This is a genomic window from Rhodococcus sp. MurmanLake-1, assembly GCF_056945715.1.
In genome coordinates this window covers 457,250-513,569 of sequence record NZ_JBWZNF010000002.1, presented here as the reverse complement: position 1 = coordinate 513,569, position 56,320 = coordinate 457,250, and the positions used below count along the sequence as shown (strand labels likewise).

At 62.7% G+C, this 56,320-nt stretch carries 57 protein-coding genes and 1 riboswitch (2 of these 58 cut by a window edge); of the genes, 31 read left to right on the top strand and 26 right to left on the bottom strand.

Annotated elements, in window-relative coordinates; genetic code table 11:
- Nucleotides 1-179 carry the 3' portion of a DUF2530 domain-containing protein gene (locus AC2ETI_RS08790; protein WP_151531711.1) on the top strand. It extends 79 nt beyond the left edge of the window, so only the last 179 of its 258 coding nucleotides appear in the window; the start codon falls outside the window, past its left edge; it ends in the stop codon at nt 177-179.
- 90 nt (nt 180-269) lie between these two features.
- A complete protein-coding gene (locus AC2ETI_RS08785) occupies nt 270-1,310 on the top strand; it encodes an iron-siderophore ABC transporter substrate-binding protein (protein WP_483633794.1) in 1,041 nt (346 codons plus the stop codon).
- Here the strand turns inward: AC2ETI_RS08785 and AC2ETI_RS08780 are convergent.
- From AC2ETI_RS08780 to AC2ETI_RS08770, 3 genes are all read right to left on the bottom strand, one after another.
- A complete protein-coding gene (locus AC2ETI_RS08780) occupies nt 1,300-1,851 on the bottom strand; it encodes a phosphatase PAP2 family protein (RefSeq protein ID WP_483633793.1) in 552 nt (183 codons plus the stop codon). The genes AC2ETI_RS08785 and AC2ETI_RS08780 overlap by 11 nt on opposite strands.
- Nucleotides 1,852-1,857: 6 nt before the next feature.
- Nucleotides 1,858-4,530: a sacsin N-terminal ATP-binding-like domain-containing protein gene (locus AC2ETI_RS08775; protein WP_483633792.1), complete on the bottom strand. Its 2,673-nt coding sequence runs from the start codon at nt 4,528-4,530 to the stop codon at nt 1,858-1,860.
- Nucleotides 4,531-4,598: 68 nt separating this feature from the next.
- Nucleotides 4,599-5,420 carry a DUF3027 domain-containing protein gene (locus AC2ETI_RS08770; protein ID WP_019744932.1) on the bottom strand — a complete coding sequence of 274 codons (822 nt, stop codon included), beginning with the start codon at nt 5,418-5,420 and terminating at the stop codon, nt 4,599-4,601.
- A 38-nt stretch (nt 5,421-5,458) separates the two neighbouring features.
- Here AC2ETI_RS08770 and AC2ETI_RS08765 point away from each other — a divergent pair, with 38 nt between their 5' ends.
- The 3 genes from AC2ETI_RS08765 (at nt 5,459) to AC2ETI_RS08755 (ending at nt 8,547) form a co-directional block, all read left to right on the top strand.
- Nucleotides 5,459-6,289 (top strand): glutaminyl-peptide cyclotransferase, encoded by an 831-nt coding sequence (locus tag AC2ETI_RS08765; RefSeq protein ID WP_021332212.1) that lies wholly within the window; start codon nt 5,459-5,461, stop codon nt 6,287-6,289.
- A 69-nt stretch (nt 6,290-6,358) separates the two neighbouring features.
- Nucleotides 6,359-8,053, top strand: coding sequence for an MFS transporter (locus AC2ETI_RS08760; protein ID WP_483633791.1), 1,695 nt, complete (start codon nt 6,359-6,361; stop codon nt 8,051-8,053).
- A 26-nt stretch (nt 8,054-8,079) separates the two neighbouring features.
- Nucleotides 8,080-8,547: a DUF2771 domain-containing protein gene (locus AC2ETI_RS08755; protein WP_254664902.1), complete on the top strand. Its 468-nt coding sequence runs from the start codon at nt 8,080-8,082 to the stop codon at nt 8,545-8,547.
- 88 nt (nt 8,548-8,635) lie between these two features.
- On the opposite strand, the gene AC2ETI_RS08750 is transcribed toward AC2ETI_RS08755, so the two are convergent.
- Complete coding sequence (locus tag AC2ETI_RS08750) at nt 8,636-9,049, bottom strand: cold-shock protein (RefSeq protein WP_007733502.1); 414 nt, start codon at nt 9,047-9,049, stop codon at nt 8,636-8,638.
- Nucleotides 9,050-9,264: 215 nt separating this feature from the next.
- Here AC2ETI_RS08750 and AC2ETI_RS08745 point away from each other — a divergent pair, with 215 nt between their 5' ends.
- The gene (locus tag AC2ETI_RS08745) at nt 9,265-9,492 is read left to right on the top strand and encodes a hypothetical protein (RefSeq protein WP_003940194.1); all 228 of its coding nucleotides are present in this window, start codon (nt 9,265-9,267) and stop codon (nt 9,490-9,492) included.
- Nucleotides 9,493-9,525: 33 nt separating this feature from the next.
- Entirely contained in the window at nt 9,526-9,915 is a 390-nt protein-coding gene (locus AC2ETI_RS08740; protein ID WP_003939919.1) for a YccF domain-containing protein, read from the top strand.
- 147 nt (nt 9,916-10,062) lie between these two features.
- Here AC2ETI_RS08740 and AC2ETI_RS08735 read toward each other — a convergent pair whose 3' ends face one another.
- Nucleotides 10,063-11,460 carry a YncE family protein gene (locus AC2ETI_RS08735; protein ID WP_021332210.1) on the bottom strand — a complete coding sequence of 466 codons (1,398 nt, stop codon included), beginning with the start codon at nt 11,458-11,460 and terminating at the stop codon, nt 10,063-10,065.
- A 394-nt stretch (nt 11,461-11,854) separates the two neighbouring features.
- Nucleotides 11,855-12,064, top strand: a riboswitch (cyclic di-AMP (ydaO/yuaA leader).
- Nucleotides 12,065-12,072: 8 nt separating this feature from the next.
- On the opposite strand from AC2ETI_RS08735, the gene AC2ETI_RS08730 reads away from it, so the two are divergent.
- Nucleotides 12,073-12,636: a transglycosylase family protein gene (locus AC2ETI_RS08730; protein ID WP_019744938.1), complete on the top strand. Its 564-nt coding sequence runs from the start codon at nt 12,073-12,075 to the stop codon at nt 12,634-12,636.
- A gap of 84 nt (nt 12,637-12,720) precedes the next feature.
- Here AC2ETI_RS08730 and AC2ETI_RS08725 read toward each other — a convergent pair whose 3' ends face one another.
- On the bottom strand, nt 12,721-12,909 hold the full coding sequence (locus AC2ETI_RS08725) for a hypothetical protein (protein WP_019744939.1): 189 nt from the start codon (nt 12,907-12,909) through the stop codon (nt 12,721-12,723).
- A 60-nt stretch (nt 12,910-12,969) separates the two neighbouring features.
- On the opposite strand from AC2ETI_RS08725, the gene AC2ETI_RS08720 reads away from it, so the two are divergent.
- Both AC2ETI_RS08720 and AC2ETI_RS08715 read left to right on the top strand, forming a co-directional pair.
- Complete coding sequence (locus AC2ETI_RS08720; RefSeq protein WP_020908802.1) at nt 12,970-15,294, top strand: helicase-associated domain-containing protein; 2,325 nt, start codon at nt 12,970-12,972, stop codon at nt 15,292-15,294.
- An 87-nt stretch (nt 15,295-15,381) separates the two neighbouring features.
- Nucleotides 15,382-15,507, top strand: coding sequence for a hypothetical protein (locus tag AC2ETI_RS08715; RefSeq protein ID WP_256063234.1), 126 nt, complete (start codon nt 15,382-15,384; stop codon nt 15,505-15,507).
- Nucleotides 15,508-15,932: 425 nt separating this feature from the next.
- On the opposite strand, the gene AC2ETI_RS08710 is transcribed toward AC2ETI_RS08715, so the two are convergent.
- Together AC2ETI_RS08710 and AC2ETI_RS08705 are read right to left on the bottom strand one after the other, a co-directional pair.
- Nucleotides 15,933-16,583, bottom strand: coding sequence for a TetR/AcrR family transcriptional regulator (locus AC2ETI_RS08710; RefSeq protein ID WP_092763021.1), 651 nt, complete (start codon nt 16,581-16,583; stop codon nt 15,933-15,935).
- A gap of 54 nt (nt 16,584-16,637) precedes the next feature.
- Entirely contained in the window at nt 16,638-16,949 is a 312-nt protein-coding gene (locus AC2ETI_RS08705; protein ID WP_020970497.1) for a hypothetical protein, read from the bottom strand.
- 217 nt (nt 16,950-17,166) lie between these two features.
- Between AC2ETI_RS08705 and AC2ETI_RS08700 the strand changes: the two genes are divergently transcribed.
- From AC2ETI_RS08700 to AC2ETI_RS08680, 5 genes are all read left to right on the top strand, one after another.
- Nucleotides 17,167-18,360: an LLM class flavin-dependent oxidoreductase gene (locus AC2ETI_RS08700; RefSeq protein ID WP_020908805.1), complete on the top strand. Its 1,194-nt coding sequence runs from the start codon at nt 17,167-17,169 to the stop codon at nt 18,358-18,360.
- Nucleotides 18,357-19,436: an alcohol dehydrogenase catalytic domain-containing protein gene (locus AC2ETI_RS08695; protein ID WP_279163603.1), complete on the top strand. Its 1,080-nt coding sequence runs from the start codon at nt 18,357-18,359 to the stop codon at nt 19,434-19,436. Before AC2ETI_RS08700 ends, AC2ETI_RS08695 begins: the two co-directional genes overlap by 4 nt.
- Nucleotides 19,437-19,616: 180 nt before the next feature.
- Nucleotides 19,617-21,275, top strand: a complete 1,659-nt coding sequence (locus tag AC2ETI_RS08690) for a DNA repair helicase XPB (protein ID WP_019744947.1) — start codon at nt 19,617-19,619, stop codon at nt 21,273-21,275.
- 102 nt (nt 21,276-21,377) lie between these two features.
- Entirely contained in the window at nt 21,378-23,456 is a 2,079-nt protein-coding gene (locus AC2ETI_RS08685; protein ID WP_483633790.1) for a peptidase, read from the top strand.
- 74 nt (nt 23,457-23,530) lie between these two features.
- Nucleotides 23,531-24,193 (top strand): DUF3239 domain-containing protein, encoded by a 663-nt coding sequence (locus tag AC2ETI_RS08680; RefSeq protein WP_020970500.1) that lies wholly within the window; start codon nt 23,531-23,533, stop codon nt 24,191-24,193.
- Between the two features lie 9 nt (nt 24,194-24,202).
- Here AC2ETI_RS08680 and AC2ETI_RS08675 read toward each other — a convergent pair whose 3' ends face one another.
- From AC2ETI_RS08675 to AC2ETI_RS08650, 6 genes are read right to left on the bottom strand one after another with little or no spacing between them, the layout of a single operon-like run.
- Entirely contained in the window at nt 24,203-25,189 is a 987-nt protein-coding gene (locus AC2ETI_RS08675) for an LLM class F420-dependent oxidoreductase (protein WP_020970501.1), read from the bottom strand.
- Nucleotides 25,190-25,202: 13 nt separating this feature from the next.
- Complete coding sequence (locus tag AC2ETI_RS08670) at nt 25,203-26,435, bottom strand: MFS transporter (RefSeq protein WP_021332205.1); 1,233 nt, start codon at nt 26,433-26,435, stop codon at nt 25,203-25,205.
- Complete coding sequence (locus tag AC2ETI_RS08665; protein WP_019744952.1) at nt 26,432-27,778, bottom strand: LLM class flavin-dependent oxidoreductase; 1,347 nt, start codon at nt 27,776-27,778, stop codon at nt 26,432-26,434. The genes AC2ETI_RS08670 and AC2ETI_RS08665 overlap by 4 nt, the downstream gene beginning before the upstream one ends.
- A gap of 31 nt (nt 27,779-27,809) precedes the next feature.
- Nucleotides 27,810-28,682, bottom strand: coding sequence for an ABC transporter permease (locus AC2ETI_RS08660; protein WP_030535349.1), 873 nt, complete (start codon nt 28,680-28,682; stop codon nt 27,810-27,812).
- Nucleotides 28,675-29,496 carry an ABC transporter ATP-binding protein gene (locus tag AC2ETI_RS08655; protein ID WP_483633789.1) on the bottom strand — a complete coding sequence of 274 codons (822 nt, stop codon included), beginning with the start codon at nt 29,494-29,496 and terminating at the stop codon, nt 28,675-28,677. The genes AC2ETI_RS08660 and AC2ETI_RS08655 overlap by 8 nt, the downstream gene beginning before the upstream one ends.
- Nucleotides 29,493-30,572 (bottom strand): ABC transporter substrate-binding protein, encoded by a 1,080-nt coding sequence (locus AC2ETI_RS08650; RefSeq protein WP_019744955.1) that lies wholly within the window; start codon nt 30,570-30,572, stop codon nt 29,493-29,495. Before AC2ETI_RS08650 ends, AC2ETI_RS08655 begins: the two co-directional genes overlap by 4 nt.
- 277 nt (nt 30,573-30,849) lie before the next feature.
- Between AC2ETI_RS08650 and AC2ETI_RS08645 the strand changes: the two genes are divergently transcribed.
- Entirely contained in the window at nt 30,850-31,812 is a 963-nt protein-coding gene (locus AC2ETI_RS08645; RefSeq protein ID WP_019744956.1) for a sigma-70 family RNA polymerase sigma factor, read from the top strand.
- Here the strand turns inward: AC2ETI_RS08645 and AC2ETI_RS08640 are convergent.
- The gene (locus AC2ETI_RS08640; RefSeq protein WP_029256036.1) at nt 31,788-33,509 is read right to left on the bottom strand and encodes an FUSC family protein; all 1,722 of its coding nucleotides are present in this window, start codon (nt 33,507-33,509) and stop codon (nt 31,788-31,790) included. The two genes, AC2ETI_RS08645 and AC2ETI_RS08640, sit on opposite strands and share 25 nt — an antisense overlap.
- 187 nt (nt 33,510-33,696) lie before the next feature.
- Here AC2ETI_RS08640 and AC2ETI_RS08635 point away from each other — a divergent pair, with 187 nt between their 5' ends.
- Complete coding sequence (locus tag AC2ETI_RS08635) at nt 33,697-34,875, top strand: acyl-CoA dehydrogenase family protein (RefSeq protein ID WP_020908816.1); 1,179 nt, start codon at nt 33,697-33,699, stop codon at nt 34,873-34,875.
- Nucleotides 34,876-34,879: 4 nt separating this feature from the next.
- Here the strand turns inward: AC2ETI_RS08635 and AC2ETI_RS08630 are convergent, their stop codons facing one another.
- Together AC2ETI_RS08630 and AC2ETI_RS08625 are read right to left on the bottom strand one after the other, a co-directional pair.
- On the bottom strand, nt 34,880-35,506 hold the full coding sequence (locus tag AC2ETI_RS08630; protein WP_483633788.1) for a TetR/AcrR family transcriptional regulator: 627 nt from the start codon (nt 35,504-35,506) through the stop codon (nt 34,880-34,882).
- A complete protein-coding gene (locus AC2ETI_RS08625; protein ID WP_020908817.1) occupies nt 35,503-36,159 on the bottom strand; it encodes a TetR/AcrR family transcriptional regulator in 657 nt (218 codons plus the stop codon). The genes AC2ETI_RS08630 and AC2ETI_RS08625 overlap by 4 nt, the downstream gene beginning before the upstream one ends.
- A gap of 183 nt (nt 36,160-36,342) precedes the next feature.
- On the opposite strand from AC2ETI_RS08625, the gene AC2ETI_RS08620 reads away from it, so the two are divergent.
- The 7 genes from AC2ETI_RS08620 to fadD11 are packed head-to-tail and all read left to right on the top strand — an operon-like array spanning nt 36,343 to nt 44,612.
- Entirely contained in the window at nt 36,343-37,899 is a 1,557-nt protein-coding gene (locus AC2ETI_RS08620; protein ID WP_042952734.1) for a flavin-containing monooxygenase, read from the top strand.
- Nucleotides 37,899-38,831, top strand: a complete 933-nt coding sequence (locus tag AC2ETI_RS08615) for a metal-dependent hydrolase (protein WP_483633787.1) — start codon at nt 37,899-37,901, stop codon at nt 38,829-38,831. Before AC2ETI_RS08620 ends, AC2ETI_RS08615 begins: the two co-directional genes overlap by 1 nt.
- Entirely contained in the window at nt 38,828-39,919 is a 1,092-nt protein-coding gene (locus tag AC2ETI_RS08610) for a PDR/VanB family oxidoreductase (protein WP_020908820.1), read from the top strand. The genes AC2ETI_RS08615 and AC2ETI_RS08610 overlap by 4 nt, the downstream gene beginning before the upstream one ends.
- On the top strand, nt 39,916-40,416 hold the full coding sequence (locus AC2ETI_RS08605; protein WP_483633786.1) for an SRPBCC family protein: 501 nt from the start codon (nt 39,916-39,918) through the stop codon (nt 40,414-40,416). The genes AC2ETI_RS08610 and AC2ETI_RS08605 overlap by 4 nt, the downstream gene beginning before the upstream one ends.
- On the top strand, nt 40,413-41,846 hold the full coding sequence (locus AC2ETI_RS08600; protein WP_483633785.1) for an aldehyde dehydrogenase family protein: 1,434 nt from the start codon (nt 40,413-40,415) through the stop codon (nt 41,844-41,846). The genes AC2ETI_RS08605 and AC2ETI_RS08600 overlap by 4 nt, the downstream gene beginning before the upstream one ends.
- Nucleotides 41,847-41,850: 4 nt before the next feature.
- The gene (locus tag AC2ETI_RS08595; RefSeq protein ID WP_428690880.1) at nt 41,851-42,813 is read left to right on the top strand and encodes an SDR family oxidoreductase; all 963 of its coding nucleotides are present in this window, start codon (nt 41,851-41,853) and stop codon (nt 42,811-42,813) included.
- Nucleotides 42,810-44,612: a fatty acid--CoA ligase FadD11 gene (fadD11, locus tag AC2ETI_RS08590; protein ID WP_483633784.1), complete on the top strand. Its 1,803-nt coding sequence runs from the start codon at nt 42,810-42,812 to the stop codon at nt 44,610-44,612. Before AC2ETI_RS08595 ends, fadD11 begins: the two co-directional genes overlap by 4 nt.
- On the opposite strand, the gene AC2ETI_RS08585 is transcribed toward fadD11, so the two are convergent.
- The 5 genes from AC2ETI_RS08585 to AC2ETI_RS08565 all read right to left on the bottom strand — a co-directional run bounded on the left by AC2ETI_RS08585 (nt 44,588) and on the right by AC2ETI_RS08565 (nt 48,409).
- Nucleotides 44,588-45,673 (bottom strand): sulfate/molybdate ABC transporter ATP-binding protein, encoded by a 1,086-nt coding sequence (locus tag AC2ETI_RS08585; RefSeq protein ID WP_021345303.1) that lies wholly within the window; start codon nt 45,671-45,673, stop codon nt 44,588-44,590. The two genes, fadD11 and AC2ETI_RS08585, sit on opposite strands and share 25 nt — an antisense overlap.
- On the bottom strand, nt 45,670-46,479 hold the full coding sequence (locus tag AC2ETI_RS08580; RefSeq protein ID WP_020970514.1) for an ABC transporter permease: 810 nt from the start codon (nt 46,477-46,479) through the stop codon (nt 45,670-45,672). Before AC2ETI_RS08580 ends, AC2ETI_RS08585 begins: the two co-directional genes overlap by 4 nt.
- Nucleotides 46,476-47,285, bottom strand: a complete 810-nt coding sequence (gene modA / locus AC2ETI_RS08575) for a molybdate ABC transporter substrate-binding protein (RefSeq protein WP_020970515.1) — start codon at nt 47,283-47,285, stop codon at nt 46,476-46,478. The genes AC2ETI_RS08580 and modA overlap by 4 nt, the downstream gene beginning before the upstream one ends.
- Before the next feature lie 24 nt (nt 47,286-47,309).
- On the bottom strand, nt 47,310-47,705 hold the full coding sequence (locus AC2ETI_RS08570) for a TOBE domain-containing protein (RefSeq protein WP_020908827.1): 396 nt from the start codon (nt 47,703-47,705) through the stop codon (nt 47,310-47,312).
- Nucleotides 47,706-47,830: 125 nt separating this feature from the next.
- Nucleotides 47,831-48,409, bottom strand: coding sequence for a carboxymuconolactone decarboxylase family protein (locus AC2ETI_RS08565; protein WP_020908828.1), 579 nt, complete (start codon nt 48,407-48,409; stop codon nt 47,831-47,833).
- Between the two features lie 135 nt (nt 48,410-48,544).
- On the opposite strand from AC2ETI_RS08565, the gene AC2ETI_RS08560 reads away from it, so the two are divergent.
- On the top strand, nt 48,545-49,735 hold the full coding sequence (locus tag AC2ETI_RS08560) for a pyridoxal phosphate-dependent aminotransferase (protein ID WP_046379083.1): 1,191 nt from the start codon (nt 48,545-48,547) through the stop codon (nt 49,733-49,735).
- Entirely contained in the window at nt 49,732-50,742 is a 1,011-nt protein-coding gene (locus tag AC2ETI_RS08555) for an AraC family transcriptional regulator (protein ID WP_019744973.1), read from the top strand. Before AC2ETI_RS08560 ends, AC2ETI_RS08555 begins: the two co-directional genes overlap by 4 nt.
- On the opposite strand, the gene AC2ETI_RS08550 is transcribed toward AC2ETI_RS08555, so the two are convergent.
- A complete protein-coding gene (locus tag AC2ETI_RS08550; RefSeq protein ID WP_003940409.1) occupies nt 50,739-51,164 on the bottom strand; it encodes a VOC family protein in 426 nt (141 codons plus the stop codon). The two genes, AC2ETI_RS08555 and AC2ETI_RS08550, sit on opposite strands and share 4 nt — an antisense overlap.
- Before the next feature lie 57 nt (nt 51,165-51,221).
- Nucleotides 51,222-51,662 carry an Lrp/AsnC family transcriptional regulator gene (locus AC2ETI_RS08545; protein WP_020970517.1) on the bottom strand — a complete coding sequence of 147 codons (441 nt, stop codon included), beginning with the start codon at nt 51,660-51,662 and terminating at the stop codon, nt 51,222-51,224.
- A gap of 79 nt (nt 51,663-51,741) precedes the next feature.
- On the opposite strand from AC2ETI_RS08545, the gene AC2ETI_RS08540 reads away from it, so the two are divergent.
- From AC2ETI_RS08540 to AC2ETI_RS08525, 4 genes are all read left to right on the top strand, one after another.
- Nucleotides 51,742-52,479, top strand: coding sequence for an AzlC family ABC transporter permease (locus AC2ETI_RS08540; RefSeq protein ID WP_020970518.1), 738 nt, complete (start codon nt 51,742-51,744; stop codon nt 52,477-52,479).
- Nucleotides 52,472-52,801: a branched-chain amino acid transporter permease gene (locus AC2ETI_RS08535; protein ID WP_070385591.1), complete on the top strand. Its 330-nt coding sequence runs from the start codon at nt 52,472-52,474 to the stop codon at nt 52,799-52,801. Before AC2ETI_RS08540 ends, AC2ETI_RS08535 begins: the two co-directional genes overlap by 8 nt.
- A 140-nt stretch (nt 52,802-52,941) precedes the next feature.
- Entirely contained in the window at nt 52,942-54,075 is a 1,134-nt protein-coding gene (gene nicT / locus AC2ETI_RS08530) for a Nickel transporter NicT (protein ID WP_037119767.1), read from the top strand.
- Between the two features lie 127 nt (nt 54,076-54,202).
- A complete protein-coding gene (locus AC2ETI_RS08525; RefSeq protein ID WP_113683307.1) occupies nt 54,203-54,604 on the top strand; it encodes a hypothetical protein in 402 nt (133 codons plus the stop codon).
- Nucleotides 54,605-54,629: 25 nt separating this feature from the next.
- On the opposite strand, the gene AC2ETI_RS08520 is transcribed toward AC2ETI_RS08525, so the two are convergent.
- Together AC2ETI_RS08520 and AC2ETI_RS08515 are read right to left on the bottom strand one after the other, a co-directional pair.
- Entirely contained in the window at nt 54,630-55,178 is a 549-nt protein-coding gene (locus AC2ETI_RS08520) for a hypothetical protein (RefSeq protein WP_230090987.1), read from the bottom strand.
- Complete coding sequence (locus AC2ETI_RS08515) at nt 55,175-55,966, bottom strand: MerR family transcriptional regulator (RefSeq protein ID WP_483633783.1); 792 nt, start codon at nt 55,964-55,966, stop codon at nt 55,175-55,177. The genes AC2ETI_RS08520 and AC2ETI_RS08515 overlap by 4 nt, the downstream gene beginning before the upstream one ends.
- 246 nt (nt 55,967-56,212) lie before the next feature.
- On the opposite strand from AC2ETI_RS08515, the gene AC2ETI_RS08510 reads away from it, so the two are divergent.
- Nucleotides 56,213-56,320, top strand: the 5' end (the start) of a protein-coding gene (locus AC2ETI_RS08510) for a hypothetical protein (RefSeq protein WP_020970523.1). The gene runs 120 nt beyond the window's last position; only the first 108 of its 228 coding nucleotides appear in the window; it begins with the start codon at nt 56,213-56,215; the stop codon falls past the right edge of the window.

The following is a 56,320-nucleotide window of genomic DNA, read 5'->3' as shown; positions in this document are numbered from 1 at the left end:
TGTGGGTGGTCGCCACGATCGTGGTCGCGGTGAGCGGCGATCGTTGGTCGGATGCCCTCCCGATCTGTTACGCGGGCATCGGAGTCGGTTTCCTCGGCTTCGCTCTGTTCTCCATTCAACGACGCGCAGCTGTGCGCGGTGACAAGGGCGCACAACAGGGCGCCGGTCTGGTCGACTGAGCAGGTCGATTCACCCTGCCAGCATGGTAAGCCTACCCTGCACTCTAGTGTCGGTCTTAGCTTGTCAATGCTGAAAGGAACCACGTAACCGTGAAGATCTCCCACCGAAATCGTTGGAAAAGCCGAGGACGTTGGACGAGACTGACATCCGTTGCTCTGGTCGCCCTGGTCGGCACAGCACTCGTCTCCTGCAGTTCGAACGACGACGCAGCAAGTAGTTCGTCGAGTTCCGGTGGCGGCGCCTTCCCCGTCACGATCGATCACGCTTTCGGTAGCACCACGATCGATTCCGAACCACAACGGATCGTCACCGTCGGTTACAACGACGAGCAGGCTCTGCTGGCCTTGGGCATCAAGCCCGTCGGAATGGTCAATCAGTACCCGGGCGAGCCGGACGTCAACCGCACGTGGCCGTGGGTCACCGGCCCTTGGGGCGGAACCGAACCGACCGTCGTCGGCAGCAATCCCGAAACCACGATCAGCGTCGAAAAGATCGCTGCGCTCGAGCCCGACTTGATCCTCGCGCTCTACTCGAGCATCGACAAAGACCTGTACAGCACACTTTCCGCGATCGCCCCGACCGTCGCGAAGGATCCGGCCTACGGCGACTACGCAACTCCGTGGCAGATCACGACGAAGACCGCAGCGAAGGCAGTGGGTCGCGAAGCCGACGGCGAGAAGTTGGTCGCCGATATCGACAAGCAGTTCGCCGACGCCAGAAGCGCTCACCCGGAATTTGCAGAACAGACCGCGGTGATCATCAGCGTCGACACGACCCCGGAGTTCTACGCCTTCTCCTCCGAGGACGCCCGCGGACGGGTCCTCGGCAGTCTCGGATTCAAACCTGCTCCCGCGGTCGAGGCATTGATGAACGGTGAGTTCTACGCGCCCATCTCCACCGAGCGACTAGATCTCCTCGACGTGGACCGTCTCGTTGTCATCGGCAATCCCGATGCCGCCCAGGCGGTCCGAAACAATCCGGGCTTCCAGCAACTCGACGTGGTCAAGAACAATCGCGTCGTCTACGTCAACGACGATCAGGCCCCGCAGGTCGGTGCGGCCCTGACCGCGAGTTCAGCACTGAGCTTGCCGTGGGCGACAAGCCAACTACTCGCCGAACTCACGAAGTAACCAGCGCCCGGCGCTTCCTGATCTGCGCAGTTCCCCAGATCCACACTCCGGCCCACACCATCCCGAACGCCCAACCTGCCAGCACATCGGTCATCCAATGGGCAGCCAGGTAGACGCGGGAGAATCCGACAGCGATCGTGTACAGGCCGAGGCTCGCGAGCATTGCCATCTTCGCGAGCCTCGGCAAAGCAAGCCGAAGAATCACTGCGGCAACCGAAGTCGCGAGTATCACGCTCATCATCGCGTGGCCCGACGGGAACGAATACGAATCGATTTCGATCAAACGCTCCGGCAGGGGTGGACGGGTTCGCGTGAAGATGCGCTTCAATCCGCTCATCACGAGCAGACCGGTCAACATCGATCCGGCGATCAGCAGAGCGTCCGTTCGGAGCCCCCGAACCAGAAGCACGATCGTGAGCAGCGTCGCGATCAGCCACGACGCGAGGGTTCCGCCGCTGTCGGTGATGACGTCGACCACGTCCACGAGCCACGCCGTCCGCTGGCTCACTGCACTGTCGAGTACCCACTGATCAAAAGACATCTGCCCTCACATCCCTTGCGGCAGAGTCCACGTGCGCATCACGTGATGAACGCCGTCCGAGTCCACCCACCACGGCACGGTCACTGTCGCCTCCACCGCTCCTGTCAGTTCCACCGACAGTTCGTGATGGATCACTACCTCGCCGCCGGGAACCTCACGGCCGAGGGCTGCGAAGCCGAGAACTGCCTGTGGTTCGTTCGCCCACGTCGTCACAACGCCGGTGCTGCTCACTCGTCCGTGAACGGATGTGGACGCCGTAGCGACGTCGAGCAGATCTGCCAGTGCGTCAGCTGTCTCGAAACTGCCGAGCACCACTCGTTGTGCAGGCAGTGCCGCTCCCAGCCACGGTCGGTCGAGAACAAGGGCGTCGCCGGGATCGACCAGATCGCCGGAAAGGCCTCGCACGAACGGCGGCAGGTGCAGTTCCTCCAGGTCGAGAACCCGTCGCTGCGCTGCCTCACCCAGCAGTCGGTGCGTCCGCGCGACGACGGCGGAGGCCGGCATCCGTAGTGGGTCGGCAAGCCGATCGAGTAGCAGCTGAGCCAGTTCCGGATCGTCGACGGTATCCGATGCCAGTAATCCGGAGAAGAATCCGGCGTCGGGGTGTTCGGCAGCATCGAGCAATCCCTCGAAGGTGCGATCGCCCGGAGCGCGCAGCAAGCCAAGCACCTCACCGCCGAGTTCGGCATTCGAACGCAACCACCACGCCGTGTATCCACGACGGTCGGTGAGCAGCGCCCGCGTCGCCGGCGACTCGACCAGCAGCGACAGCGCCTGCGGCCAGCGGTCTTCGTCCACGAGATCGAGATCGCGCACGGCTTCGATGTATTCGGGGTCCTCGTCGAGGGTGTCCCACCATGCGTCTTCGGCGTCGAGATCGTGATCGGGGCCGGACGGCAATTCCTCACGGACCACCGTGAAACCCCACCCGACACCGACTACCCGTAGCGCCTGCTCCCCCACCCGCTGAACAAAATCAGCGTCGACGATGCCGAAGGGAGAATCCTCGACCAGGACGCTTGCAAGGGGAGCTCCCGGAAGCAGAAGTTGGTCGGCGGACCGCAATTCGCCCTCCGAATCAGGAAGCAGCACTTCACCGATCCACGACGGCAGCGCCCCTGGCGCCACGTGGGCCGCCAATCCGAGCACCACTTGCGCCAACTCCGTCGCTACCGAATCATCCTGATCCGCAGCATCTTCGATCAATGCTCGCAGTGCCGGATCGGACAGCAGGTCGGTGGCACTCGCGGTCTGTGCTCCCAATCGAGACAGCAACGGGTGCGCCGCGACAGGATGAACCAACCTCGTCCACTGCACAGACGGTGCGTCTTCGCCCAGTTCGACGCCGACGACGACGGTCCGCGGTCCGGTCACCGTTCGTCCATCGGAGAGCGGAACCGGCAGTGTTCCAAGCTCTTCCACCGCAAGAGTGTCGATCACCAAGGGCTCGAGAGCCGAATAGAGTCGATTCCACCACTTCGGTTCACGTTCCAAGCCGCTGAGCAGTTCCGCGATACGCGCGAGCCCGATGCGGTGCGTCGACACCGCCGCGAGCGCTCGCTCGTGCTTGGGGCCGGAGAGCTCGGGGACGACCAGGCCGCCGATGATGTCGGTGAGCAACTCGGCAAGATCGTCACTGAGCCCGGGCACCACGGATGCTCGCTGCGGCGCGCGGTCGGGTTCACCGACCACCGGAAGCCACTCGTTTTCCTGCAGCTCCTTCAGAAGTGCTTCGCGCAGAAGCGAATCGGTTTCGCTGCGGGCAAAGGCAGGAATCGGGACGAGTGCCGTTCGCTGCCGAGGAGGTAGTACAGCAAGGAACTTCGCGTACCCCTCGGCAAGCGGAGCGATCGGTGCAGCGGGCATGAGGCGTCGCCGATCGGGTTGCATTGCAATGTCGGCAATGATGATCGCCGGGATCGACAGTTCCTCGTCGGATCGGGTCGGCGCCCGCAGCACGTCGTCTGCGACCGGCTCGACGACCCCGTCGCGGACCGGCACCAACCACCGTGCATTCGGCGCCGAGTACTGCCACCACGTGCGATCTCCGATGACCACCTCGACGAGACCGGAATCCAGCACTCGTTCCGATCGCCGAAAAGTCTTCTCACCCAAACGAATTGATCCGAGAGCCGGGAGTTCGAGCAGCAGATCGACTGCCTCACGTGTCATCTGCGAAAGCAGCGCCGCGGCATCGACGTCCGGCCGAAGCGTCAGCACCACTTCCGAATCGGCACCGTCGCTCGGCAATTCGCCAGACGGCCACACCAAACGAAGTACGGGGACACCGGTTTCCGGCACGGGGAGTTCGCGAGACTCGATCTCGCGCAGAGTTTGCGAGGCAGAGAATCGAATCGATCCCGTCGACGAGCGCAGTTCAACCTCGTCACCGACCGAGAGAACTGCCGAGAATCCGACTCCGAACCGCCCCGTCACGCCTTCGTCGGCGTCGACCTTGTTCGACGCACGCAGCGCCGTGAGTGCGTGAACGCCGGATTCGTCCAGCGGACGGCCGGTGTTCGCGACGGTCAGCGTCCGACCGTCCACGTCCACCCACAAAGAGCCCTCGACGCCCTCGCGTGCAGCTGCATCGGCAGCGTTCTGCGCCAGTTCGGTGAGCAGACGGTCGCGGTACCCGGCCTTCGCGAGGTCGGATTCCGCAGCCGCGTCTTCACGCAATCGCGTCGGAGATTCCGACCACGCGCGCAGCGTCGCCTCGCGGAGTGCGTCCGTGCCGAACGGATCTTCTACTCGGTGGATACCGAATCCTCAACTGCAACAACGCTCGACGGGCGAGCGGGCACCGCAATCAGCTCGACTGCTCCGTCGTCGAATGCGTCGAACTGCGGCGAGCCCGCACCGAGCGGCAAGCTGGTGTCCGAATGCGCGCCACAGCCGTAGGACACGCTGACCACCCGGCCGTCTGCGGAGAGTTCGTTGCCGCACACGCCGAACGCTGCGTGCAGCGAACCTGCCAGTGGAAGGAAGAATCCACACAGCCCACACGTCGACGGGGCAGCCTTGGCCATCTCCGACTCCGGGCCGAAGTCACCGTCGAACCAACGCTGCGCGGCATCGAGTCGGCCCTCGAGGCTCATGACCTGTTTGCGGCCTAGCCCGATTTCGAGAGCTACCTCGTCGACTTCCGGGTCACCGGTGGCGACGTAGCCGGGAACGAGCCGAGGATCCTCGGCCGGCGGGGCGAGTAGGTCACCGACGGAGAGATCGCCGGGACGAATCCGCTGATCCCATGGCAGCCATTCCGGCGCAACCAACGCGTCGGGACCCGGCAGCAGCGCCAACTCACTGACAGTTGCGCGGGTGTCCTCCGGTCCGGCAGCGACGACAACCGCCCACTGCCAACCGCGGTATCCGGGAATGTCTGCTGCAAATCGATGGGTGGCGGCAAATTCGTCCTCCGACGTCACGCCGAGGTATGCCCCCACACCGCCTTCATGCAGGTCGACGACTGCCGTTCGGGCAAGCTCGACCGCATCGGCCAGTACTGGGCGCGGCACTGCACGCTCTGGAGAAGTAGCAACACTCACTCCTCCAGTTTGCCGCACCACCGCAAGTCTGCAACGCACTGGGCTGCCATGCTGGGCAGATGAGTAGGTCACACGCCAATTCCGTGCGCACTTTTGCAGTGGTCGCCGTGATCGCGTCAGCCCTGGCGGGGTGCTCCGATTCCCCCGGTGCTCCCGACAGCCTCACGTCCGAAACCGGCTCCGTCGAGATCGTTCGAGTGTCCGCGCACGATCCCGACGCGTTCACGCAGGGCCTCGAGATCGACGGAAACCGGTTGTACGAAAGCACCGGACGCGTCGGGCAGTCCTGGGTGCGCTCGAGCGAGATCTCCGACGAGCAGTCCCCCGCTTCGGGACCGGAAGTTGCGCGTGCCGATCTCGACCCGCCGTTGTTCGGTGAGGGAATCACGGTCGCCGGAGACACACTGTGGCAACTCACCTGGAAAGACGGCGTCGCCATCGCCCGTGACAAGGACACCTTGACCGAACGTGGGCGGTTCCCACTCGACACCGAGGGATGGGGAATCTGTTCGCTCGGGGATCGGCTGGTCTCCAGCGACGGTTCGGCCACGTTGACCTTTCGCGATCCCGAAACCTTTGCGCCGATCTCGACAGTCGACGTCACCAGATCTTCGGAGTCCGTCGGCAAGCTGAACGAATTGGAATGCGCCGAAGACGGCTCCGTCTACGCCAATGTCTGGACCACCGACACCGTCGTCCGAATCGACCCGTCGGACGGCGCCGTCACGAACGTGTACGACGCATCGGCGCTACGCGAAGAACTCGTCACGGATGGATCGACCAGCACCGTCGACGTTCTCAACGGCATCGCGCAGATTCCCGGTACCGATCGATTCCTGCTCACCGGCAAGTATTGGCCGCAGATGTTCGAAGTCCGTTTTGTTAACTGAGTCCGACATGACACAGGACTCGCAGGGGTGTGCGTGGTAGCCGCGCCGACACTAGGACAGAATTGAGTGGTGACCGGACCGCGCGAACCCTACGACCCCGAAACTCGGCGAATCCACGACGAGCCGGAGGGGCAACAGGTGCACCCCGGTTACGACAATTACCCACCCGCGGCCCGCCCGGACAACTACCCGCCTTCGGCTCGCCCCGCCGCGCGTCGCACGCCGTTGCCGCCGCTGCACCCGATCCCCGAATCACGGGGAGACTCGGAATCCGCGTCCGGTTCGAAGGCACCGGGTGCGGACGCCCCCAAGGCTCCCCCGATGCCCCGCAAGCTCACCGTCACCCGCGTCGCAGCGATGCGCAGCCGCGAACTGACGAACAAGGGCATCGCGACCTTCCAGCGCGCAGCGAAGGCCGACGGCGCGGACAAGTCCGGTCTGACCGCTCTCACCTACGCGGTGATGACGAACAACGCCACCGACGCCGCGATCTCCGTCGCTCTGGCCAACACGCTGTTCTTCTCGGCTGCGACGGGTGAGGACAAGACCAAGGTCGCGCTCTATCTCCTGATCACGATCGCACCGTTCGCGGTCATCGCACCGCTCATCGGTCCGATGCTCGACCGGTTGCAGCGCGGCCGCCGCATCGCACTCGCGTCGTCGTTCGGAATCCGGACGCTCCTCGCAGTGATCCTGGTCTTCAACTTCGACAGTTGGATCCTCTATCCGGCCGCGCTCGGCATGATGGTGCTCAGTAAATCGTTCTCGGTACTCAAGAGTGCGGTGACACCACGCGTCCTACCACCGGAAATAGACCTGGTGCGCGTCAATTCGCGTCTGACGGTCTTCGGGTTGATCGGCGGAACGATCGGCGCCGGCGCCGTCGCGGGTGCGCTCGCGCTCGCTTTCGGTTCCACCGGAGCCTTGTGGTTCGCCGTCGCCGTCACCGTCTTCGGCGCATATCTGAGCATGCGAATCCCGTCGTGGGTCGAAGTCACCGAGGGTGAGGTTCCCGCGACCATCACCTACCACCCGGACGAGGCGCACCACGCCGGCAGCGCCCCACCACAGCCGAACGCGAAACCGGCCAAGGTCCGACAGCCTCTCGGACGCGCCGTGATCATCGGACTCTGGGGCAACGGCACCATTCGCGTGCTCACCGGCTTCCTGACGCTCTACATCGCGTTCGTCGCCAAATCACGCACCGATCACGAGCCGCTCCAGCAAGCCATGATGCTCGGCCTGGTCGGCGCAGCGGCCGGTCTGGGAAACTTCGCCGGAAATGCCACGGGTGCGCGCCTCAAGCTCGGCCGGCCCGCACTGATCGTGCTCCGGTGCACTGCGTCGGTCTGGATCATCGCGGTGATCGCAGCGCTGACGGACAACCTGATGACCGCTGCGCTGGCCACACTCGTAGCCTCCGCAGCCAGCGCACTCGCCAAGGTCTCACTCGACGCGTCACTCCAGCACGACCTGCCCGAGGAATCGATCGCGTCCGGATTCGGCAGATCCGAGACGGTTCTGCAGTTGAGCTGGGTACTCGGCGGCGCATTGGGGGTTCTGCTTCCGACCGAATACTGGATCGGGTTCACTGTTGTATCGGTGTTCCTGACGATCGGGCTTCTGCAGACCTTCCTGAGCTACCGAGGAAGCAGCCTCCTGCCCGGCCTCGGCGGGAAGCGACCCGATCTGGCCGAACAAGAAGTGACCGAAGTGATTTACACCGGTAAATCCAACCGAGGACAAGGAAGTACTCCGCAGTGATGATGCGCTCGAGAACAAAGAAGATCGTGGCAGCGATCAGTGTCCTGATGGTGGTGGCACTAGTTGCTTACGTCTCCGTTCTTTTCGTGATCATCAAGAACATCAACGACGACCCCGAAAAGCTGCCGGTCATCACTGCATACGCACACGGCAAGACGATCGAGACGAACCCTGCCGGGTTCTGCACCATCGATCTGTCCCAGTGCGCCCAGGTGGGCGACATCTATGCCCTCGACGTTCCCGCGGGCTACCCGCTGCAGCTGTCGTTGTCGACGGACGTCTCCGATGCGCAGTGGGCCATGCTGGCGGTCTACGAGGATGCCGACGGCAACCAGACCGGCGAACCCCGAGTCTTCGAGCCCGGCGAGGCCCTGGCAGTGACGGTCGAATCTTCGAGCGATCCCGTCAAGCAACTCGTCGGCGTCGAAATCCACCTCGCCGTCGGTGAGGGAAGCGAACAGGGACTACTGATCTGGTCGATCAAGACCGCCTGATCCCCGGAAGAACGAAAATGCCCTGCACACCGATTGGTGTGCAGGGCATTTTGTTTCGAAGCCGTGTACGGCAGCTCGAATCGAGCGATCAGGTGTCGAGCTCGCGAGCGACGGCTCGGACGACCTCGGAGATCCGCTGAGCGGTCTTGCGGTCCGGGTACTTGCCGTTGCGCAGATCCGGCTGGACCTTCGCCTCGAGCAACGTGATCATGTCCTCGACCATGCCGTGCAGCTGGTCAGGGGTGTGCTTACGCTCGACGGGCTCACGACGCGTCGCCGTAGCGCCCCGCAACGACGGCGCCGGCTCCAGCACCTTCAGGCTCAGCGCCTGCGGACCGCGGCGGCCCGCAGCCATGCCGAACTCGACGCGCTGGCCGGCCTTCAAGCCTTCGACGCCCTCGGGGAGAGCGGAAGCACGGACGTAGACGTCCTCGCCCTCTTCCTGCGACAGAAAGCCGAAACCCTTTTCGACGTCGTACCACTTCACCTTGCCGGTCGGCACCGCGTTCACCTGCTCATCACTCGACTGGGGCATCTGCCCCAATGTGCTCGGGAGGCTCTCGGAAGAGCCTCATGGCCTTGCTCGCATCGCTTCCGGTGGAAGAATGCAAAAGAACGCGCCCCACACTTGCTTCAGCGGGGCGCGCAGTCTGTTAACAGTCTACCTGTGACGAACCCGGGTCGGCACCCAGGTTTACAGGCACTATCCTCGTAGGTGTGGACCCTCAACCGAACCCGCGCACTTCCGGCACCGGAAACGGTCTGTTCCGTACGGCGATGGCACTGTTCATCGTCGGATTCCTGGCGATCGTGGCCATCTTCGCAGTCCACATCTTCAGCGACACCCCGCCCGGCCTGGCGTTGTACCTGGTGGCACTCGCGTGCCCGATCGGCTTCCTTCTGGCCATCGTCTACACGCTCAGATCCGGTCGACGCGTGCGCTGATCACTCCCGCCTCCAACCGAAAGGTCACTGACCATGAGAATCCTCCTGAACGTGATCTGGCTGGTGTTCGGCGGCTTCTGGCTGGCGTTGGGCTACTTCGCCGCAGGCATCATCTGCTGCATCCTCATCATCACGATTCCCTTCGGAATCGCGGCATTCCGCATCGGCATCTACGCACTGTGGCCGTTCGGTAAGACCGTCGTCGACAAGCCGACCGCTGGCGTCGGTTCGATGATCGGCAATGTCATCTGGGTGATCATCGCCGGTATCTGGTTGGCGATCGGACACATCGTCACCGCCGTCGCGATGGCGATCACGATCATCGGAATTCCGCTCGCGGTCGCGAACCTGAAGATGATTCCGATCTCGCTGATGCCGCTCGGCAAGGAGATCGTCGACGTGGACCGCGTCAATTACGCATAGCCGTGGACCGCGTCAATTACGCATAGCCGTGGACCGCGTCAATTACGCATAGCCGTGGACCGCGTCAATTACGCGTAAGCGGGCCCGGAGACAGAAGAACCCGACCACTGCAGGTGCTGTGGTCGGGTTCTCTCGTATCAGGTCGGATCAGCGGCCGAGGCTACCGAGTCCGGGGAGGTTACCGAGCGAACCGGTACCCGTTCCCGGGTTGCCCGGATCAACGGGGCCGACCGGACCCTCGGAGACCACGATGGTCACACTCGAAGCGCGCGAAAGCACGCTCTTCGCAGTGATCTCGACGGTGACGCTGCCGACGGCCGTGGGGGTTCCCGAGATGGTGCCGTCCTGTGCGAGGGTCAGTCCGCCGGGCAGAGCACCGTTGGTGAGCGCAAAGGTTGCCCGGGTATCAGCGGCAGTGAGCTTCTGCGAATACGCCTTACCGACCTGAGCGGCAGGCAGTTCGACGGTCGCGGGTAGCGGGTACGCAGCAACGACGGTCACCTTGCCCCCGTTGGTCGTCGACGCGATGGCGCCGGTCGAGGTGTCGAGCGCGAGGTTTTTGACCTTCTCCAGTGCCGGAACCTTGGTATCGGTCAGAGCGGTGGTGGCGCGGGTCGTCAGATCGACCGACCACAGGTGTCCGTTCATGACGTCCGCGACATATGCAATGCCTGCAGCAGCGTCGACGACCACGCCGTTGGGAATCGCGGTCGGAGACAGCGTGGTCTTCGACAGAACCGCGCCGGCCGGGGTGATCGCCCACAGGTTGGTTGCCCGGGTGTCGGTCATGTAGATGTTGCCGGTGTTCGTGTCGACATCGACGTCGACCGGGTAGAGGTTGTCGGCACGCACGATCGACTTGAGTGCTCCGCCCTTGCGTACGTCCGCCTGCCACAGCGTGCGGCCGTAATTCTCGTCGAAGAAGTTGGTGTCCGCGATGTAGAGAAAGCCGCGGACACTGTCGAAGGCGAGCTTGGTCGGCGTTGCCGACTTGTCGACCAGAATGCTCGACACGGCGTCGGCGGCGTTGGGGTCGACGACTCGGATGTTGCCGGACTTGTAGTCCGAGAAGTACGCGCGGTGTGTTGTGGGGTCGACGACGACATCGTTGATCTGCGGCCGCGAGCCGTCGGGGTTCTTCTCGCTCAGCGTGACCGTCTTTTCGACCTTGCCGGTCTTCGTGTCGACAATCGAGATCGCGCCGCCGTAGGAGGAGGACACGTATGCGCGTCCGAGGTCCGAGTCCACGGCAAGTGCCGACGGGTAACCGACGACACCGTCGATGGTGCCGACGGACTTGCCGGTGTTCGTGTCGACGACGGACAACGAGCTGGTCGGTCCGCCGTACTGCGTGATGTATCCGCGGTGGGTTGCCGAGTCGACGACGATGTCGCCGGGCTGGGTTGCGGAATAGCTTCCGACAACACCGTGTGTCGGATCCTCGGGTGAGGCGTGTGCAGCGGGAGCAGTGACGGCCAGGCCGACAGCAGCAGCGGCGACGGCGAGTGACGCGGTGACCGCACGCCGACGGTATTGCAGTTTCATGAGGGGTGCCCTACTTCTTTGGAAGACTCTGCGAACCCTGCCCATTCGGGGCAAGTCAGGCAAACCTAACCTAAGTTACAATCTCGATGTTGAGACACAGAACACATCTTCGGCCTGGATCGGCACACCTCTCACTCGGCCGGAATTCCATTTCCACATAACGTGTGACCTTGCTCACATTACGGATGGATAACGGAACGGACACAACCGGACATTCACTCAGGCACCCCCACCTACCTGGGAAGAGTCTCCTGCGCTTTGTGTGACGCGTTGTACGTCCTTCGCCACGCCGCGTTATCAAATGGTGACACGAGAGACTCGAGCCGTTACCGTCGTTTTCGGCCGGGAAACTCGGCCACCTCCGGCCCGCCGCGCCAAGCCTTGTCCCGCGGGTACCGGACTTCCGACAGAGCATTCCAGGGACGAGGACGGGGGACCCAAAGTCCTCTGTGAGAACAGAAAAGTTCTCCAGTGGACACCGGTTCGATCGCAAGACCGAATCTTGGGGTGAAGCCAGACCCTTTCCAGCCAGGAAAGGCGAGGCCGGGCGACCTCTCAGCCCGAACCCGACAGCTGACCTCGCAGGCGCGTGTGGAGAGGATTTCGACCATCATGAGCGGACGCCATCGCAAGCCCACCACCACCGGTCGCACTGTCGCCAAGGTCGCCGTCACCGGCGCCATCATGGGCGTAGCAGGAATTGCAGCCACCGGAACCGCAAGCGCTGCCCCCGACTCCGACTGGGATCGTCTCGCCCAGTGTGAGGCCGGCGGAAACTGGGCCATCAACACCGGTAACGGTTACCAGGGCGGACTGCAGTTCTCCCCCAGCACGTGGAACGCACACGGCGGCGGACAGTACGCAGCCACCGCAAACCAGGCCACTCGCGAGCAGCAGATCGTTGTTGCCGAGCGTGTTCTCGCAAACCAGGGTTGGGGCGCATGGCCGTCCTGCTCCTCCAGCCTCGGACTGAGCAGCGGCGCCACCGAGCGTTCCGCTCCGGCCACCACGGCTCCTCAGGCAGCTCCGGCTCCGGCACAGCAGGTCGCTCAGACCGTTGCACACCCGGTCGCTGACGCCATCGATCAGGCAATCGCGTTCGCCAAGGCCAACGGCATCCCGGTCGACCCGCAGATCCTCGCAGTCGCCGACACTGCAAAGACGTTCCTCAAGTAACACCGGTAAGACTGTCCGCTCGGACGCTCGAACATCAAGAAGGCCCGCACCGAATCGGTGCGGGCCTTCTTTCGTGTCGAGTTGTTATCGGTTGATGACGGTGTGCGGGTGTACGTAAGGAAGTGACTCCACCGGAACCGGAAAGGTGGTGTCCTCGCCGAAGGGTGAAAGTCCACCTGCGCGGGTCGATGACAATTCGGTCACTGCGTGATCTCCGTCTGCAGTTTCCGGCCATCCTGGATCTACATAGTGTTGCTTCGAATTGTTGGCCACGAAGTCATTTTGACAGGACGCCGTTACGCCGTACAGACCAGGTCTCTAATCTGATACCTGATGACCGAAACACGTGGCACCCCGGCGGGCAGTTCCGCAGCCGAAAGTCTGACCGATTGGCTCTCGGCGCGCAGTGACGCCGAGTTGACGGAGTTGCTGCGTCTGCGCCCCGATCTGGCCGTACCGCCGCCGAGCACGATGGTGGTTCTCAGTGGTCGGGCGCAGCAACGCGCGTCGGTCAGCCGAGCGGCGGACGAACTCGACACCCTGGATTTCGGTCTTCTCGAATTGTTGGCACTGGCCGGCGCCGAGGAAACTCCGATGACGCGGGCGGAGCTCAACAGTGCAATCGCCGAACGCGCCCTGACCGGCAAGGGCAAGGTCACCAAGAAGGCCGTCGACAAGTCACTGTCGAAGATGCGTGAGTCCGCCCTCGTCTGGGGTGTCGATCCCATCAGCGTCGTCCCGGCAGTCATCGGGATGATTCCGTGGCGTGTGGGGCGAGCCCTCGAACCTGCCGAGGCGATGACCGAGACCGAGATCTCGGCAGCCCTCGACGCTCTGGACACCCGTGAGCGGGATCTCCTCGAGACTCTCGCCAACTCCAGCCCGATCGGTCGCACCCGCGACGCCGCCCCCGGAACGCCGCCTGAGCGCCCGGTTCAGCGACTGCTGGCGGCCGGCCTGCTGCGGTGGCTCGACGAGCAGACCGTCGAGCTTCCGGCGACGGTTCGTCAGGTCATCCGCGGCGAGCCGGTATTCGATCCGACGACGCTGACCGCACCCGTCATCGGGGGCGACAAACTCAAACCCGCGGACGTGAACGCCGCAGCGGCCGGCGAGGCACTCGAGTTGGTACGCCAATGCGAGAGCGTGATCGCTGTTCTGGGCGCAGCACCGGCCCCAGCACTGCGAGCCGGTGGACTCGGTGTTCGAGAACTACGACGCGTGGCCAAGACGGCCGATCTCGACGAAGCGCGAGTGAGCCTGCTCGTCGAATTGCTCTCGGCAGCCGGACTCATCGCCAGTGGAACGCCCGACCCGGCGCCGGTCTCGGACAACGCGGACGAATACTGGACGCCCACACTCGCCGTCGACGGCTGGCTCAACGCGTCCACAGCGCGTCGGTGGGAGGTGCTGGCGTCCGCCTGGGTCGACGTACCGCGAGTTCCGTGGATGATCGGGCTGAGGGATTCCACCGACAAGCCCATCGCGGCGCTGTCCGAGGAAGGCCGGGCCCCGGCGGCTCCGCGCGATCGCCAGGCCATTCTGGGGCTACTCTCCGAACTCGACAGTGGCCAGACTGCATCGGCCGTCGAGGTAAGTCGACTACTGGCGTGGCGACGCCCGCGATGGAGCGGGCGCCTACGGACGTTCGCAATCGAGCGGACTCTGGACGAGGCCGCGGCCCTCGGGCTGGTGGCCCGCGGCGCGTTGTCGTCACCTGGACGAGCTTTGCTGCACGGCGGGGACGCCGAAGCCGAAATGCAGTCCGCCCTACCCGAGCCCATCGACTACATCCTGGTCCAGGCAGATCTGACTCTGGTTGCGCCCGGCCCGCTCGTACCGGACCTGCTCGAGCAGGTGAGCCTGGTCGCGGACATCGAGTCGGCAGGATCGGCGTCCATGTACCGCATCAGCGAGGACAGCGTGCGGCGTGCGCTCGACGCCGGTCTGACGGCCACCGAACTGCATGCGATGTTCGCCTCGAAATCGAAGACGCCTGTTCCCCAATCACTTTCGTATCTGATCGACGATGTCGCCCGTCGACACGGGCGACTGCGTGCCGGAGTGGCGGCGTCGTTCATTCGATGTGAGGACGCATCACTGCTGGCGGAGGTCCTCGCTTCGGCGGTGGCGGAGCCCCTGGCATTGCGCGCCTTGGCTCCCACAGTCGCGATTTCGCAGGCCCCACTGCGCGAGGTCCTGGCCGAGCTGCGCGCAGCCGGATTCGCGCCGGCAGGTGAGGACTCCTCGGGCACGTTGGTCGATCTCCGCCCACGCGGGGCGCGTGTACCGAACCGTCGCAGCCGACCGGCGTCGCGAATGCCCGCGAGCCCGTCGGCGGATCAATTGGCGTCGTTGGTACGGACGATGCGAGCAGGTGACCGCGCTTCCGCCCCGGGCCGTGGTGGTGTCCGGACGGACGGTTCGAGGGAGAACAATGCCGCCACCATCGCGTTACTGGCCACAGCGGCCCGGGACAATTCGAGCGTCAACATCGGCTATGTCGACGCTCAGGGGGTAGCGACTCATCGCATCGTCGACCCCGTCAGCGTGGGTGGCGGACAGCTGGACGCCTTCGACCCGGCAAGTGGTGCCGTACGCCGTTTCACGTTGCACCGCATTACTTCCGTCAGCCCCGTCGACTCCGGAAAAAAGTAGCAGAAAAGAAGCAACTGGCTTTTTTCTGTAAATGAAGTATGGTCGAGGTCAGTTTGTGATTGCCACTTCGAAAAATGAGGAGCGACAATGGCTGACAAGGCGCCGGGAAAGAACATGAAGAAACCCGCTCAGTCGATCAAGGAACGCCGCGCGGAAAAGCGGGCGAAAAATACGGAGTCTTCCGAGTTCATTCGTAAGCGGAAGCGGAGCTGACAGCACAGTCCAGAGGAAGACGAGCTGACTGCGAAGCTGACCAATGCCTGCCTCCACCGACACCCTCGTGCACCTGCACGAAACATTCAACCTGTTCAAGTCACGTAGTCGAGGAACTGATGCACGCTCGCGCGGCTACGCAGCGGGCATGACCCTTGCATCACTGTGTGTCCTCGACGAACACGCTCGGCAATCCGGAATACTTCTTTCGGATTTACCGCAGAAAGAGAATCAACCATCGTGAAAAGAACAATCCACACCCTGGACCGTATTCAAACGAGACTCGAATCGGAGCTTGATTCCACTCCGGGTGATTCCGAAAAGAATATCGGTTATAGATCCGGAATTTCCGAAGCTATTACTCATGTAATGGAAATGCGGAAGTCAGTGGTCGCGCAGAAATAGGAGGCGCATCAATTAGGCGCTCATCCCAATAACTGTCGCACTCCACCCACCAGAAAGACGACCTGGTCCTCGTAGAAGTCGGCAAGTCGCTCCGGCGCGAGCGGCTTGCTGCTTCCGCTCCAATCGTCCGCCCGGCTCAACGCCTGGAGGAAGCCCATCAAGGCAACCGCCCAGCGAGTCTCGAGCCTTTCGGGATCGGTAGCAGGAAAGGTACGACGGACCTGGTCGAGAAGATGATCACGAAGGTGCAGCTCGGTCGCCTCGAGGGCTGGATGGCCCGGTCGTGACATCTGCGGCTGCGAAATCTGCGTGACGATTCTGATCCATCGCATTCCCCGCGTGCGATGGCGAAGAAGCAGTGTCTTGTATGGCGCCGTGACGGCCCGCACCAACGCTTCGACCGTCGGCGGCTCCTTGTCGGCGGCTAGGGCGTCCACGTTCGCGCTGATCTGATCTCGCACCGACGTTCCCATGTCCAACAGCACCGCGGCGACCAGATCCTCCTTGGTGCCGAAATGGTAGTGGACGGACGACGGTCCGAGACCGGCCGCCGCGTTGACCGCGCGCAGCGAAACTGCATCCAATCCCTCTGTCGCGAAAAGCCGTTCAGCAGTTTTGAGCAAACGCAGACGTGTCACGTCGCCTTGACGGTTCTGCCGGGAGTCGGTCATACGAACGAGCTTCGCACGGGCTCGCCGAACTTCTCCGAAGCGCTGACCGCGGAGTCAGAGTGATTCACGGTGTGCTCGCACCCTGTTGTCGCGATCGACCCAGCCGTGGGCGCGTGCGTAGTCCACCATCGCGGAGAACTTCTGCCTCCACTGCGCGTTTCCGACCTGGGCCGCGACGGCTTGTTCCAGGTGAGCAATGTCGAGCCAGACATGATCGTCCTCGAGTTCCCCCCACGGTTCCAATGCCCGACTCAGAGTCTCGGATTGATCGTCGCCGCCTACGACGACCGAGAGACTGGTGAAGTCGTCGACCCCGTTCAGTTCGACGGTCGAGGAGGTGGGGGTGATTGTGACGTCCAGTTGCATGACCTCTTTCAACGCTCCTTCTCAAAATGCCTGGTTCAGTTGATCGACTTGGAACAACCTTAGACGACATGATTACGCCAGATAGCGTTGAGCTACAAGTGATTACCAACCTCCCACTGTGCGGGAGATTCAACTTATTGGATCAGTTGATCCATGTTAGACATCTCCATCAGAGCGAGTGATCCAAATCACTCCCCTGTCGACAGGAGATGTCATCGTGTGGTCCGCATCGTCCATCCGCTTCGGAGCCTTCCTCGCCCCGTACCATCCGCTCGACGCCGATCCCGCCCTGCAACTCAGACGCGACATCGACCTCATGACACACCTCGACCACCTCGGATTCGAAGAAGCGTGGATGGGTGAGCATCATTCGACCGGCGCCGAGATCGTGCCTGCACCGGACATGTTCATCGCGGCCGCCGCAGAGCGAACCGAGCGCATCCAGTTCGGCACAGGCGTGACGTCCCTGCCCTATCACCACCCGCTGATCACGGCCGACCGCATCACTCAGCTCGATCTGCAGACGCGCGGACGGCTCATCTTCGGCACCGGCCCCGGCAAGATTCCCCTCGATGCACACATGATGGGCATCAACCCGTCGGACCAGCGTCGCCGCCAGGGCGAAGCGCTCGAGGCCATTCTCGCGTTGCTTCGCGGCGAGGTCGTCAACATGGAAACCGACTGGTTCACGTTGCGTGACGCACGCGCACAGCTGCCCACATACCGTGCGGACGGCATCGAGACCGTGACAGCGTCGACGATTTCACCCAACGGTTCGGTGCTCGCCGGCAAGAACGGGCTCTCCCTGCTCTCACTCGCGGCGAGTTCACCCAGCGGATTCGACGCACTGGATCGCAACTGGGATGTGTACGAGAAGGTCTCGGCCGAGCACGGCCACCACGCCGACCGGGCGACGTGGCGTGTGGTCAATCCGATGTTCATCGCCGAGACCCGAGCCGAGGCCGAGCGCGCCGTGAGCCGGCGGATCGGATCGATGGCCTCCTACGTGAATCGACAGACCGGCCAGAACCCGGCCTGGGCAGATACACCTGCCGGAATCATCGACCAGTGGCGTAACGACACGCTCGGCGAGTTCGGTCAGGCGATCATCGGTACGCCCGAAGATGCGATCGCTCAGATCGAGCGTCTGATCGAGAAGACAGGAGGGTTCGGCACGTTCCTGATCCTTCACGTGGACATGGCGAGCTGGGAGGACACCAAACGCAGCTACGAATTGTTCGCCTCCGAGGTGGTCCCGCACTTCCGGAAGCGGAATGTCGGACGTCAGGCGAGCATGCAGTTCGCCGAGGACAACCGCGAATACCTGATCGGCGGGCTGGTCGGAGCGATCACCAAAGCCCATACCGACTACTACGGCCAACCGGCCGAGACGGGAGCCGTGCGCGCATGAGGGCTGTCCGATTCCAACAGGGAGAATTCGCCGTCGCCGAGATGGCCGACGCGCCGCCGTTGGCACCCCATCAGATCCGCATCGACGTCGTCGCCTGCGGAATCTGCGGCAGCGACCTGAGCATGTCGAAGGACCCGTGCCGATTCGTCGAGGTCGCACACGACGGTGGCTACCCGCTCGCCACCTTCGATCCAGACGCACCCGTGGTGCTGGGTCACGAATACGCGGGCATCGTCGCCGAGACCGGTTCTGCAGTAGACGATTTCATGATCGGTGATCGGGTGGCCGGCATCGGCTTGGCCACCGACACGGCTACCGGGATCCCGACGATCATCGGTTACTCGAACGAATACCACGGTGCGTTCGGCGATCACATCGTTGTCGACGCATTCTGGGTCCGCAAGGTTCCCGACCATCTGTCACTCGAGCACGCCACACTGGCCGAACCTCTACACGTCGGCGAGATGCATCTCCAGCAGTCCGGCCTCACCTCGGCCGATTCAGCGCTCGTCGTCGGTTGCGGCACGATCGGACTGGGTGCCATCGTCGCGGCGAAAGCGAGAGGGGCACAGATCGTCATCGCGTCCGAACCCTCCCCCAAACGCCGCGAGCTCGCCAAGAAGATGGGCGCGGACATCGTCGTCGACCCCTTCACACAGGATCCGATCGAACTGTGGAATCAGATGGTCGCCGAAGGCAACCCGCTCGTGGGCCAGGCCGCGAACGGCATCCTGATCGCCTACGAATGCAGCGGCCGGGCGGGGGTCATCGGCGAACTGATGCGCACCCTGCCGTTCAACTCGCGGATTCAGGTCCTGGCTGCGCCGTTCGGCGACGAGACCATCGTTCCCGTCATCGGGCAGTTCCGAAGGATCTCGATCAACTTCGGTCATGGCCCCTACGAGAACGCGTACGACATCACCCTTGCTCGGTTGGCCGCCGGCGAGATCGACGCCGAAGCGATCATTACCGGCCGTGTCGGGCTCGACGGAGTTTCGGACGCTTTTGCGGCTCTTCGCGCACCCGACGAGCACGTGAAGATCCTCGTCCTGCCCGCTGCAGGTCGTCCGGAATAGCGGTTGGTCCTGCTCTGTTGACGTAGGGGTGCCCGAACTCGGGCACCTCTACTTCTGGCTGTGCGAGCGTCGCCTGTTGGCGTATGCGCTCCGATACCAGGACAATGGCAGGGTTGGCGTCAGCCGACAACGCGGTGCAACGCTCTGTGGCTGCTGCGTTTGTTTCACTAGGAGGCTTCCGTGACCGACGGACCGTTGATCGTCCAATCCGACAAGACGCTGCTGTTGGAGGTCGACCACGAGCGCGCCGGCGATGCCAGGCAGGCAATCGCCCCCTTCGCGGAACTCGAACGCGCCCCCGAGCACGTCCACACGTATCGCATCACTCCCCTGGCCTTGTGGAATGCCCGCGCCGCCGGACACGACGCCGAGCAGGTTGTCGACGCTCTGGTTTCGTTCTCACGATTCGCAGTTCCGCAACCGCTGCTGGTCGACATCGTCGACACGATGGCCAGGTACGGACGCTTGCAGCTGGTCAAGAGCCCGGTGCACGGCCTCATCCTGGTCAGCCTCGACCGGGCAGTCCTCACCGAGGTGATGCGACACAAGAAGATCTCACCGATGCTCGGTGAGAAGGTCGACGACGACACCGTGATTGTCCACCCGAGCGAACGCGGCCGCCTCAAGCAGATGTTGCTCAAGGTGGGCTGGCCGGCCGAGGACCTCGCCGGCTATGTGGACGGCGAAGCGCACCCGATCGATCTCGCTTTCGAAGAGGGCCACTGGGAACTGCGCGACTACCAGCAGATGGCAGCGGATTCGTTCTGGGCCGGCGGCTCGGGCGTCGTCGTGCTGCCATGTGGCGCCGGCAAGACGATGGTGGGCGCAGCAGCCATGGCAAAGGCCAAAGCCACCACACTCATCCTCGTCACAAATACCGTCGCCGGTCGTCAGTGGAAGCGTGAGCTCATCGCCCGCACGTCGTTGACCGAGGAAGAAATCGGCGAATACTCCGGCGAGCGCAAGGAGATTCGGCCGGTCACGATCGCGACCTACCAGGTGATCACGCGTCGTACGAAGGGCGAGTACAAGCACCTCGAACTTTTCGACTCCCGAGACTGGGGACTGGTGATCTACGACGAGGTCCACTTGCTGCCCGCGCCCGTCTTCCGGATGACGGCAGACCTGCAGTCGCGCCGCCGTCTCGGCCTGACCGCAACACTGGTTCGTGAGGACGGCCGCGAAGGCGACGTCTTCTCGCTCATCGGCCCCAAGCGCTACGACGCTCCGTGGAAGGACATCGAAGCGCAGGGCTGGATCGCGCCGGCTGACTGCGTCGAGGTGCGAGTGACGATGACGGACGCCGAGCGCATGTCCTATGCCGTCGCCGAGCCGGAGGAGCGCTACAAACTGTGCTCGACGGCGCACACCAAAATTGCTGTCGTGAAGTCGATTCTGGCCAAGCACCCGGATTCACCGACCTTGGTTATCGGTGCGTATCTCGATCAGCTCGACGAACTCGGCGAAGCCCTGAACGCCCCGGTGATCAAGGGATCCACCAAGAACAAGGAACGTGAGATCCTGTTCGATCAGTTCCGCAACGGTGAGATCCAGACGCTGGTGGTGAGCAAGGTCGCGAACTTCTCGATCGACCTTCCGGAGGCGTCTGTCGCCGTGCAGGTTTCGGGAACCTTCGGATCGAGGCAGGAAGAAGCTCAGCGGCTCGGACGACTGTTGCGCCCCAAGCACGACGGCGGTCAGGCCCACTTCTATTCGGTGGTTTCCCGCGACACTCTCGATGCGGAATATGCGGCACATCGTCAGCGATTCCTCGCCGAACAGGGCTACGCCTACCGGATCACCGACGCCGATGACCTGCTCGGACCTGCAATCGGCTGAGCATTTCTGCAACACGTTGCAGAATCAAATGGACATACGTCCAGTTATCTGTAGAGTGTCCCCTGTCACAGTCGTGTCCATCGGCCGGGGGTCACCAGCACCATGCGCTCAGTTCCACGTCTACGGGGTCGGCTCGCCGGAACCATCTCGCTGCTGACTGCCGCCGTCGTCGTCGCCACGACCGGCGTCAGCGCCGCGGCACCGAGTCCTGCTCCTACCGCGCAGAACTCGGTGTACGCACTTGCGAACGGTTGCTTCGCGCTGCGCACCGAGTCTGGTGATTTCGTCCGTCGTGACGGGTCGGCGTACCTCACCGACGTAACGAAAGCCGCAGACGCCGAACCGTTCCGGCTACATGCGGCCCAGTTGGGTCGTTTCATGCTGTACGGCCCGGACGGGTCGATGCTCTCGCACGACGGCGCGGACTCGGTACTCGCCACTTCCGAAGCAACTCCCTCCACCGACTGGACCGTGATGTCCACCGGTGAATCGTTCGTTCTGACCGCGACCTCGAACGGCCGTCAACTGATCTCGCGCGATTTGATGCTCACGATGTCCGATCCCGGTGACGTTCCCGAATCTGCGTTCACGCTGATCCCGCGCGACGGCTGCGCCGACTTCCCCGAAGCGGAGGTGGGCGCAAACGGCGTTCCAGGAGAAATCGGACCGAACGGTGAAGTCACCGGATTCATCGACACACACGTGCACATGAACGCTTCCGAGTTCATGGGCGGAAACCTGCACTGCGGCCGACCTTTCGACCCTCAGGGCGTCACCGCAGCGCTCGTCGACTGCCCGGACCATCAACCCGACGGGATACCTGCGCTCCTCGAAAACGTTCTGTCGTACGGCAATCCCTTCGAAACTCACGACACCACCGGCTGGCCGAGTTTCGCCGACTGGCCGGCGCACGATTCACTGACACACGAGCAGACGTACTACAAGTGGGTCGAGCGCGCCTGGCGTGGTGGTCTGCGAATCTTCACCAATCTCTTTGTCGCCAACCGTGTGCTGTGTGAGCTGTATCCGAGTAAACGAAATCCCTGTGACGAGATGGAGACCGTCCGGATCCAGGCGCAGCAGACACGCGAACTCCAGGACTACATCGACGCCCAGTACGGCGGTCCCGGCCGGGGTTGGTTCCGCATCGTGAGCTCCCCTGAACAGGCCAGGCAGGTGGCCGCCGACGGAAAGCTGGCCGTCACCCTCGGGGTGGAGGTGTCCGAACCCTTCGGTTGCTCTGTGCGCAACGGTATTCCGCAGTGCACCGAGGACGACATCGACCGCGGCCTGGACGAGTTGTACGACCTCGGTGTTCGGCAGATGATCGTCACGCACAAGTTCGACAACGCCCTCGGCGGTGCCCGTTTCGACGGCGGCGTCACCGGAGTGGCCGTCAATATCGGCAACTACCTGGGCACCGGGGAGTTCTGGCAATCGGAACCATGCACCGGCGTTGCCGAGGACAATGTGCTGCCCACCAAGGTCGACGGCGCACAGAATCTTCTCGCGGTACTCCCACCCGGAGTGACGCTTCCGGTGTACCCCTCTGGTCCGCAATGCAATTCGCACGGCCTGACCGACCTCGGCGCATACACGATCCGAGGTTTGATGGACCGAGGGATGATCGTGGACATCGATCACATGAGCGTCAAGACCGCCGAAGCAGCCCTCGACATTCTCGAAGCAGCGAACTATTCCGGTGTTGTTTCCAGTCACAGCTGGAGCGACCCGAGCCTCTACAAGCGGATCTACGCGCTCGGCGGATTTGTCGCCCTGTACGCCGGGCAACTGGACGCATCGGACGACAAGCCCGAGGAGCGTGGGTTCATCGACCAGTGGCGCGACGCACGGACAATGCGAAGCGAGAACTACTACTTCGGTTTCGGCTACGGCGCAGACACCAACGGCTTCGGGCCGCAGGCCGCACCGCGCGGTGACGCCGCCGAAAATCCGCTCCAATATCCGTACACCGCCTTCGACGGCACCGTCATGGACCAGCAGCGCGCCGGCACCAGGGTTTTCGACGTGAACACCGACGGTGTTGCCCAGTACGGGATGATTCCCGACTGGATCGCGGACATGCGTATTGCTGCGGGCGCCGACGGTGACACGATCATCGAGGACATGAGCCGTGGCGCCGAGGCTTACCTGCAGATGTGGGAGCGCGCGCGAAACTAGCTACGCTGGTGGACGGCTCCCGGGAGATCGGGGGCCGGTCCTAGATCGTCCGGCACCACCCGAAGGATTTTTTCGTGGCTGACTTCCAGTTCACCGTCGACAAGGCCCACGCCAAGTCGGTCAACGACACACTGGCCGACGTACGCCGCCTGCAGATTTCTGCGGTGATCTTCGCGATCGTCCTCGCCGCGGTCGGAGCCTGGCTGATCAGCATGGGTGAGGTGTGGTCCATCATCATCGGCGCGGTCCTCGCCATCGGTGCGGCCAGTTCACTGTGGGTCGCCTTGTGGGCACCTCGCAAAGTGGGAAGCGTCGAATCTCTGTATGCGGACAACCCACTGGTTCCCGCGATCGTCACCGAGGTTCACCCTCGAGCGGCGACCCTGACGGCACTGATCGACATCGCGAAGCCGGCGGCCGGAGCACCGAAGTACGCGCTCGTCAGCCGCAATGTTCGACTCAATCCGAAGTGGCGAGTCGGCGACCGCATTCCGTCGGTGGCACTGCGTTCGGATCGTTCCACCCGCAGCAAGGCTGACACGTGGCAGATGGTCAGCCCCATGCCGATCGAGTGGGGAACCAAGGACTCGGCAGTGCTGGCACGCGCGATCGCAGCTGTCAGTGCGAGCGAGTGGAACTTCCTGCAGAGCCGGATCCCCGACTCCGAAGAAGTTCGCACCCACCCCGATCGCCGGGTTCTGATCAACCCGGCCGATCTTCCTGACTCCCTGCGCTAGCCCTAACGGTTACGCAAGCGCGGGCAGCACTTCCTTCTCGAACATCTCGATTCCCGACGTGTCGTACGCGGCCTCGGGGAAGTAGAAGATTCCGTACTCGAGTCCCTGCGCCTTGAGCGCCGACAGGTTCTCGATGATCTGCTCGGGTGTACCGACGGCAGGCATTCCGCGGAACGCATCGAGCGACGCATCGGCGGCAGCTTCGCCGACCAACGGCGTCAGTCTGTCCTTCAGTGTCTCCAACCGCTGAGCCACCTCGGCTTCCGTCGCGCCGATGGCCACGTTGTAGTTGGCCGAACGGACGATGGCATCGAAATCGGTACCGACGGTGTCGCAGTGCTTCTTCAGGATCTCGGACTTGTGCGCGAAGCCGGCCGGGGTGCCGTCGAAGTTTGTGTACTGCGCGTACTTGGCCGCGATCTTGAGTGTGACCTTCTCGCCGCCACCGGCAACCCAGATGGGAATTCCGCCCTCTTGCAACGGAAGTGGACGGCACAGCGCTCCGTCGACCTGGTAGTATTTGCCGTCGAGCGTCGAGCTGCCGGTCGACCACGCCTGCTGCATGATCTGGATTCCTTCGTCGAGGCGGCCCAGACGCTCACCGGCAGAGGGGAAACCGTAGCCGTACGCGCGCCACTCCTGCTCGTACCAACCGCCGCCGATACCCATCTCGACGCGTCCACCCGTGATCAGGTCGGTGGTCGCGGCGACCTTGGCGAGGTACGCCGGGTTTCGGTAACTCATGGCGGTACACATCTGGCCCAGTCGGATACGCGAGGTCGACGCACCGAGTGCGGCCATCAACGTCCACGCCTCGTGAGTCGCTTCTTCCGTCGGCTGGGGAACGGTGTGAAAGTGGTCGTAGACCCACACCGACTCCCACGGCCCCGCCTCCGCGCGCAGCGTGAAGTCTCGCATCACCTCCCACTGCTTCGCGGGGTCGATGCCGACCAGGTCCAGACGCCAGCCTTGAGGTACGAACAGTCCGAATCGCATGTAGCGAGCCTACCTACAGTTTCCCGACGCGCGACCGGGGTGACACCCGCGGAGAATAGACCGGAATGAAGCGGAACATCATCGCCGCGCCGGCGAACGAAGTCGCGCCCAGTGCGGCAAATGCCCACCCGAGCGGGAACACCGCGGCGAGAAGACCGATCGCGAGCGGCCCACCGAACATGCCCGTGTCGTGCGTCAATCGCCATGCAGCGAGGAACTCGGCGCGCTCTTCGGGTGGGGCGATATCAGCGCCGAGAGTCATGATCACGCCGTTGCCCAGTCCGTTGCCGATCCCCATCACGACAGCGACCACGGTCAATCCCACTGCGCCCGTCGAAAACGGCAACATCAGGTACGACACACCGATCACCGTCAGCGAAGGCACCGCGACCAACCTACGTCCGTATCGGTCCATGATGTGTCCGGCTGGATACGAGCACAGCAGGTCCACCGCCGCACCGATACCGAAGATCACACTCACCTGGGCTGCATCCAACCCGAGGTGTAATGCCCACAATGGAAGAACGGCCTCACGCGAAGCACGGGCGGCGCCCATCAGAAGGGAGCCTGTCCCGAGCGTCGAAAGAGCGGCACGATGACGGCGAAGGATCTCCGGGAGGGTGACGTGCCCGTGATCGCTGTTGCCCGCCTGCACCTTTCGTGGCGGGTCGGGAACGCGGGCCATCAGCGCCCCGGCGAGCACGACGCCCACCAACTGGACGAGGAATCCTCCGCGCGCTCCCACCAGGAGAATCACGCCGGCACCGATGAGCGGTCCCAGGAAGAAACCCAACCGCCACATCGCGGCGAACGACGACATTGCTCGGGCCCGAAGACCGAGTGGCACGGTCTCGGCGAGGTAGCTCTGCCGCGCAAGGCCCCACACCGCATTCGCCAGTCCGGTCAACAGTGCGCCGATACCGAGCATCCACGGAGTCTGTGCAAGCAGACAGATCACCACTCCTGTTGCACCCAAAGAACTTCCGCCGATGATCGACCTGCGCTCACCGAAACGCGACACTATCCGGCCGGCAGGGAGGTCACCGAGTACGGCACCCAAGCCACCGAGCGCAACGATCAGGCCGGCGACGGCGACCGATGCACCCAGGTCGCGCGCGGTGACGGCCATGATGGGGGCAGCCGCACCCTGACCGATCCCGAAGATGGCCGCCGGCACGAAAACCGTTGTGACCAGTGGCTTGAGTCCGGCAATCGCCGGCTGTTCCTTGGGCAGTGTTTCCGTCACGCGCTCACTTCTGCCGCGTCAGCGGCCCGCGAGAACCGGTTCGCCGGACGATCGAGGCCGTAGTGGCCCCGCAGGGTCGATTCGGTGTACTCGGTTCGGAAGAGCCCACGCGCCTGCAGAATCGGCACGACCCGGTCGACGAACACCTCGAGCCCTCCGGGCAGATAGGGCGGCATGATGTTGAAGCCGTCCGCTGCGCCCTTGTCGAACCATTCGGTCAACTCGTCCGCGACCTGCTCCGGCGTCCCGGCAAAAGTCCGATGCCCACGGCCACCGCCGAGTTTGCCGATCAATTCACGGACGGTGAGGTTTTCGCTCTCTGCAAGATCTTTGACGAGCTGGTATCGACTCTTGTTCCCTTGGATGCGATCGATGTCCGGCAACGGTGGCAGCGGGGCATCCAGAGAATGCTCGGTGAGATCGACACCCACCATGTTCGAGAGCTGGCGCAGCGAATACTCCGGAGAGATCAGGTCCGTGAACGACTGCTCCAGAGCCTTCGCTTCTTCTTCCGTATCCGCGATGAAGGGCACGATGCCCGGCAGTACCTTGATCTCGTCGGGACTACGCCCGTACTTGATCAGCCGCGCTTTGAGATCGTTGTAGAAATCCTGCCCCTGCTCGAGTGTTCGTTGAGCGGTGAACACGGCTTCGGCATACCTCGCCGCGAAATCCTTACCGCTCTCGGAGGAACCGGCCTGTACAAGCAGCGGACGTCCCTGTGGAGACCTCGGCGAATTGAGCGGGCCAGCCACCGTGAATCGTTGACCGTCGTGGTCGATGCGATGGACACGATCAGGATCGGCGAAGATTCCGGTCTCTTCGTCCAGGACAACTGCCCCCTCTTCCCAGCTGTCCCAGAGTCCGAGCGTCACGTCGAGAAACTCCTCGGCGCGCTCGTAACGACCGCTGTGCGTCGGTACCGCATCGAGGCCGAAGTTCGCGGCCTCGTCGGCGCCGGCCGACGTCACGATGTTCCACCCGCCTCGTCCGCCACTGATGTGATCGAGGGAAGCGAACTTCCTTGCGAGAGTGTACGGATCGCTGTAACTGGTCGACGCGGTTGCAATCAACCCCACCTTCTCGGTGGCCGCAGCGATCGCCGACAGCAAGGTGACGGGTTCGAAGATCGCCTGAGTGTTGTATTTGACCCGCGGACCGACTGCTAGACCGTCGGCGAAGAACACCGAGTCCAGCTTTCCACGCTCGGCGATTCTCCCCAGTTCCTGGAAGTGCTTGACGTCCAGGAGGTTGGCCGCATTTGTGCGTGGGTGGCGCCACGCCGCCTCATGATGGCCGACGCCCATCAGGAAGGCGTTCAGATGAAATTGTCGTTCGGACATGAGTTCGCAGAATCTTTCCGTGAAAGCGTGGTCAGGTGGTGACGCGCCAGCGCGAGAGCCGACGTTCGATCAGGACCAGAATCGCGTTGATTGTCAGACCCAACAACGAGATCGCGACGATGCCCGCATACATGTTCGGGATCTGGAAGTTGAGTTGGGAAGCGGTGATCAGATACCCGAGACCGGCTTTGGCCCCGACCATTTCGGCGGCGATCAGCACGAGAATCGACGACGCGGCGGCCATGCGGATACCCGTGAAGATCGTGGGAACTGCGGCGGGCAGAACCACCTTCTGGAACAGCCGAATCGAGGAGAACCCCAGCGAGGCAGCGGACTTGATCAGCAGGGGGTCCACTGTCCGCACACCGGAGATCGTGTTGAGCAGAATCGGGAAGGTGCAGGCGTAGATCACCAGGGCGATCTTCGATTCCTCACCGATTCCGAGAATCAGCACGAAGACGGGAAGCAGAGCCAAGGCTGCTGTGTTGCGGAACAATTCGAGAATCGGGTTGAGGAAGTCGGAGACCGGGCGGTACCAGGCGATCGCGATTCCCAATGGAATCGCGATCGCGATGGCCACGAAGAATCCGGTCAGCGCACGCGTCAGACTGGCCGAAACATGCTCTTGCAATTGTCCGTTCTCGGCGAGAGTGAAGAATGCGGACACAACTTCGGTGAAGGGCGGGAGGAAGACCTTGTCCACCAGCCCGAGCCGAGGTGCCGCTTCCCAGATACCGAGGAAGATCGCGATCGCAATCGACGGCTTGGCAATCCGCCAGGCGGTGGAACCAATGTAGCGCGCCGCCTTGCCGCCGGCCTGGCTCCGCTGCGCAATGTCAGGTGTTTTGTCGGCCAACGGTTTCGGGGTGGCGACCACCTCCGGCGTCGCCAATGCGCTAGACATGTGCAACCTCCTTGGCAGGATCGAGTTCGCCGGCCCGAGCGCGCTCGACTTCACCGTGCAGCAGCGTCCAGATCCGGTGCCGGAACACTCGGAACTCCTCACCTGATCGCACGTCGTCGCCGGACCGGTCGATGTCGATGTCGACGATCGTCTTGACGCGCCCCGGGCGCGAAGTCAGTACTGCAACACGTTGCCCGAGGTAGATGGCCTCGTCGATTCCGTGGGTGATGAACAGGATGGTCTTGCCGGTGGCCTTCCAGATGCGCAGAAGCTCGTCCTGCAGCGACTCTCGCGTCTGTGCGTCCAGCGCAGCAAATGGTTCGTCCATCAGCAACACTTCGGGATCGAATGCCAAGCTGCGGGCGATCGCGACTCGCTGCTTCATTCCACCGGACAACTCGTGCGGATAGCGATCCGCGAAACCTTGCAGACCGACCAGTTCGAGGTAATGCTCGGCGAGTTCGCGTCGCTCGCTCTTCTTCACGCCCTTCGCTTCGAGTCCGAACTCGATATTGTGACGTGCAGTTCGCCATGGAAGTAGCGCGTATTGCTGGAAGACGATTCCCCGATCCAAGCCTGGGCCCGTGATCTGCTTGCCGTCCAGAAGGATTCGACCGGACGTGGGTGAACTGAGTCCTCCGAGGAGGTCCAGCAGAGTCGACTTGCCGCAACCACTCGGCCCGACGAGGACCAGGAACTCCCCCGGCGCCACGTCGATGTTGATGTCCTCGACCGCGGTGAAAACTTCGTCGGTCCCACGAATGTCGAACTGTTTGGTGACGTGCTCGAGCCGTAGTTTCGGTTCTGCGCTCATTTTGCTGCCTCCAGTGCCTGTCCGTCAGCGCCGCTGTCGGGTGAATACGTTCCGTTGGCGTACGGGTTGAATTCGTTGGTGTAGATGTCCGACGGCTTCAACTTTCCTTCTTCGAGTTCGCCGTTACGGGTGAGCCAGTCGATCCACGTGCTGATCTCGGTATCGGTGATCGTTCCGCCGGGACCGGCGACTCCTGGGCTCTTCCAGTAACTGATGAGCTTGGTGTCCTCGTTGCGTCCGCGGCTGTTGATGATCGACGTCAGCTTCGCGATCACTTCTTCTCGTGGGTGCGTCTGCGTCCAGCGGATGGCCCTCGCTGTTCCCTGTACGAAATCGGCGACCGCCTCCTTGTTCTGCGCGATGTAGTCGTCACGGAACACCAACGTGCCGTAGGTGAACGAGCCGAACAGCGATTCGTCGGTGAACAGCTCGCGAAGACCACCGCGTTCGAGCGCTGAGTCACGGAAGACCGAGCCGAGGGTGGCGACATCGATCTGTCCCTGCCGCAGCGCCTGTTCCGTGTTGACCGGCGGAACGACGATCAATTCAACCTGCTTGATCTCGTCAGGCGTAAGTCCCTGCCGCGCAAGCCATTCACGGACGACGAACTCGTGGTGCGCACCGAGGGTGTTCATCCCGACCTTCTTGCCGATCAAGTCCTTCGCCGACTTGATCGGACTGTCGTCGAGTACGTAGTACCCGTTGAAGCTCTCCTTGTCGGAGCCGTAGTACCCGATGACCGAGGTGATCGGTGAACCGGCGGATGCCAACTTCACCACCGCACCGTTGAACGCTCCGCCGAACTCGGTTTGACCAGTCGCTGCGTTCTGAATGCTCTGAGGGCCGCTGGTCGTATCGCCGATCCAGTTGAGCTCCACGTCGTTGAAGTAACCGAGGTCAGCGGCCAGTTCGGGGTAGATGACCTGTCCGGTGCTGCCCTCGTACCGCAGGACGGTCTTGCCGTCGGCGGTCTTGACGACTTCGTCGGAGGAGCCCGAGCAGGCAACGGCAAGGCTGGACAGAGTGACAAAGGCGACGGCCGCGGCTACCGAGCGCGCGAAACGAGGGCGAATCATGAAGTTGCTTCCTGTAGAAGATGATTGGTTCAGTTCTCGGCTACACCTGTCCGGAGCGCCGTGTGCGGCGCTCGGCACAGGCAGGTGTGGGGAATGTCAGTTCAACGACAACAGTTGAGCGACATGAGCGGGAAAGACCGAAACACGTGAGACTCCAATGAATGTGAAGACAGAATCGAGCCGTTAGCAGTGCCGAAACCATACGTCGGCACCCACTACCTGGGTCAACGGTTACATTCATGCCGGATTTAATGTGTGAGGTCCGTATCATGAGGGCATGCTTTCGCCGACGACTGCGCAGGACTTCGAGCAACACCGTGGCCACCTGACGTCGGTGGCCTACCGTCTCACCGGAAGTTTCAGCGACGCTCAGGATGCGGTGCAGGAGGCATGGATACGCTTGCAAGTCGCACAATCGAGACAAGGAAGCGACCTCGAGATCCGGGAGCTGCGCGGATGGCTCACCACTGTTGTCGGTCGGATCTGCCTCGATCATCTCAAATCGGCCGCAGTCAGAAGAGAAAGCTATGTCGGACAGTGGCTTCCGGAGCCGATCGTCACGCCCGTCGACGCCACCGCGGGCACACCCTCAGCGACACCCGATCCGCTGGAGTACGTCGTGACGCAGGAGCAGAATCGTTTTGCAGCCCTCGTCGTCCTGGACACCCTTACTCCCGCTCAACGCGTTGCCTTCGTCCTGCATGACGGCTTCGACGTGCCCTTCGCCGAGGTTGCGCGCATCCTCGACATCGAAGTAGCCACTGCCCGTCAGTTGGCCTCGCGGGCCCGTAAAGCCGCAGCGTCGGCGCCGGTCCCGGTCAGTAGCGAGGAGCATGCTGCCGCCGTCGAGCGATTGGTGACGGCTATCGCGAGTGGAGATCTGAACGCCGTGATCGATGCACTCGATCCCGATGCCGTCCTGATCGGTGACGCAGGCGGAACGACCCGCACGGCTGTCAACATTGTGCGCGGCAGCGATCGTGTGGCGCGGTTCTACCTGGGATTGGCCCGCAAGTACGGACCGGCAGCGGTGTTCTCGATGTCACCGGTTCTCGTCAACGGACGGCTCGGCGGTGTATTCGCCGGCTCACCAGGGGATGACCAGTACCCGCAGTTCGCCGCTCGCGTTGCCGGCTTCACTGTCCGCGACGGAGTTGTGTGCGCAGCCTACGATATTGCGAATCCAGCCAAGTTCAGCGCTGTGCCGATGCTCGATCACACCGAACCCGAACGCAAGTAACGAGACTCCCATTCCTCGAGGTGTGATCTGGACACCTGCGTTCCGAACCACAGTCGGTGCAGTACATCCGATCCCAGATGATGCAATTCGGTGTGCGTCCTCCACTGCTGCGACGCCCACTCGGGTTCGTTGTGGGCGGCGTCGATCCCGGCCATCGCGCTACCTCGCAGTTCGAAGTCCAGGTCCCGTCGAAGCTCCGAAAGCTCCGACCAATTCGCCTGTGGTGCATAGTGCCTCGCGCGAATTTCGGTCAGTAGCTTGAACAGGACGCTACTCGCCCGTTCGTCGACCCAGATCAGAGTGCGTCGATGCGCACCGCGCCCCACCGTCCACAGGACCACCAACGCCACGACGACGCCGATTGCCGTCTCGAGCATGCGGCTGAGGATCAGATGTTGGACGGTCCCGTGCGCACCACCGGCCGCGCCGAGGAGAATCGCGAGGGCGGTGATGAAGATGACGGCTATCCCGTAATTCCGCACCAGGAACAGCTCGATCCCGGCCATCAGGACAGCAAGTACCGCCACCAACCACAGACCGGTCGGACTCCAGGCGTAGATGGCACCCAACAGAATCAACCCGAGGACGGTTCCGCCGATGCGGTGAATTCCGCGATAGGTGCCCAGTATTCGATCCGGTCCTTGATGAAGGACCATCGCCGCGGCGATCACCGCCCAGTCCGGGCGATCGATGCCGAGCAGGACGGTGAGGGTTCCCGCGGCCATGCAGGCAATGGACAGCCGAAGTGCCGTGACCGACGCTCGGCTGGACGGATTGCAGGCGCGGAGGAACCGATATCGGATCGTCGGATCGGGAAGAGGCGGGTGAGCCCCGACCTCGTCGACGTCGAACGCGGGGTCCGCCATGAGCTCCGGATCGTGGTCGTCGGAGATCGCTCTGGCCATCGAGATCTGCGCTCGTTCGAGTTCACGGGTCAACGGGTGGTCTTTCCCGACGATTGCGCCGCGGTAAAGGCACTGCCACGCGTCGTGCAGCCGAAGTGCTGCAGCGTGGCGTTTGTCTCGCGTGAGTTCGGGTGGGGCGTACGCCGCCTGAGCGTCCGTGTACTCCGCAACGGCCGATACGGCTGCCTGTACAGCGCTGCGTTCGACAGCTCTCGGTGCCCACAGGATTCCCGTCATCGAGACGACCACCGCGCTGATCCCACCGATTGCCGTCCACATCGCGACCTCGACCGGCGGCTGGCCGGGAGTGGCGATCACGGAGCTGATCTCGGTGGTGAGCAACAGAAAGAACGCGCCCGGTGGACCCAATCGAAGCGCGTCGACGGTGAAGGCGCAGGTCGACACCACGACGGCCATGATCAGCACGACAAAGACGAGCAGCACCGTCGGCGCTCCCTCGGCGATGGCTCGGTGGACGGGCTCACCCACTGATGCCCCGATGAAGGAGAGGATCGTCAGCGCCGTCGCGGCGATACCGACTGCCTTCCACCTGCTCCGGTACGGACGACCCTCACCGTAGATCGATGCAAATGCACCGAGGCCGACCAGGAGCGAAGCAGACCCGAATCCGAGCAGTGTGGCGATGGCCGCCGGAATCGCCAGGGCGAGGGCGACGCGAACCGCTCCGGGGTACCTGTTTCCCACCGGCGGCAATCCGAACAGGACGCTGCGCGCCGGCCGCGGAGCCGGGAGGTTGGACTCGTGACCCGCTGATGTTTCTTCGGGGTCCACTGCCCATCCTTCGCGCCGGCCTGTTCGTGTCTGTGTCCTCCCATTCTTGCGGGCGGCCGACGTGGAATTCGAGGCGGGTCCGGAGGTCGATTCGACCACCCCGTTATTGACACTCTGTCAACAGTGTGGATGATAGGTGGAGTCGGATCCGCTCGCGGGTCGCACTTCATCGATCGGGAGAATCACGATGACGCAAGGATCTACCGCAACCCGAACCACCGAACGCCGGTCCCCGTGGATGGACGACGAATTGGAGGCCGTGGCCGACCTGGCAAGGAACTTCTTCGCCAAACACGTCACACCGCATCAGAAACGCTTCGCGTCCCAGGGTTTTCCCGACAAATCCGCATATCGGGAACTCGGGACGCTCGGGCTCGCCGGCATGTCGATCCCCACCGAGTACGGCGGCGGAGGAGGAACGTTTGCGCACGACGCCGTGCTGTTCCACGAGCAGGTCATGGCGGGTGATCATTCACTCCAACTCGGCGTGCACTCGGGAATCGTGCCGCACTACCTCAATGCCTACGCCGATCACGAGCACAAACTGCGCTGGCTACCGAAGCTGGTGAGCGGCGAGTGGGTGGGCGCAATCGCCATGACCGAGCCCGGCACCGGATCCGACTTGCAGAACATCACCACCCGCGCCGTCCGCGACGGTGACGACTATCTGATCAGCGGCGCAAAGACATTCATCTCCAACGGTCGCAATTGTGATCTGGTGATCATTGCCGCCAAGACCGATCCCGGCCTCGGAGCGCGTGGAGTGTCGCTCATCGTGGCCGAGGTCGATGACAACACACCGGGTTTCGAGCGCGGGCGAATACTCGAGAAGGTCGGACAGAAGGGCCAGGACACCACCGAGCTGTTCTTCGACCGCTTGCGGGTGCCTGCAACAAACCTGCTCGGGGACCGCGAAGGCACAGGGTTTGCCCAGCTGATGCAGCAGCTACTGCCTGAACGATTGATCTGCGGAGTTGCAGCCACTGCGGCAATGGAGCGTGCCGTCGCCCTCACCGTCGAGTACACCAAATCCCGAAACATGTTCGGGCAAACGCTCTTCGATCTGCAGAACACCCGCTTCGAACTTGCCGAGTGTGCGTCCATCGCTCGTATCTCACGAACGTTCATCGACGACTGCATCGTCAAATACCTTGCCGGGCAGCTCGATGCGACTACCGCCGCGATGGCCAAGTACTGGCTCACCGACCAGCAGTGCGCCGTGATCGACCGCTGCGTGCAACTACACGGCGGGTACGGCTACATACTCGAATATCCCATCGCTCAGATGTACGCCGACGCTCGTATTCAGCGAATCTACGCCGGATCGAACGAAGTCATGAAGGACCTCGTGGCGAGATCACTCTGAGCAATCAGGAATCCGCCTCGCACGCCGGCAGAACGTCACGCACGATGGCGAGCAAACTGCGTACCAGCAGAAGGTGCACCTGTACGCGGTCGAGCGCTCCCGTCACCAACCACTGCTTACTGGCGGCCTTCGCCAATCCTCCGTACGCCACGATCATCGAATGAACAGCAGCCTCGCTGCCTTCACTCGGTCGAATCTCGAGCGCATCCATCATCCGTCGCGCAGCAACGTCGTCAGCGTCCTGCAGGATCCGATCCATCTCGGGATCACGGCGGAGGTCGTCGGACATGACTGTCGAGATCCACATGTCGCGATGACGCCAGGCGACGTCGAGCCACCGATCGATCACGGCGCCGATCCGCTTCTCCTGGCTCGCCGATCGCGGAATGCGGTCCACCGCCACTTCGGGAATGAAGACGAATCGCCGCACGACGTCGAGGTACAACTCCCGCTTGGAGCCGAAGTAATGATTGAGCAGCGGACGACCGACCCCGGCCGCCTTGGCCAACTCGGTCATCGAGACGTCGGCAAAAGACTTCTCCTCGAAAACCTTTGCCGCGCTGACAATGATCTGCTCACGCCGGTCTTCAGGACCGAGACGCTTTCCGCTTGTGGCCGACGCGGACGTCATTCTTTTCTCGCGGGCGTGCTGTTGACCGTCGCCTGCGCTTCGACCATGAGCGAAATGTGTTCCACCAAACGCTTACGAGAGATCTTGGAGGACGGGGTGTGCGCCTGATAGATGAACGCGAGGGCACCGAACAGCCCCACCGAATTGAGTTCGGAGTTCGCGGAGTCGGTTGCCTCGCCGCCGTACATCAGCTCGAGCGACGCGGAGATCGGATTGGTGAACTCCGCCATCAATTCTCGCCCTCGATCCCACAGCGCAGGTTCCGCCTGGGATTCGACGAACATGATGCGTCCACGGCGCGGATCCTTGAATACGTAGGTGGTGAAGGCCTTCACCACGTGACGGATCAGCGCCGACGGTTCGGAAGGTGCCGCCTCGAGAGCGTCCAGAATAGTGTCACGCGCCCCGAGAACGACCTCGTCGAGCACGGCGACCAGCAGTTCGTCACGATTGGCGAAGCTCTCGTAGAAGTACCGTTCGGTCAGCGCAGCCTCGCGGCAGGTCGCACGCATGGTCGCGGCGGCCGCACCCTCGGTGCCCATGATCTGCAACCCGGCTTCGATCAGCTGTGCCCGGCGCGCGGCGCGGCGATCTTCTGGTTCCTGCCCACGCCACCTGCGCGGGCCGGTGCGCCGAGCCTCGGTATCCGTCATGTCCCCATGTTCTCACTGACCGGCAGTGCTCTCGACCTCAGGTTATCGCGGCGACCTCGGCAAGCGAACTGACATCGCACGATGTCAATCAATTCAATTCTGACATCAATCGCTGTTGACATCACTTGATGTCAGACTTACTCTTCGTTCAGTTGTTCACGCACCAATCAGGAGGCGTCACACATGGTCGACATCGACCCAACCTCGGGGCCATCGGCCGGTGACGAGGAAACTCGAACTCGCCGAACACGAGTCGTCGTCATCGGAGCCGGTTTCGGCGGCATCGGAACGGCTGTCCGCTTGAAGCAGTCCGGGATCGACGACTTCGTCGTTCTGGAACGTGCCGCGGAGCCCGGGGGGACCTGGCAGGTCAATACCTACCCCGGTGCACAGTGCGACATCCCGTCGATTCTGTACTCGTTCTCGTTTGCGCCCAATCCGAACTGGACGCGGCTGTATCCGCTACAGCCCGAGATCTACGACTATCTCCGGGATTGCGTCCATCGCTTCGGACTGGCCGGTCATTTCCACTGCAACCAGGACGTGACAGAAGCTTCGTGGGACGAGCAAGCCCAGATCTGGCGGATACACGCTGCGGAAACCGTCTGGGAGGCACAGTTCCTGGTCGCGGCCACCGGCCCGTTCAGTGCCCCCGCCACACCCGACCTTCCCGGGCTCGAATCGTTTCGTGGTCAGATGTTCCACACCGCGGACTGGAACCACGACCACGACCTTCGCGGTGAGCGGATAGCCGTGGTCGGCACCGGCGCCTCTGCGGTGCAGATCATCCCCAGACTGCAACCGCTCGCGGACACGTTGACCGTGTTCCAGCGGACACCGACGTGGATCCTGCCGCATCCGGATCAGCCGATGACCGGCTGGCCAAGCGCTCTCTTCGAGCGGGTGCCGCTCACCCAACGACTGGCACGCAAGGGACTCGACCTGCTTCAAGAAGCCCTGGTACCCGGATTCGTGTACAAGCCGTCACTTCTCAAAGGGCTGGCCGCACTCGGCCGAGCACACCTTCGCCGGCAGGTGCGGGACCCGGATCTTCGCGCAAAGCTGCTCCCCCACTACGCATTCGGATGCAAGCGTCCGACGTTCTCGAACACCTACTATCCCGCGCTGGCGTCACCCAATGTGGAGGTGGTGACGGACGGAATCGTCGAGGTGCAGGAGCGCGGAGTTCTCACCGCGGATGGCGCCTTCCGGGAAGTCGACACCATAGTCATGGGAACCGGCTTTCGGATGGGAGACAACCCGTCGTTCGACATCATCCGAGGCCAGGACGGCCGCAGCCTCGCACAGACGTGGAACGGCAGTGCCGAGGCCTTCCTCGGCACCACTATCAGCGGTTTTCCGAACTTCTTCATGATCCTCGGCCCCAATTCCGTGGTCTACACCTCACAGGTCGTCACGATCGAAGCCCAGGTCGAGTACATCGTGAGCTGCATTCTTCAAATGGACGAGCGCGGCATCGGCAGCATCGACGTCCGCGCAGACGTGCAACGCGAGTTCGTACGCGCGACAGACCGCCGACTCGCCACCAGCGTGTGGAACGCCGGTGGGTGCAGTAGTTACTACCTCGTCGACGGCGGTCGCAACTACACCTTCTATCCCGGATTCAACCGATCATTCCGGGCCAGGACCAAACGAGCCGACCTCGCTCACTACGCGCAGGTACAACCCGTCTCGTCCGCAGCACTCACCACTGCTCGAGAAACCGTGAGGAGCCGATAATGCTCGGCATCAACGCCTTCCGAGGCACACCCGTCGTCGCACCGTCCGGCGCTCGCCGCTACACCGACGAAGCACATGCGATCGCCGCCCGTGACGTCGAATTCGACTGGGACGGCGTACCACTGCATTACGTGCCGAACGAACCGATGGTCACCCACGTCATCAACTTCATGCATCTCGTGTTACCCGAAGGAGAGCGGGCCATGTCCGCAACGCTCGCCGAAGCACTCCCGCTCATCGAAGACACTCGCCTGCACGAAGAGGTGGTGGGATTCGTCGGCCAGGAAGCAACACACGCGTCGTCGCACAAAGGTGCACGCGAGCATCTTGCGGACCTCGGCATGGACATGAAACCGATGTCACGCCGGATGGACTGGCTCGTGGACAAGATATTGGGCGACAAAGGATTGACCGGAAAAGCCAAGCACGCCTGGCTCTGTGAACGTCTCGGCTTGTTTGCCGCCATGGAGCACTACACGGCAGTGGTCGGGGAATGGCTGCTCACCGATCCCGCCCTCGAAGATGCCGGCATGCACCCGATGATGCTCGACATGGTGAAGTGGCACGGCGCCGAGGAAGTCGAACACCGCAACGTAGCCTTCGACGCCTACATGTACGTGGACGGCAGCTACGCCAGACGTGTTCGCACGGCGCTGCTGGCCAGCTTCACGTTGTTCGTGCTGTTCATCGCCTCGATGAACTACCTGTTCCGACAGGACCCGTCCGCGACGAAAGGCCGACTGTGGCCTCTCCAACTGATAAGCGCCACCCGTCGTGGCCTGGTACCCAACATGAAATTCCTGATCACCGAGATTCCTCCGTATCTGCGGCCGAGCTTCCATCCTTCCCAGATCGGGGACATGGACGTCGCCATGCGTTACCTCGCTCGCTCGCCTGCTGCCAATCGTTCTTCCGAAGCGAGCGCAGGATGAACAAGACGACTGCCGACAGTTCCCACGACGCACCCGACTTCACACCGACCCGGTCGTTGAGGTTTGCCGCGCAAGCCACCGGCGCATACCGCCGAATCTTTGCAGCAAGTCCAGCAGCGCACATACTTTCGCGCCCCAGCCCGGTCCGCTACAGCGGGTTCGACATGACTCTGGACGTGAAGTCCGTCCGGTCAGAGTGCGACGACGTCCTGAGTGTCACCTTGACCCCGAGGGAAGGAATCACCCTTCCGTCGTGGATTCCCGGCGCCCACCTCGACATCTTTCTCCCCTCGGGAAGGCAACGACAGTATTCGCTGTGCGGCGACCCCGACGACTTGTCCTCGTATCGGATCGCCGTCCGGAGGATCGACGAGGGTGGGGGCGGCTCGCGCGAGATACACGAGTCGCTGAAACCCGGCATGGTTGTGGACGTCCGAGGGCCACGCAACGCATTTCCGTTTGTCGCGGCTCCGTCGTACCTCTTTGTTGCGGGCGGAATCGGGATCACTCCGCTCCTTCCCATGGTGCAACGTTGTCACCGCCGCGGAATCCCATGGCGTTTGGATTATCTCGGACGAACTCGGACGGCCATGCCATTTCTCGACGAGATCGAGGAATACTCCAGCGGCCGGGTAACCATCCGACCGGACGACGAGTTGGGCCCGACGGATATCGAAACACTGGTCGCTGCTGCGGATCCCGGTGCCGCGGTGTACACGTGCGGACCGGCGCCGCTGATGAACATGGTGCGCGCGGCGACCTTCGCCGGCAATCCGACCGGATCGGTGCACAGCGAGAGGTTCTCCCCACTCCCGGTAGTCGACGGCAAGGAGTTCACGGTGCATCTGGCGCGCACCGGTCTCACCGTCGATGTGGGCGAGTCCGAAAGTGCTTTGGCTGCGATACGACGTGCACTTCCCGGAGTCGCGTATTCCTGCCAACAGGGCTTCTGCGGTACGTGCAAGGTTCGGGTGCTCTCAGGGAGCGTCGATCATCGAGACACCTTGCTCACCGAATCCGAACGTGCCGATTCGATGTTGACCTGTCGATCACGTTCCACCGGTGCTTCTTTGGTGGTGGACCTGTGAGGGGAGAATTCTCTCTTGCGGCAGCCGACGCAGACTTCGTCCGATCCGCGCCGCTGGTGATCACTCACCGGATCGAATCCGAAGCGACGTGCGAAAGCTTGTGGCAGACGTTGACCGCGGACGGAGCGCTCACGTCGTGGGCGCGCGGGATCACCGGAGCCGACTGGACCTCGGCCAGACCATTCGGCATCGGGACTACCCGAACCGTGCGCGCCGGCGCTTTTGCTGCACTGAACGAGAGATTCTTCCGCTGGGACGAGGGGCACCGAATGACGTTCTACGTGGAGTCGGCGTCACTGCCGGGGTTCAAACGCTTCGCCGAAGATCTGGTGCTGGAACCGACTTCGACTGGCAGCCGCCTCACCTGGACGTTCGCTGTCCAAGCGCAGCCGTTGTTCGCCCCGATTCTGTCTCTGTCCCGACCGATCCTCGAACGCGTCACTCGCAGCTGGGCCGACGGCGCCGTTCACCACACACTTCAAGGAACTCCACGATGACGGCGACCGAGATCGACACGACTACACAGGCGTCCGACGACACGGTGACACAGGCAGTGCGCGACGCCCGAACTGCTTCCGAGTGGTGGGCAGAACTGACATTCGAGCAACGCGCTCGTCGACTGGATCGGTGGCGTGGAATCATCGCTCGTCGAGCATCCGAACTCGCCGACGTCGTGCACCGGGACATGGGCAAGCCGCACCCTGACGCGATGCTCGAAATCGCCATGGCACTCGAACATCTCGCGTGGGCGTCGAAGAATGCCCGAAAGGTATTGGGCAGGCGCAGCGTCCGCTCCAGTTTGTTGACGGTCAATCAGGCCGCCTCGGTGGAGTATCGACCTCTCGGGGTGATCGGTGTGATCGGTCCGTGGAACTATCCGGTCTTCACCCCGCTCGGTTCGCTCTCGTTCTCGCTGGCTGCAGGCAATGCCGTGGTCTACAAGCCGAGTGAGTTCGCCCCGGCAGTCGGGCAATGGTTGGTCCGAGCGTTTGCCGAGGTCGTCCCTGAACATCCTGTGCTGCAAGTTGTCACAGGCGACGGTTCGGTCGGCGCGGCACTGTGCCTGGCCGGTGTCGACAAGATCGGGTTCACCGGATCGACCGCGACGGGCAAGAAAGTCATGGCAGCGTGCGCCGAGACCCTCACACCGGTGTTGATGGAATGTGGCGGTAAGGACGCGCTCATCCTTGATGCCGACGGAAATGTTGGTGCCGCCGCGGATGCTGCGGTGTGGGGCGCATTGTCCAACTCCGGTCAAACCTGTCTGGGCGTCGAGCGTGTATACGTGCACGAACAGGTATACGACGAGTTTATCGACAAGACAATCACTTTGGCTGCCCGAGTTCGTGCGGGCCCGGGGGCCGAAGACAAGATCGGTCCGATCACCATGCCCTCGCAAGTGGCTGTAATCCGGCGCCACATCGTCGACGCGGTGTCTCGAGGTGGACGTGTCGTTCTCGGAGGGCTCGGCTCGATCTCCGGCCAGTATGTGCAACCGACCATCATGGTCGACGTCCCCGAAGACAGCCTCGCCGTCACGGAGGAAACTTTCGGCCCGACGATGACGATCACCAAGGTCGCCTCGATAGACGAGGCGGTGGAGTTGGTCAATGCGTCGCCATATGCATTGGGAGCAAGCGTGTTCGGCAAGGATGGAGTGGCTGTTGCCGATCGGCTCCGATCCGGAGGAGCGTCGGTGAACTCTTACGTGATGTATGCCGCGGTTCCCAACCTGCCACTGGGTGGGGTCGGAGCATCTGGTTTCGGACGCGTTCACGGCCCAGATGGTCTGAAGGAGTTCACCTATGCCCGGTCGATGACCAGGCAACGATTCCGTTCGCCCCTACCACTGACGACGTTTCGACGGACCGCCCGAATCGACTGGCTGGTCAAGGTTCTCATCCGCGCTCTACACGGAAGGCACTGAAGCAATGACGGGACGCATGTCCGCAATTGCGGGAACAGTCCGCGATCTGGGCATTCCACTGCCCGGACGCCGAATCGACTACGACGTCGCCGGAAAGGTCGTGCTGATCACCGGCGGAGGCGACGGTATCGGTTCCGCGCTGGCGCGCACTCTCCACCGGCGTGGGGCCACCGTGGCGCTGGTCGACGTCAACGAAAGTTCATTGGCAACGGCCGAGCGCTCATTCGAGTCACAGCGAGTCGTGACGGTGACGGCCGATGTCCGAGATCGGGACGGCATGACAGCAGCCGTGCAAACGATCATCGAGCAGCTGGGCAGAATCGACGTCGTGGTTGCCAACGCCGGAATCACCCCTCCCCCGGCAACATTGCGCCAGGTCGATCCCGACGCCTTCGATCGTGTGCTCGACGTCAATCTCACCGGCGTCTTCAACACCGTGCATCCGACCATCGACGAGGTGATCCGCAACAGTGGGCACATCGTCGTCGTGTCATCGGCGGCGTCGTTCGCCCCCGGTTTGGGCGGCGCTTCGTACATGATCAGTAAGGCTGGGGTCGAAGCGCTCGGCCGGGCGCTGCGTCTCGAGGTTGCCGGCTACGGCGCCACTGCCGGCATCGCGTACTTCGGGATGGTGGATACACAACTTGCACGCGCCACACTCGACGACGACGAGATCGGGCGCAAACTCGACGCTCGACTACCCGGTCCCCTCCGTCATCGAATCTCCCCGGACCGTGCCGCCACGGTGATCGCAGACGCGATCGCGCGCCGCGCCGCGCGGACCCTTGCCCCCGCTGCCTGGGAACCCTGGGCGTGGGGACGCGGATTCATCAATGTCCTGGCCGACGGCTATCTGGCCAGGGACAAACAGGCACACGACCTGATCCGCGAACTCGAAGACAGAACCACCGCTGCGGCCCCGACGAATGCATCAGCCCTGACAAAGGCATCCAGGAGATCATCATGACCACGTTGTGTGCAGCCTTCCAGCGAGTGTCGGCGGTAGCGCCCGACTCGGTGGCCCTGCGAGACATCGGCGATGCGCGAACACTGACGTGGCGCGAGTACGCCGAACAGGTCCGCGAGGTTGCCGCGGGATTGGCCGGAATCGGCGTGGGACACGGCGATACGGTTGCCCTGATGATGAGTAACCGCATCGAGTTCTATCCGATCGACGTCGGTGCCCAACATCTCGGCGCGACGTCCTTCTCCATCTACAACACGTCGGCACCCGAAGCCATCCGTTACATCCTCGCCAATTCGGGTGCACGGGTTCTCGTCTGCGAAGACCGGTACGTGGATACGGTCCGCCGCTCGGGCGCCACACTCGAGACCATCGTCGTCGTCGACGCGCAATCGCATGTCCACCAGCCCGGCACTGTGACCCTGGAGCAGATGAAGGATTCTGCCGCATCGGATTTCGATTTCGAGGGCACCTGGCGTGCGGTGAAACCGAACGACGTCGCCACGTTGATCTACACCTCCGGCACGACCGGCAACCCCAAGGGCGTCGAGACGACTCATGCATGCCTGTTGTTCGAAACCAACGCCGTAAGCGCTGTACTCCCCGTCGAATTCGGTGACCGCATCACCTCGTGCATGCCGTCGGCGCACATAGCCGATCGGCTCACCTGCCTGTACATGCAAATGGTGTTCGGCACCCAGATCACTGTCGTGCCGGATCCGAGCCAGGTAGCGGCCGCGCTTCCGGACTGTCGCCCCACGATCTGGGGCAGCGTCCCCCGTGTGTGGGAAAAGCTGAAAGTTGCAGTCGAATCGGCTGTCGCCAACGAACCGGACGACGCGCGGCGAGCGGCGTTGCAGTGGGCACTCGACGTCGGTCGCACTCGTCTCGCACACTTGCGAGCCGGTGAAACAGTCCCCGCCGAACTGGAAGCGGACTACGCCCGAGCCGATACGATGGTCCTGTCCGCTCTGCGTGCGAAACTCGGCTTTGCCGAACTGAAGTGGGCCATCTCTGGCGCCGCACCGATTCCGCCGGAAACCTTGGCATTCTTTGCGGCCCTGGGAGTTCCGATCTCGGAGATCTGGGGAATGTCCGAGCTGACATGCATCGCAAGCACCGCGCCGGCCGAGCCGACCAAGCTCGGAACGGTCGGAAAGTTGCTCCCAGGCATGGAAATGCGCATCGAGGCGGACGGCGAGCTACTGGTTCGAGGACCGTTGGTCATGAAGGGGTACCGCGGCGAACCCGCAAAAACGGCCGAAGCGATCAGTGCAGACGGGTGGCTCTCGACCGGAGATGTCGTCACCGCCGACGCGGACGGCTACCTCACGGTGATCGATCGCAAGAAGGAGTTGATCATCAACGCGTCGGGAAAGAACATGTCACCGGCTGCCATCGAGACGGCAGTGAAGACGTCGTCGTCGTTGATCGGCGAGGTCGTGACGATCGGAGACGGCCGAAAGTTCAACACAGCGTTGATCACTCTCAGCGCCGACGCCGCGGTCGGAGCGGCACGCTCACTGGGACTTGCGGCCGAGGCCGCGGTACTCGCCAAGGACGCTCGGATCGTCGACGTCGTTGCAACTGCTGTCGCCGAGGGAAACTCGCGTCTGTCGAGGGCCGAGCAGATCAAGCGGTTTCACGTACTCACCATGTTCTGGGAGCCAGGCGGCGACGAGCTGACACCGACGATGAAGCTCAGGCGCAAGCCGATAGCCGAGAAGTACGCGTCCGAAATTGCAGCCCTCTATGCGGATTCGGTCGTTGAGGACGTCTACGAGCCTGCACCCTGCGCATAGATCAGCGTCTCGGTGGCCTTGACCACAAACGTAGCGGCCGATCCCGGAACCAGATCGAGTTCGGCCGCTGCGCTCGCCGTGATGTCGGCAGACAAGCCCGGCTGGCCGGCTTCGTCCTCCGCTCGCACTCGGACGACATCGCCTCGGTTTTCGATCTCCGCGATCGTGACCGCAAACGCATTTCGTGGGCTGCCGTGCGGCGGATCCAGGAAGACCGACACTGCTCGCGGCTCGAAGACCGCCACGGCGGCACTGCCGGCCGGTAGGTCGGTCTCCGTCTGGCCCGCGATATCCACCCCGACCGGACTTCTGAGCACTCCGTCTCCGGCCATCGTGCCGCTGCGCAAGTTGATTCCGGCGATGCGTGCTGCGAATGCACTACGCGGGCGGGTCAGAACTGTTCGTACGTCACCACGTTCGACGACCCGGCCACCGTCCATGACGACAACCGTGTCGGCCAGCGCAAGTGCGTCCAGAGCGTCGTGCGTGACGAGTACGGCAGTGCGATCGCCGGTCCTGAGCACTCGGCGCAGTAACGACCGCAGCGCGGGGGCGGAGGCGACATCGAGCGCGGACATCGGTTCGTCGAGTAGAAGCAGTTCGGGTTCAGCAGCCAATGCCCTCGCCACTGCAACCCGTTGCGCTTGGCCACCGGAGAGTTGTGAAGGCTTGCGGTCAGCCAAATCGCCGGCGTCGACTGCGTCCAGCCAATGGCGCGCGGACTCGGCGGAATCGCGACGCGACCGCCCTGCACTGCGCGGCGCGAACGCCACGTTCGCAGCCGCACTGAGATGGGGAAAGAGAAGTGCCTCTTGCGCGAGTAGGGCAGTGCCGCGCCGATGGGGTGCCAACACGACTCCCCTACGGGTATCGGTGAGAACGCGGGAATTGAGTTCGATCAACCCGCGCCGCGGATGATGCAGTCCGGCAACCGCCGCCAGTACCGTCGACTTGCCGGCGCCGTTCGGCCCGAGGATGGCGGTCACCTCGCCCGCCGCTACGTCGAACGTCGCAACGACGTCGCGCTCCGGAATCTCGATGTCGACGTGGAGGCCACTCACAACGAACCCGCCGATCCGCGTCCACGCACCGCAACCACGATGACCACCGCGACTACAACCAGCACCAGCGAAAGCGCCACCGCTGCATCCGGATCGGTCTCACGCTGGAGATAGATTTCCAGCGGCAGGGTACGCGTCACCCCTTGCAGACTTCCCGCGAAGGTCAGCGTCGCACCGAATTCCCCCAGCGCTCGAGCGAAAGCCAGAACTGCCCCTGACACCAGACCGGGAAGCACCAGCGGCAGAGTCACCCGGCGAAGCACAGTGGTCGGGCGGGCTCCGAGCGTCGAGGCAACGGCCTCGTATCTTGTACCCGCAGTGCGTAGTGCACCTTCGAGGCTGACGACGAGGAACGGTAGCGCAACAAACGTCTGCGCCAGGACCACCGCGGTTGTCGAGAATGCTATCTGGATGCCGAGCACTTCCAACTGCTCACCGATCAACCCTTTGCGCCCGAACGTGTACAGCAACGCGATACCGCCCACCACGGGCGGCAGAACCAGCGGGAGCAGAATCAAGGATCGAAGAACGGACAGTCCCCGAAAATGACTGCGCGCCAACACCGCGGCCATCGGTACCCCGAACAGGATGCACAGCAGCGTGCTCATTGCCGCTGTCTTCAAACTCAGTTTCAACGCGGCAACCGACGATTCGGAAGTCACGAGTTCCCAGAACTGCGACCACTGCACGGTGGCCAGCATCGCCGCCAAGGGCGCGATGACAAACGCTCCGCCGATCAGCGCCGGAAGGTAAATCCATACCGGCAACCCGAGCGGAGCCCGGACTGCCGGTCTTAGGTGTGTCACGGGGCAGCGAATCCCGCGTCACTCAGAACTGCCAGGCCCTTGGGCCCCTTGACGAGATCGACGAACTTGGTTGCCGTTTCCGAATTCTTCGAATCCTTCAGCACCGCAATCCGGTACAGGTTGACCACCGTGGTGGCTTCCGGGAACGCGACCGTCTGCACCTTGTCACCCGCGGACTTCGCGTCGGTGACGTAGACGATGCCGGCATCGGCCTGACCGGACGTCACCTTGTTGAGAACGTCGGTCACCGACGATTCCTCACTGACGGGCGAGAGGGTCTCACCTGTGGCCGTCTCGACCTTCTTCGTAGCCGCGCCACACGGGACCTGCGGAGCGCAGATCACCAGTTGTGTCCCCTCCTTTGCCAGATCGGCGAAGGACGCGATGCCCTTCGGATTGCCAGGCGGTACAACGATCGTCAAGGTATTGCTCGCGAAATCCGAGGGCGACCCCGCGACGACACCGGCATCGGTGGCCTTGGTCATGTTGGCGGCGTCAGCCGAGGCGAACACGTCAGCCGGTGCGCCCTGGGTGATCTGGGCGACGAGATCCGAGGACCCGGCAAAGCTGAATGTGACCGATGAACCGGGGTTCTCGGACTCGAACTCCTTGCCGAGTTCGGTGAAGCTGGTCTTGAGTGACGCCGCCGCGAAGACGGTGATGCTTCCCGTGGCACTGTCACTGGAAGTGGTCGTGGTCGGAGCGGCCGACGACGTCTCCGACGACGAATTGTCGGAGGAACTACAACCGGTCACCAGGGCAAGCGAAAAGGCACCTGCTGCAACAAGTCCGACTACACGCTTCACGAATTTCCTCCAGTATGTTCAGAACTACGGCGTTTCCACGATGACCGTGGTGGCCTTCACGATTGCGACTCCGATACTCCCGACCTCGAGTCCGAGCTCCCGAACCGCGTCGGTACTCATCAACGAGACGACAGTGAAGGGCCCACACTGCATTTCGACCTGGGCCATCACCTTGTCGGTGACGACCTTGGTGACGAGGCCGGCGAACCGGTTGCGGGCCGAACTCGCACCCGCGAGCGGATCGGCCGGTGCGGGTCCGGCGTTGGACCGGGCGAAGCCCGCCAACTCGGCACCGTCGATGACCTTGCGGCCGGAGTCGTCCGTCCTCGCGGTGAGAAGCCCACCGTCGACCCACCGTCGAACGGTGTCGTCACTGACACCGAGCAGACCGGCAGCTTCGCGGATTCGAATGTTGGGCACCAGGTGATCGTAGGTCGCAAGTGCGGACCTAACAAGCCGAAATACTCCGCAGATGCGTGAACTAGTCAATCATGATCACGTATCTGCGGAGCATTGTCGATAGTTGCCGTAGACGAGTCAGCGCATCATTCTTCGGCCCAGGGCACGCGGCAGGAGTCGGTGCTGAACCCTTGCTCGGTGATCCCCAACGCCGAATACATCCGGGCGCGCATGTTTTCGAGCCCGATCTGATAGGTCAGTTCCACGACGCCCGCTCGCCCGAACCTGCGCTCGAGATCCGCGACCTGCTCGTCCGTCACCCCGTTCTCCCCGTGCGGGTCACCGGTCATGGCATCGGCGTAGGCGATCGCGGCCCGCTCGTCCTCGCTGTACTTCGGTGAATCCCGGTAATTCGCGATCCCTTTCAGCTTGTCGATGTCCAAACCGTCCAGGCGCGAGAGCATCGTCCCGAAGTCGACACACCACGAGCAGCCGACAGTCCAGGCGACGCGATAGACGGCCAGTTCACGAATGTTCGACGGCAGCACCTTCGACGCCTTCTGCACGGCCATCTCGTGACGGGCAGCCGCGACGAACAATTTCCGATGGTTGGCCAGGACGGCAAAGGGCTCGGGGACTTCGTCGTACTGCCTGGCGGCGAATTTGTATGCCACTTTGATCAACGGACTGGCTTCTGACGGTGTCACTGCGGGAATGCGAGTCATGGCAAGCCTCCGTATGTTCTGGGGCACCGGATTCGATGCTCTCTACAGAGTTGGACGATGGCGGCGATTCAAACGTGACAAGCACCGCGTCCGAGCGGATGTGAGGATGCGGTGTCAGCCGACTAAGCTGCAAAGATGCCTTCGACGCCCCGCAACCGCACCGTCTCGCGTCTGCAGCCGTTCGCATCCACGATCTTCGCCGAGATGACAGCGTTGGCCACACTTCACGACGCGGTCAACCTCGGTCAGGGCTTTCCGGATACCGACGGTCCTGCGGCCATGCTCGAAGTAGCGCGCCGAGCCATCGCCGAGGGCGTCAATCAATACCCGCCCGGTCCGGGCATGCCCGTCTTGCGTCAGGCCATCGCGGAGGATCGGCGCGTCCGTTACGGACTCGACAGTGATCCCGACTCCGAAGTTCTGGTCACCGTCGGCGCCACCGAGGCGATCAGTGCTGCAATTCTCGGACTGGTCGAACCCGGCGAAGAAGTAGTGCTGATCGAGCCGTACTACGACTCCTACGCTGCATCCGTCGCATTGGCAGGCGCTGTGCGTCGGACTGTTCCGCTGGTCGCCGCGGGAGACGGATTCGCGGTCGATCTCGATGCATTGCGCGGCGCGATCACCGCCAAGACGAAGATGCTGATCGTCAACAGTCCTCACAACCCCACCGGCACCGTATTCACCGATCATGAACTTCGAGCGATCGCCGAACTCGCGTGCGAACGCGACCTGATCGTGTTGAGTGACGAGGTCTACGAGCACTTGGTCTTCGACGGCCTCACCCACACACCGATGGCGTCGCTCCCGGGCATGCGTGAGCGCACCGTCACTGTGTCCAGTGCCGCAAAGACTTTCAATGTCACCGGCTGGAAGACCGGCTGGGCGATCGGCCCCCGAGAACTCATCGACGGAGTCCGTGCCGCCAAGCAGTTCATGTCATTTGTTGCCGGTGCACCATTCCAACCGGCCGTTGCCTACGCGCTGACCAACGAACAGCCGTGGGTCGTCGAACTTCGACAGAGCTTGCAAGGCAAACGGGACGTACTCGGAAAAGCTCTGACCGAGGCCGGTTTCACGGTGCATTCCGGCGGCGGCACGTACTTCCTCCTTGCCGACATCAGACCGTTGGGTGAAACCGACGCGGGAGATTTCTGTCGCGCACTGCCCGAGCGTATCGGCGTCGCGGCCGTACCGGTCGACGTGTTTGCGGACAACCGCGACGATTGGAAGCACCTGGTGCGCTTCGCCTTCTGCAAGCAGGACCACATTCTTTCCGAAGCTGCACGCCGTCTCCACCTGCTCCAAGGAGCAGCGCACCCATGACAGCGCGGACCATCCCGACCGCATTCGTCCACCGCTACCTCGCGTTCTCGCCGGACAACGACGTCGATTTGTCTGGTGCACTGCGAGCTGCTGGGATCGACCTGGAGACATTGTCGGACGCTCGCGCACGGCTGACCCCAACTCAGGTCACCACCTTCATCCAAACCACGTGGCAGATCACCGACGACGAATTGTTCGGCCTCGGATCCGCCCCGGTCCCCCGTGGCACTTTCCGATTGATCTGCCTGACGTTGATCCATTGCCCTGACCTCGGATCAGCCTTCGCTCGAATGTCCGACGTGATCCGTGCACTACCGGCTCTCGCCCCACTGGCAATCGAGAAGGGCGAGGAAAGCACGCGGGTGAGCTTCGCAGTCCGCGCTCGCGAAGGCGTCGCCGAACCTGATGTCGCAGAACGTGTCACAACCGATTTTGTCCTGATCTTGCTGCACCGATTTTCCGCGTGGTTGATCGGAAAGCGCGTCCGACTTCGGGCAGTCGAATTTCCGTACTCGGCACCGGATGCGCGGTTGGCGCAGGACTACGACTACATATTCGGAGCGCCGGTCACCTTCGGCGCGCAGCGAGCGGCACTGGAGTTCGACAACTCGGCCATGCGCGCACCGATCATCCAAACCGAGGAGACGTTGGAGGAGTACCTCCGAGAATCTCCGATTCAGCTCATGTCCGAACGCGATTACGACAGCACTGCGTCGGCGCAGGTGCGACGGGTCCTGGAACTCGGGGTGAAGGGGCGAACCTCCACGGCCGAGGAGATCGCCGAGATGCTCTCGATCAGCGTTCCCCATCTGCGTCGACTGCTGCGGCGTGACGGAACATCACTGAATCAACTACGCGAGGAAGTGCTCCGCGACGTAGCCATCGCTGGTTTGCGGCGCGGAGAATCCGTCGAAGTACTCTCGGCGCGATTGGGGTTCTCCGAGCCCAGCGCGTTCCGTCGGGCCTTCAAACGATGGACCGGCGACACTCCGAGTTCGTACCGCTAGCTGACGCAGAACTCGTTTCCTTCGGGATCGGTCATCGTGATCCACACGCTCGGCCCCTGCGCTCCCCGGTGCAGGATCGTCGCCCCCACCGTCTCGAGGTGCGCTGCGACATCCTCGCGCTTGTCGCCCACTCGTATGTCGAAATGGAGCCGGTTCTTCACCGTCTTCGATTCCGGAACCAGTTGGAACAGAACGCGGGGACGTTCGGGATGCTCCGGATCGCTGATGGCCGCACCTTCGCGCCAGACGAGAACTCCCTCGAAGGTCGTGGTGTCAGATTCCTTGGCGTGACCAGCAGCGACGAGGCCCCTGATGAAGTCTTCGTCGCTGGGCTCCGCTGCCCACCCGAGTGCTGCGGCCCACCACTTCGCCTGTTCGTGCGGGTGTGCCGAATCTACTGTGACTTGAAATTCGTATCCCATGTTCCGACGTTAACGCCGACCACCGACACCTAGTGAAGGTTCAGCCGAGCCCGGGCATCAGTCGACACTCTTGATGGTCTTCATGGTGATCAGCGATGTCACCCGCGAGACAGCCGGAAGCCCGCTGAGCTTGGTGACCATGAAGTTCTCGTACGTCGCGAGATCTTTCACCGCGACCCGAATGAAGTAGTCGGGAATTCCGAACAACCGCCGACATTCGATCACTTCGTCGAAGGCGGCGACCTGGGATTCGAAGTCCTCGATAGTCGCCTGGTCGTTGACTCCGATCTCGGCGGTGACGATCACTTGAAATCCTCGGCCAAGCGCTTCCTGACTGACGATCGCGCGGTACCCGGTGATGATTCCGTCGGCTTCGAGCTTTTTCACGCGGCGCAGGCAAGGGGACGGTGTCAGACCCACCAGATCCGCCAATTCCGTGTTCGTCAGACTCGAGTCCTGACGGAGGTGAAACAAAATTGCGTCATCCATGGCATCCATCGCACTATTATTGCGCACTGTTCAATATGTGGGCATTCTGAGCAATCGATCACCTCGATCTTTGTTATAGATTTGCGTCGTGATCGAACCAGCATCGTCGACGGCCGCGCCTGCCGTCGAACTCTCGCCGCGAACCCCGGCGTGGCGGCACGCCTTCCAACTGTCGCTGCCGGTCGGATTCGGCCTGCTCCCACTCGGGATAGCCCTGGGCGTTCTTGTGGTCCAACAGGGCCTCAACCCTTGGTGGGCAGTCGCTTTCACCTCGCTGATCTACGCCGGATCGCTGGAGTTTCTCGCCGTCGGAATGGTCGCGGCCATGACACCACTGCCGTACGTCGCTCTGACCGCACTGCTGGTCAACTTTCGACATGTGTTCTACGCCTTGAGTTTTCCGCTGGAAAAGATTCGCAACCCATTCGCTCGCTTCTACAGCATGTTCGCGCTGACCGACGAGGCCTATGCGATGTCGGTAACTGCCGATCCCAAGGCACTCACCGGACGCGTCATCGTCTACTCCCAGCTGTACCTCCACGGCTACTGGATCGGTGGCGCGATCCTGGGCGCGACGGCAGGACAGTGGATTCCAGATTCGATAGTCGGTCTCGACTTCGCTCTGACCGCACTGTTCGTCGTCCTCTCGATCGAGGCAATTCGCGCACAAAACGGATTCGCGGTGCCGGTCGCTGCGGTCACCTGCGCTCTGGTCGCCCGGCTCGCAGCCCCGGATCACATGCTGCCAATTGCAATGGGCGCCTTCGTGCTCTTCCTGATCGGCCGCTTTGTCTACGACTCACGAAAGGCGAAGATCGATGCCTGACACCTCGTACATCTTTGCGGCGGTCGCAGTCATGGCCGTGGTCACCTTCGCGCTGCGCGCAATCCCCTTCGCCGCGCTCATGCCGCTGCGCTCCTCCGCCCTGGTCGGCTACCTCGGCATCTACATGCCGGCCGGCGTCATGCTGATCCTCGTGATGTATTCACTCAAAGGGGTGTCGATCACCGCCCCGTCTCACGGCCTCCCCGAACTGATTGCAGTGTGTGCCACGATCGTCGCGCACCTGTGGCGAAAGAATGCCGTCCTGAGCATCGTTGTCGGAACGACGATCTACGTTGCGCTGGTCAATACCGTGTTTGCCTGAGCAATTCCCATCCGGGAGCAAAGCAGCTTTACTCCCGGATGGGTGATTTGTAACCTCCAGGCGCTTATCTGAACAGTTGAACACTTATACGATTTCAGTAGGGTGGCCGCCGGCCGCGACTGAAAGATCGGTGAGGTTCGATGTCCACGACAATGACCACGACGGGCACCCGAATCGCCGGCGCTTGGCACAGTCTGGATCGAGGCCAGCGTCGAAGCATCATCGGAATGACCGTCACCGTCGTTGCACTCAACGTCGTCGGGTGGGCAGTTCTTCTCGGTCTGGTAGTCCCCGGCCACTACACGATCGAAGGCAGTGTCTTCGGCATCGGACTCGGTGTCACGGCGTACACGCTCGGCATGCGCCATGCTTTCGACGCCGATCACATCGCCGCCATCGACAACACCACTCGGAAGTTGGTGGCGGACGGCAAGAAACCGATGTCCGTCGGTTTCTGGTTTTCACTCGGGCACTCCACCATCGTCTTTGTTCTCGTCGCACTTCTGGCGTTGGGTGTGCGGCAACTTGCCACCAGCCTTTCCGACGACAACTCCGATCTGGAAAAGTGGACCGGCTTGTTCGGCACCACCATTTCCGGAACGTTCCTGATCTTGATCGGCCTCCTGAATCTTTTCTCTCTCATCGGGATTCATCGGGTGTACACGAAGTACAAGGCCGGAACCTTCGACGAGGAGCAACTCGAGAAGGAACTCGACAGCCGCGGCGCCCTCAACAAGATCCTGGGCCCGGTGATGAAGATGGTTCGCAAGCCCTGGCACATGTACCCGGTCGGCCTACTGTTCGGACTGGGATTCGACACCGTCACCGAAGTGGGACTGTTGGTGATCGCCGGCGGCGCGGCAGCGACAGGGCTCCCGTGGTATTCGATCCTCGTTCTACCGATACTCTTCTGCGCCGGGATGTCTCTGTTCGACTCGATCGACGGATCGTTCATGAACTTCGCTTACGGTTGGGCATTTGCCCAGCCGGTACGAAAGATCTACTACAACATGGTGATCACCGGACTCTCGGTGGCAGTGGCACTGCTGATCGGGACCCAGGAAATCATCTCGATCTTCACCGACAAACTCGACATCCACGACGGGATTCTCGGCGCCATCGGGAACTTGGATCTCGGCGCGATGGGCTTCATCATCGTCGGACTCTTCGTTGCCACCTGGATGATCGCCCTCCTCGTGTGGCGGTACGGCCGCATCGAGGAACGGTGGCAGGCACAATCCGTTGCCGCCGCACCTCGATCGACCGCTGAATAGTTTGGCAATCCGAGTCTTCTACGCACATTCAGTGCGTTTCCCACATTTATCGAAAGACGCATCCCGCGGAGTTGGCGAGATGCAATAGTGGAGTTCGAACGGGGTCAGCCCAGGCTAGGAGAAAACAGTGCGGATACGTCATGCGGTAGTGGGTGTGGCAATCACGGGACTTGTTCTTGCAGTGGCAGGCTGCGGTAGCGGCGACGGCGAAGCTGCCGAAGGACCAGGCATCGCCGTGGCGGCGGAAACCAAGCAAGTTCCCGACCGGGTGACCGTGCATCGACCTGGCCTCATCGACACCAGCATTTCCCCGTTCGACGTGCCTGAATGGCCAGGGCCGCACCCCTCCGAATTCCTCGAGCCCAACCCGCCGTCGGGCGAGAGCGGTGAGATCGCCGGCGACCAAGCTGCGGCAACGTACGCGGCCTCGCTCGACAACCCCGATGCACTATGGAATGTCGGTGGCACGGTGCAGTGGCTGGTTGTCGATCCGTTCCGTGAAGGTCTTCCACCGAAGTCTCCGCACTGACCGGATCCAAACGATCGTTGCGAATTCAGTTCGGCCCCAATGCATCACAGAACTCGCCGGGTTGATCGACATGCAAACGCAGCCCACCGATCGTGGTGGGACTGGCCTTCGAGAGCCGTTTCGGGAGCGTGACCGAGAGCGGCTGATCGAAGTCGACATCCACGACAGTGCCGTCGGGCCCCGGCAGAACCAAGCGATCGTCGACAATCACATTTGCTGTCTCACCGAACCTTCGGACCATGCTCGCCCGCGAAATCCGTGATCGGTCCACTTCGACTCGAATGCCCCTGCCGGATCGAAACACTACCGTTCGAGCCGAGACGAGGTGCGGGTGCACGACGCGTCCGGCAAGCCAACCGCCAATCGCAATCAGCGACAACACCGTTGCAACGAGCAGCACGACGCGAAGCCACTGCCACGGCACCAGGAAGTGAATCGCTACGGCCTCGATCACACTCGCCGCAACAAATGCCACCGGTATCGACATGGTCCCCCGCGCGTAGCCGAAAGTCGCTGTATCACTGGAACCTCCGTCTCTCCGACCCGTCGAGAGCAACCACAGTGATCGGATCACGCCGTACCGCCTGACATGAGACGTGTTGAGACGCGCGCGACCACTTCACGTTGCGCTGGATCGGGCACCAGGTCCGCGATCCCAACCGAGAATCCCACACCTGCGGAGTCTCCGTCTGAGTACACATCGCCGAGCACCCCGCCCAGTGATTCCTCCAGTTCGTCCGACAAGTACGCGATCTCGTCTGCAACCTCGGCTACCTCGCGCCCAGCCAGAGCGGCGAAACGACGGTACAGATCCACAATTCTCTTCCGGTCGCCCTCGTCGGACAGCAATCGCGCAGCCGTGGAGAACAGTTCGTGTGGCGCTGCTCCCGAGATCGCCACCAATTCCCACATGTCGCGTTCGCGCTCGAACAGACGCCGAACCGAATCCGTCGGGGACGACGCGATCAACTCGTCGAACGCAGACAGCAACTCCACCGGAAGCGGCGAGACCACCCGGCCGGCGCCTCGCGCCGAGAGCATTTCCTGGAGGCGCACTCGCTGGTCTGCGAGGACGCGTTGTTTCCGGTCTATCTCCGCGATCAAGGAGGAAAGATCTTCGGCGAAGTCGTCCGGTTCTCGTGCATCGATCGGCTTCGGTTCGATCATCGCGGCAATGGATCCGAGTGGAATGCCGGCGGCGGTGAGCCAACGAATGCGCATCAGCCTGACCAGATCGGGAAGTTCGTAAGTTCTGTAACCGTTGGACAGTCGTCTCGGCTCGGCCAGCAGCCCCAGTCGGTGATAGTGCCGAACGGTCCGCGGAGTGGTGCCTGCCGCACTGGCCACGTCGCTGATTCGCATACGAACAGCATCAACTATGACGCTACGTCATAGTCAAGGCCGGCATGCCGGCCTTGAGGCCTTAGGTCCTGTTCTGCCTGCCAATAGTTTCGCAGACGAATTTCGCGGGTATTGATCACTTGCGGCGGCGATTTCCAGAGCGAGGGGTCAGCCGCGCAAGGTCTGCCCCCGGCTGTCACTCGCCGGGTGGCGGGCCGCCAAAACCAGCGGGCCGCCGAAAACAATCTGTGCCAGGCGATGATTTCGATGCAAACGACACGACTCGACACCATCCTGATTCTGATCGTCGGGACGGCAATCGGACTGAGCGTCTGGCTGGCCACGCAGGAACCATTCGCGTCGATCGGACTCGGA

Excerpts from the sequence above, each read along its gene's own strand:
- AC2ETI_RS08535 (WP_070385591.1), top strand. The coding sequence starts at position 52,472 with ATGCCTGACACCTCGTACATCTTTGCGGCGGTCGCAGTCATGGCCGTG.
- AC2ETI_RS08780 (WP_483633793.1), bottom strand. The coding sequence starts at position 1,851 with ATGTCTTTTGATCAGTGGGTACTCGACAGTGCAGTGAGCCAGCGGACG.
- AC2ETI_RS08515 (WP_483633783.1), bottom strand. The coding sequence starts at position 55,966 with ATGCGAATCAGCGACGTGGCCAGTGCGGCAGGCACCACTCCGCGGACC.
- AC2ETI_RS08740 (WP_003939919.1), top strand. The coding sequence starts at position 9,526 with ATGAGAATCCTCCTGAACGTGATCTGGCTGGTGTTCGGCGGCTTCTGG.
- AC2ETI_RS08715 (WP_256063234.1), top strand. The coding sequence starts at position 15,382 with ATGGCTGACAAGGCGCCGGGAAAGAACATGAAGAAACCCGCTCAGTCG.
- AC2ETI_RS08600 (WP_483633785.1), top strand. The coding sequence starts at position 40,413 with ATGACGGCGACCGAGATCGACACGACTACACAGGCGTCCGACGACACG.
- AC2ETI_RS08565 (WP_020908828.1), bottom strand. The coding sequence starts at position 48,409 with ATGACTCGCATTCCCGCAGTGACACCGTCAGAAGCCAGTCCGTTGATC.
- AC2ETI_RS08720 (WP_020908802.1), top strand. The coding sequence starts at position 12,970 with ATGACCGAAACACGTGGCACCCCGGCGGGCAGTTCCGCAGCCGAAAGT.
- AC2ETI_RS08550 (WP_003940409.1), bottom strand. The coding sequence starts at position 51,164 with ATGGGATACGAATTTCAAGTCACAGTAGATTCGGCACACCCGCACGAA.
- AC2ETI_RS08615 (WP_483633787.1), top strand. The coding sequence starts at position 37,899 with ATGCTCGGCATCAACGCCTTCCGAGGCACACCCGTCGTCGCACCGTCC.
- nicT (WP_037119767.1), top strand. The coding sequence starts at position 52,942 with ATGTCCACGACAATGACCACGACGGGCACCCGAATCGCCGGCGCTTGG.
- fadD11 (WP_483633784.1), top strand. The coding sequence starts at position 42,810 with ATGACCACGTTGTGTGCAGCCTTCCAGCGAGTGTCGGCGGTAGCGCCC.
- AC2ETI_RS08555 (WP_019744973.1), top strand. The coding sequence starts at position 49,732 with ATGACAGCGCGGACCATCCCGACCGCATTCGTCCACCGCTACCTCGCG.
- AC2ETI_RS08660 (WP_030535349.1), bottom strand. The coding sequence starts at position 28,682 with ATGTCTAGCGCATTGGCGACGCCGGAGGTGGTCGCCACCCCGAAACCG.
- AC2ETI_RS08650 (WP_019744955.1), bottom strand. The coding sequence starts at position 30,572 with ATGATTCGCCCTCGTTTCGCGCGCTCGGTAGCCGCGGCCGTCGCCTTT.
- AC2ETI_RS08655 (WP_483633789.1), bottom strand. The coding sequence starts at position 29,496 with ATGAGCGCAGAACCGAAACTACGGCTCGAGCACGTCACCAAACAGTTC.
- AC2ETI_RS08710 (WP_092763021.1), bottom strand. The coding sequence starts at position 16,583 with ATGACCGACTCCCGGCAGAACCGTCAAGGCGACGTGACACGTCTGCGT.
- AC2ETI_RS08545 (WP_020970517.1), bottom strand. The coding sequence starts at position 51,662 with ATGGATGCCATGGATGACGCAATTTTGTTTCACCTCCGTCAGGACTCG.
- AC2ETI_RS08685 (WP_483633790.1), top strand. The coding sequence starts at position 21,378 with ATGCGCTCAGTTCCACGTCTACGGGGTCGGCTCGCCGGAACCATCTCG.
- AC2ETI_RS08675 (WP_020970501.1), bottom strand. The coding sequence starts at position 25,189 with ATGCGATTCGGACTGTTCGTACCTCAAGGCTGGCGTCTGGACCTGGTC.
- AC2ETI_RS08625 (WP_020908817.1), bottom strand. The coding sequence starts at position 36,159 with ATGACGGATACCGAGGCTCGGCGCACCGGCCCGCGCAGGTGGCGTGGG.
- AC2ETI_RS08705 (WP_020970497.1), bottom strand. The coding sequence starts at position 16,949 with ATGCAACTGGACGTCACAATCACCCCCACCTCCTCGACCGTCGAACTG.
- AC2ETI_RS08645 (WP_019744956.1), top strand. The coding sequence starts at position 30,850 with ATGCTTTCGCCGACGACTGCGCAGGACTTCGAGCAACACCGTGGCCAC.
- AC2ETI_RS08630 (WP_483633788.1), bottom strand. The coding sequence starts at position 35,506 with ATGACGTCCGCGTCGGCCACAAGCGGAAAGCGTCTCGGTCCTGAAGAC.
- AC2ETI_RS08665 (WP_019744952.1), bottom strand. The coding sequence starts at position 27,778 with ATGTCCGAACGACAATTTCATCTGAACGCCTTCCTGATGGGCGTCGGC.
- AC2ETI_RS08635 (WP_020908816.1), top strand. The coding sequence starts at position 33,697 with ATGACGCAAGGATCTACCGCAACCCGAACCACCGAACGCCGGTCCCCG.
- AC2ETI_RS08735 (WP_021332210.1), bottom strand. The coding sequence starts at position 11,460 with ATGAAACTGCAATACCGTCGGCGTGCGGTCACCGCGTCACTCGCCGTC.
- AC2ETI_RS08595 (WP_428690880.1), top strand. The coding sequence starts at position 41,851 with ATGACGGGACGCATGTCCGCAATTGCGGGAACAGTCCGCGATCTGGGC.
- AC2ETI_RS08560 (WP_046379083.1), top strand. The coding sequence starts at position 48,545 with ATGCCTTCGACGCCCCGCAACCGCACCGTCTCGCGTCTGCAGCCGTTC.
- AC2ETI_RS08695 (WP_279163603.1), top strand. The coding sequence starts at position 18,357 with ATGAGGGCTGTCCGATTCCAACAGGGAGAATTCGCCGTCGCCGAGATG.
- AC2ETI_RS08610 (WP_020908820.1), top strand. The coding sequence starts at position 38,828 with ATGAACAAGACGACTGCCGACAGTTCCCACGACGCACCCGACTTCACA.
- AC2ETI_RS08620 (WP_042952734.1), top strand. The coding sequence starts at position 36,343 with ATGGTCGACATCGACCCAACCTCGGGGCCATCGGCCGGTGACGAGGAA.
- AC2ETI_RS08730 (WP_019744938.1), top strand. The coding sequence starts at position 12,073 with ATGAGCGGACGCCATCGCAAGCCCACCACCACCGGTCGCACTGTCGCC.
- AC2ETI_RS08765 (WP_021332212.1), top strand. The coding sequence starts at position 5,459 with ATGAGTAGGTCACACGCCAATTCCGTGCGCACTTTTGCAGTGGTCGCC.